Here is a 57,671-nt window from a genome sequence, read left to right as displayed (position 1 = left end):
TAAAGATGAGATTAATTTTTTATCTTTAAAAAAAAAAAATACAGGATATACAATAGTAGCATTATCTTTATTTTGGAAAAATTCTTGGTGCAAATTAGAATTTGGATTAGCAAAAGGTAAAAGTATTAAAGATAAAAGAACAATTTTAAAGAAAACAGAATGGGAAAAAGAAAAATTTAAAATTTTAAAAAATAAAAAATAAGTGTATTAAAATATTTTTATGCAAGATCAAAAAGACAAAAAATGGATGAAAATTGCCTTAAAATACGCTTTTTATGCTAAAAAAAAAGGTGAAGTTCCTATAGGAGCCATTGTAGTATTTAAAGAACGTATAATTGGAACCGGATGGAATAGTTCTATTACTAAAAATGATCCAACAGCACATGCAGAAATCATAGCATTGCGTCAAGCAGGAAAGAAAATAAAAAATTATCGTTTATTAGACACTACATTATATGTAACTTTACAACCCTGCATCATGTGTTGTGGAGCAATTATAAATAGTCGTATTCAACGTTTAGTCTTTGGTGCAAATTATGAAAAATCAGATAGTAAGTGTTCTTTAAAAAATATTTTATTAAATTTACAAAAAGATTACAAATTAGATGTAAAAAAAAATATTATGAAACGCGAATGTTCTGAAATTTTAATTAAATTTTTTCAAAAAAGAAGAAAAAATAAAATATATGTTGATGAATAGATTTAATTAACTTTCTAAAATAATTAAAGCGCAAGCATATAATTTCTGATCAGTTATACTAACATGTATAGATTTACATTTTATTTCTTGAGATCTTTTTAAAGCATTTTTTAAAAAACGTAGTTTTGGTTTTCCTGATTTATCATTATAAAATTCTAATTGATTAAATGTGATTCCATAATTTATACCTGTCCCTAATGATTTAGAAGCTGCTTCTTTAGCAGCAAATTTTTTTGCAAGAAAATTAACATTATTTTTACTGATAATATATTTTCTCCATTCTTCTATAGATAAAATTTTTTTTGCAAAATTATTTCCGTGATTCAAAAAAACATTTTCAATGCGCGATATTTCTATGAAGTCTATTCCTATACCTACGATTGACATGATGAAACACACCTTATAAAGATATAATGGGTCTGTTTTAACAGATATGGTTATTTTAAAAAATAGTTAAATATTTTATATATTTAAATGATTTAAAAAAATTATTTTTTTTTATTTTTATTTCTTTAAATTTTTACATTTCACCCATAAGAAAAGATGAACTTCAACTTTAAATTCTTGTTCTATTTTTTTTCTTGAAATAATAGAAATTTTTTTTATTTTTTCTCCATTACAACCGATTATAATGCTCTTTTGCCTTATGTTTTTAACCCAAATTACAGATTTTATATGAAGTGTTTTTTCGTTTTTTTTATTAAAAGATTCAATTTCAACTTTTATTATAGAAGGTAATTCATCACCTAAAAATAATATTAATTGTTCTCGAATAATTTCAGATGCTGTAAAAAATGGAGAATTTGTTGTAACATAATATTCAGGATATACATAGGGTTTTTCTGGCAAATAAGATTTAATTATATTTTCTAATAATATTAAATTTTTTGTTTTTTTTAAAGAAATGGGAATGATTTCTATGAAATTAAATTTATTTTTAAGAAAACTAATAAATGGCAATAGAACAACTTTATTAGTTATTTTATCAATTTTATTAATTACTATAATAATAGGTATTTTTTTGTTTTTTATTTTATTTAAAATTATTTCATCGTATTTTGTCCAATAAACTCTATCAATCATAAAAATAATTAATGTTGAAATATTTATTATTTTATAACAATTTTTTTTTTGATATTCAATTTTATTATTATTTTTATTAAAAATTAATCCAGGTGTATCAATATAAATAGATTGATAATTGTTTTCGGTTTTTATACCAGTAATGTTATCTTGCGTTGTATTTTTTTTTCTTGAAATAATAGAAATTTTTTTTCCAATTATATTATTTAGTAGCGTTGATTTCCCAACATTTGCTTGTCCAATAATAGTTATATATCCGCAATATTTTTGTTTTTTTTTCACTCTACACCTAATTGAATTAATGCTTTTTGTGCCGCATCTTGTTCTGCCTTTCTTCTACTAGAACCAGTGCCAACTAAATATTCTGCAATGATGCTAATTTTACAATGAATTGTAAATAATTGATTGTGTGCTTCACCATACACTTCAACTATAAAATAAGTAGGTAAGGATAAATGTTTTGACTGCAAATATTCTTGCAATCGTGTTTTAGGATCTTTTTGTGTATCTCCAGGGCTAATCTTTTCTAAACGTTTTTCATACCATTTTAATATTAGTTCTTCTACTGTTTTAATATTGCTATCTAAATAAATACTTCCAATTAAAGCTTCTACAGTGTTCGCTAAAATTGACTCGCGACGGAACCCCCCACTTTTCAACTCCCCTTGTCCTAATTTTAAATATTCTCCTAAATCAAATTCATATGCTATTTCCGCTAGGGTGTTCCCTCGAACTAAAGTGGCTCTCATACGACTCATATCACCTTCATCAATATATGGAAAGTGTTGATATAAAGCGTTAGCAATCACAAAGCTTAAAATAGAATCACCTAAAAACTCTAGTCGTTCATTGTGTTTGCTACTTGCACTACGATGTGTTAATGCTTGTTTTAAAAGATCTTTATGAGTAAAAGTATATCCTAGTACTTTTTGTATTTTTTTTGTCACGATATGATTCATGTTATACCGATTTCAATAATATTTTAATTGACTGTATATATAACAGGAAAATAGAAAATTTGATAAAATTGAAAATGTAATTCCATAGTACAATACTAATTGTATTTCTACTATATTAATTTTTTTTAATATATATCCCCAATTCTGTTTATACGTATACCAGTAGGCCATTCATTTTCATTTTTATCAAAACTCATCCATATTTTAATGGCTTTTCCCACTAAGTTTTTTTCAGGTACAAAACCCCAATAACGACTATCTAAACTATTGTCACGATTATCCCCCATCATAAAATATTCGTCTTTAGGTACAACCCAAGTTAATTCAGGCATATTTTTTTGCTGAAAATAATCTTTTTTTGGAATTTTAACATCATTTAAAAGTAATATATTATGTTTAAAATTGTTAATATTTTCTTCGACAATATCAAAATATAAAGAATTATATGTTCTTTTTTCTTCTGTTGAAATATTTTTATCAGAAAAATATATTTTTTGAGTAAAATTACTTAAATGAGATTTTGAATAATTAATAGATAGTTTTTCTTGACATTTTTTCTGATTTAAATAATTTGTACATATATATATATGTTTATTATTGAGATTATATTGAATTTTATCTCCTGGTAGTCCTATTATACGTTTAATATAATCTATATTATGATTTTGAGGGTGTTTAAAAACAACGACATCACCGCGTTTAGGATAACCTGTGTGTATTAATATTTTATGTGTAATTGGTTCTTTAATACCATATGAAAATTTTTCTACTAAAATAAAATCACCTATTAAAAGAGTAGGCATCATAGAACCTGAAGGAATTTGAAAAGGTTCGTAAATAAATGAACGTATAATAAATATTGTTAAAAAAATTGGGAAAAATGATGATAAGGATTGAAAAAAATATGTTTTTCTTTTTAATTTTATTATATTTTTTTGATATAAACGATTATTTTTAATTATTTTTTTATTAATTAAATAAGTTTTGAAATTCTTAATATTATAAAATATCCAAAATATTCCGGTTACTAGTGTACTAATTAATAAAAAAATAGTTAATATATTAGCCATTATAGTTTCCTTGTATTAATTTTTCCTAACATTTAAAAGTGATAAAAATACTGTTTTAGGCATATTAACATTGCCTATTTTTTTCATTCTTTTTTTTCCATCTTTTTGTTTTTTTAATAATTTTTTCTTTCTGCTAATATCGCCACCATAGCATTTTGCTAGTACATTTTTTCTTAATTGTTTAATAGTTGAACGTGCGATAATAGTATTATTAATTTTTGCTTGAATACAAATATCAAATTGATGTCGGGGTATTAATGTTTTCATAGTTTCAACAATTTCACGAGAACGATGTTGTGCATTTTTATAATGAGATAAAAATGTCAATGCATCTACTTTTTCTGAGTTAATCAGTATATCTATTCGCACTATTTTAGCAGGTTGAAAAAATTTAAAATCATATTCTAATGATGCATATCCGCTAGATACAGATTTTAATTCATCAAAAAAATTTAATACTACTTCGTTCATTGGTATATTATATTTTAATAATACTTGATGTGTATGATAAAACATATCAATTTGAACACCTCTTTTTTTTATACACAATTTCATTACAGGGCCAAGAAATTGAGGTGGTAATAAAATACTACACTCCACTATAGGTTCTTTAATAATTTTAATATCATTCATATTAGGAAAATTAGAAGGAGTATCTAAATGAATAATTTGTCCGTTAATTTGTTCTATTTCATAAATAACAGTAGGTGCTGTTGAAATTAGGTCGATAGAATATTCCCTTTCTAAACGCGATTGAACAATTTCCATATGTAGCAAACCTAAAAATCCACATCTAAATCCAAAACCAAGAGCTGTAGAACTTTCTGATTCATAAAATAAAGAAGAATCATTTAAACTAAGTTTTCCTAATGCATCTCTAAATGCTTCATATTGATCTGATGAAAGAGGAAATAAACCAGCATATATTTGAGGTTTAATTTTTTTAAATCCCATTAGTACATTTTTTGCTGGATTTTTGGCAGTAGTTAATGTATCCCCGACAGGAGCAGCAATAATGTTTTTTATACCACAGATAATCCAACCTACTTCACCGCATTTCAATTGATTTTTGTTTAATTTTTTAGGAGTAAAAACTCCTAATTGATCAACGAAATAATTTTTTCTTGTACTCATCACTTGAATTTGATCTTTTTCAAATAAAATACCGTTTTTAATTCTTATTAAAGATACTACGCCTAGATAATTATCAAACCAAGAATCGATGATTAAAGCCTGTAAAGGAGCATCTATCGAACCTTCAGGATAAGGTATATCAGTAATAATACGTTCTATAAGACTCTCAATACCTTCCCCTGTTTTAGCTGAACATCTGATTGCATCTAATGCTGGTATACCTATAACATCCTCAATCTCTTTAGATACCTTATCCGCATTTGAATTCGGCAAATCTATTTTATTTAATACTGGAACAATTTCTAAATTCATCTCTAATGCAGTATAGCAATTAGCTAGAGTTTGTGCTTCTACCCCCTGAGTAGAGTCTACAACTAATAAAGCACCTTCACATGCAGACAATGATCGAGATACTTCATAAGAAAAATCCACATGACCTGGAGTATCAATAAAATTCAAATTAAACACACTACCTGATTTATTTTTGTAATCAATCATAACACTTTGAGCTTTAATAGTAATTCCTCGCTCTTTTTCTAAATCCATTGAATCTAATACTTGATTAGACATTTCTCTTTCAGATAATCCACCGCATATTTGTATTAATCGATCAGATAAAGTTGATTTTCCATGATCAATATGAGCTATAATAGAAAAATTTCTTATATTTTTCATGTTTTTTTATACCACATTTTATTTTTTATATATTTTAACATGCAGAAAAAATATTTTTTATTATTTTTATTAATATTTTAAATAAAAAACTGACTTCAAATAAAATTTTTGAAAGATGACATGTTTTTTAAAAATTGTAATATAATTTATACATTATTTTTTTTTATAATATATAATGTAATATTAAAAAAATTCTATAAAAAAATAAAATCAATATTATTTAATATGAAAAAAAAAAATAAAAAAAGTGATTATTGCTATGTCTGGAGGTGTAGATTCATCAGTTTCTGCATGGATTTTAAAAAAAAGACAATATGAAGTAGAAGGTTTATTTATGAAGAATTGGGAAGAAGATGATCAAAAAGGATATTGTAATTCTACTCAAGATTTAATTGATGTTCAAAACGTATGTAAAAAATTGGATATACATCTTCATAAAATAAATTTTTCTTCAGAATATTGGGAATATGTTTTTAAAGATTTTCTAAATCAGTATAAAGCAGGAAAAACACCAAATCCTGATATATTATGTAATAAAGAAATTAAGTTTAATATGTTTTTAAATTATTCTATTAAAGTACTTAAAGCAGATTATATTGCAACAGGTCATTATGCTCGAATAAAAAAAATCAATAAAAAATATTTTCTTTTAAAAGGAGTTGATCTTAATAAAGATCAAAGCTATTTCTTATATACTTTAAATAGTATTCAACTTAAAAAAATTTTGTTTCCTGTTGGACATTTAAAAAAAAACGAAGTTAGGAATATTGCTAAAAAAATATATTTAGAAATTGCTGAAAAAAAAGATTCTACTGGCATTTGTTTTATTGGTCCTAAAAAAATAAAAAATTTTTTAAGTCTTTATATTCCTAAAAAAACAGGTGAAATAATTACAACTTCTGGAGAAGTTATTGGAACTCATAATGGAGTTTTTTACTATACATTAGGTCAAAGACAAGGTTTAGGCATTGGTGGAATAAAAGGAAAATATAACATACCATGGTATGTGGTGGAAAAAAATGTCAAAAAAAATGTATTAATTGTTGCACAAGGTTCTTATAATAAACATCTTATGTCTGTAGGTTTAATTGCTAAAAATATCAACTGGATTAATAATAGTCAATTATCTTTCCCCTTTTCTTGTATGACAAAAATAAGATATCGTCAAAAAGATATTACATGCAATATAGAATATATAAATAATAAATACATAAAAATATTATTTGATGTTCCTGTAATTGCAGTTACACCTGGACAATCAGTAGTTTTTTATTTATCGGATGTATGTATAGGCGGCGGTATTATTAAATCTAGATTACCATTATTTAATTCAAAACGATCTTAAATAGTAAGAGGATAATTGTAATGAAAAAAATACACTTAATTACGTTATCACTTGCGGGTATATTCCAATCAGCTTATTTAGTACAACAATTAGCTCATTCAGGAAAATGTGATAATCATGCATTTAATATATGTTTAAAAAGCATTTTAGAACTAGATCCTCCTTCCGTCATTGCGATATATGGAAATCACGAAAAAAACTTAATCGTAGGATTAAAAATATTAATATCAATTTTAACTTTTTCTAGTTTTTCTTATTCCTATATCGAATTAATTAAGTACATTTTCAACATGATAATTATTGAAAAAAAATTAAAAAAAAACCGTAGTGCCATGTATTCCTTAAAAAATAAAATATCATTTATATCCAATGAATATTATTTAAATTGTAATACAAAAAATCTAACTAGTAAAATAGCAAAACTATATCTTGAAATAATTAGTTCATTAGGTTCTCGTATTTTAGTTAAGGGAGTAAAAAATTTTTTAGAAGATTTTCAAATACAAGAAAAAATACGTTGTTTGTTATTTTCAGGTATTCGCGCGATATTTTTGTGGAAACAATATGGTGGAAATCAACTACAGTTAATGTATTTTAGGTATTTCATTGTGAAAAAAGCAAAAAAAATATTATATAATTTCACAAATCTTTCTTAATTATTTTTAAAATTATTTAAAATTAGGATATAAGATATGAAATTAAATTCATTAACAGCAATTTCTCCTATTGATGGTAGATATAGTACTTCGACAGCATTATTAAGAGACATTTTTAGCGAATTTGGTTTTTTAAAATATCGTCTTAAAATCGAAATTCAATGGTTAAAAAAGATAATTAGTATGTCTCAAAAATTAGGAATTAATGAAATTAAAAATGAAGAAATATTATTTCTTGATAATATTTTTGAAGATTTTAATGAACAAGATGCAGTTCTTATTAAAAAAATCGAACAAGAAACTAAGCATGATGTAAAAGCGTTAGAATATTTTTTAAAAAGAAAAATTTCTCAATCTAAGAATCTTTTATCAATTTCAGAGTTTGTACATTTTGGCTGCACTTCAGAAGATATTAATAATATAGCATATGCGTTGATGATTAAAGATTCTCGTGATCAAATAATTTTACCTCTTTGGTTTAAGATCACAAATTCTTTAAAAAAAATGGTTTTTAAATATCAGAACAGTCCTTTATTATCCCTGACTCATGGACAGCCAGCTACTCCATCAACTATGGGGAAAGAAATTGCTAATTTTTATTATCGAATGAAACGTCAGAGAACTATTCTCAAAAAAATAGAAATATTAGGTAAGATTAATGGAACTACTGGTAACTATAATGCACATTTAGCAGCGTATCCCGATATTAATTGGCATAAAATTAGCAAAGATTTTGTATTGTCATTTGGTATTGATTGGAATCCATATACTACACAAATTGAACCACATGATTATATTGCAGAATTTTTTGGTTGTATGTCCCTTTTCAATACTATATTAATTAATTTTAATCGAGATATTTGGGGCTATATTTCACTTAACTATTTTAAACAAAAATCAATAGATTGTGAAATTGGTTCTTCAATAATGCCGCATAAAATTAACCCGATTGATTTTGAAAATTCTGAGGGTAATTTAGGATTATCTAATTCTTTAATGAATCATATGATAACAAAATTACCTATTTCTAGATGGCAGCGTGATTTAAGTGATTCTACAGTATTACGTAATTTAGGTGTAGCTATTTCTTATTCAATAATTGCATATCATGCTGTATTGTCAGGAATTGATAAATTAGAAATTAATGAATCGCAATTATTAAAAAATCTAGATAAAAATTGGTCAGTTTTATCTGAACCTATTCAAACTGTTATGCGTCGTTATGGAATTAAAAATGCATATGAAAAATTAAAAAAATTAACTCGAGGGAAAAAGATAAATAAAAACATTATACATGAATTTATTTCTAACTTAGACATCCCAGAAAAAGAAAAAAAACGTTTAAAAAATATGACTCCTTTCAACTATATTGGTGGAGCAATTGAAATAATTAATGAAATAAAATAAATAAAGATTTCATAATATGAATTATCTTTTTTATTATAATTTTCAAATTATAATAAAATCATACATAAATTAATTAATATATTAAAAATTTTTAGGAGATTCTTTTCTATGACATTAGGTATTTTAATTATATCTATTTTGTTATTAACTGGATGCAATCAGTTTTTAAACATAAAACAGAATTTAAAAATTAATTATTTTTTTAATAAAAACAGCATCGAAAATACTCTAAAAAAATGGAATAATATTATTCGTATTGCTTCAAATCAGTATAAAGTCGATGAAAAATTAATTAAGTCTATAATTTATGTAGAATCTGCCGGTGATCCTTATGCTAAAAGCAAATCAAATGCCATAGGTTTAATGCAAATCAAACCTTCTGCTGCTGGAGTAGAAGTATATCGTTTATATGGAAAAAAAGGTCAACCTTCTATTGAAGACTTATATAATCCACAAAAAAATATCAATATTGGCACTGCTTACATTAGTTTTTTACAAAAAAAATTAAATACTATAAAAAACAAAGATATAATGAGATATGCTACTATTGTATCATATGTCAATGGTCTTAATGCATTGTTAAAAATATTTTCTAAAAATAAGAAGGAAGCAATAAATATAATAAATACTATGACAAAAAAATCTTTTTGCACATACATAAAAAAAAACATCCGGCAATTCAAGCATCTCATTATTTAATGAAAACAATTATGATTTACGATTTAATATAAAATTATTCTTTAAAAAATGATTAATATAAAAATTATGTTAACAACAAGATTTGTATTTATGAGATATAGAAATGGGACTTTTGAAAGGCAAAAAAATTTTAATTGTTGGAATCTCTAGTGCGAGGTCAATTTCTTTTGGTATAGCAAAATCTTTATATAATCAGAAAGCAGAATTAGGTTTTGTATGTCAAAATGATAAAATAAGTAAAAAAATAAAGATTTTAGTAGAATCAATGAAATCTTCTATCGTCTTGTCCTGTGATGTTTCTAATGATAAAAACATTAAGAAATTATTTATAGATTTAAGTCAAATATGGAAAAAATTTGATGGATTAGTGCATGCTATTGGCTATTGTCCAAAAGAATATTTAAACGGAGATTTTATTAACAATATTACCAGAGAAGGATTTAATATTTCTCATGAAATCAGTTCCTATAGTTTTTTAGGATTAATTAAAGAATGTAGAAAAATGTTAAATAATTCTTCTTCTTTATTAACTTTATCTTATTTGGGTGCACAACGCGTAATACCAAATTATAATGTTATGGGTTTAGCTAAAGCTTCATTGGAAGCAAACGTTCGTTATATGGCTTATTCATTGGGAAAGGAAAATATTCGAGTCAATGCAATTTCATCTGGTCCTATTAAAACTGCTTCTTCTTATAAAATTAAAAATTTTAACAAGATACGAAGTGATTCTCATGCATCTTCTTTTTTAAAAGATTCTATCACTAGCAAAAATATAGGTAATGTGGCGTCTTTTTTATTATCTGAGTTATCTTTAGGTATTACTGGTACAGTTATTTATGTTGATAATGGTTTAAATATAAGTAGTATGAATATAAATAGCATGAATAGTACATTATAATATTTTTTTAAAATTTATAAATTTTTTTAAATGTAAAAATATATTTTTTAATGAAAATAATTTATTGTAATAAATCTTTTTAAAAAAAAACTATCTATGATATTTTGTAAATGAATTATATTTTTAAATTAACTTTTAAATTTATAAAATTATTAATTTTTTACTATGACAATTAGGTTGCATGATTATGTTCCAAAACAATCCTTTACTTACACAGTTAAAAAAAAATCTACATGCTAAAACACCACGCGTAGAAGGCATAGTAAAAAGTACTGAAAGAGGATTTGGATTTTTAGAAATTGATATACAAAAAAGTTATTTTATACCTCCTAAAAATATGAAAAAAGTTATGCATGGAGATAAAATAATTGCTTTATTAAAAGTAGAAAAAGATAGAGAAATCGTTGAACCTGAAAAATTAATTGAACCTTTTTTAAATCGATTTGTTGGAAAAATAGAAAAAAGAGATAATAGATTATTTATCACACCAGATTATTCGTTTGCAAAGGATCTTATAATATGTCAGCCCAATAAAAATTGTGCGAATACTTTTCAAAATGGAGATTGGGCTGTTGCTAAACTAACAAAACATAAACTCAAGGGAGATCATATTTTTTATGCTGAATTAATTGAAAAAATTGCACAAGAAGATGATCCGTTAATACCGTGGTGGGTTACTCTTGCACGACACAATCTTGATAGAAAAGAACCGTTAACAGAACCAGATGATCTTATATTAAAAGAACATTATAATAGAAGAGATTTAACGAAATTAGATTTTATAACCATAGATAATATAAATACGAAAGACATTGATGATGCTATTTTCGTTAATGATAATATTAACGGTGAAATTTCTTTAATTGTCGCTATTGCTGATCCAACAGCTTATATAAAACATGGTAGTAAATTAGATTGTATAGCATCTAAAAGAGCGTTTACAAATTATTTACCCGGTTTTAATATTCCTATGCTGCCAAGAAAGTTATCAGAAGATATATGTTCATTAAATCCTAATAAACGTCGGCCTGTACTAGCCTGTCATATTACTATTTTAAATGATGGTCGCATCTCTGATAAAGTCGATTTTTTTCTAGCATGGATAAAATCAAAATCAAAACTATCTTATGATCATGTTTCAGATTGGATTGAAAAATCCGGCGACTGGGTTCCACCAAAAAAATCTATTGAAGAACAAATATTAATTTTACATCGTTTGTGTTTATTACGTATAAAATGGCGTAAAATAAATGCAGTACTCTTTAAAGATACTATAGAATATCGATTTCATTTATCTGAAAATGGAAATATTATAGATGTTTTAATTGAAAAAAGACGTATTGCTCATAAAATTATTGAAGAATGTATGATAATCGCAAATATATCTGCTGCTAATTTTTTATCTAAAAATCTTGGTTTTGGTATATATAATGTGCATTCTGGTTTTGATCCTATTAATGCTGAAAACGCAGTTTCTTTCTTAAGAAGTCATAATTTAAAATTTACTGTTGATGAAATAACTACTTTAAAAGGTTTTTGTAATCTTAGACGTGTTTTGAATATATTATCAAATAATTATATTGATAGTCGTATTCGTCGCTTTCAATCTTTCGGAGATTTTAGTATTACACCCAGCCCTCATTTTGCACTTGGTTTTTCAGAATATGCAACTTGGACTTCTCCTATTCGTAAATATAGTGATATGATTAATCATCGTTTGTTAAAATATATTATTAAAAAAGAACAATTAATTAAACCTAGCGAAGATATTAAATTAAAAATAAGCGAACAAAGACGACGCAATCGAATGGCTGAAAGAGATATTTCAGATTGGCTTTATACTATATTATTAAAGCAAAAAAAATATCGAAATCAAAAATTTAATGCTGAAATAACAGATATTTCTAGAAATGGTATAAGAGCTCGATTAATAGAAAATGGTGCTAATGTTTTTATTCCTGGACCATTTATACATCCTATTAGAGAAGAGTTGAATTTTAACCAAGAAATCGGAAAGGTATTTATCAATAACACCGTGCATTACAAAATAACTGATGTGATTCAAGTAAGCTTATCGGAAATTCGATTAGAAACACGTAGTATCATTGCCAAACCTGAATTTTCAAAATTAAAATAAATAAAAAATTAAATATTTTATATGTTGTATAAAAAATACAATGTTGTTTTAATAATAGTAAAAACATTTTTAAAAAGTTATAAAAATTCAATATAAATTAGGAGTATAATATGAATATTTCAATTTTTGATTTATCTATATATATAAAATTCTTTATAGGTTTATGTGCTTTGGTGAATCCAATTGGAATGATTCCTATCTTTACGACTATGACAAATAATCAGTCTTTTTCAGAAAGAAGAAAGACTAATTTAGTAGCTAACTTCTCAGCATCATTAATTTTATTAATATCATTATTTCTTGGTTCTAATATTTTAGATCTTTTTGGAATATCTATTAATTCTTTTCGTATTGCTGGTGGCATGCTAATTATTAGTATAGCTTTCTCTATGATCAGTGGTAAATTTATAAAAAAAATCAAAATCAACGAAGACAAGAAAGAAGAAAAAAAACTTGATAATATTAGCGTTGTTCCTTTAGCCATGCCTTTAATTGCAGGACCTGGAGCAATTAGTTCTACTATTGTTTGGAGTACTTATTATCCAAGTTGGATAAACTTATTTGGATGTAGTTTAATAATTTTTTTGTTTTCATTTATATGTTGGTTGTGTTTTGAAGCTTCTCCCTGTGTAGTACGAATTTTAGGAAAAACAGGGATTAACATCATTACTCGTATTATGGGTTTATTACTAATGTCTCTGGGAATAGAATTCATTAGTACCGGTATAAAAACTATGTTCCCTGGGCTATTATATTAATCTCTTTAAAAAATTTACATTATTATGGATAATTTTGCAAAAGAATATAATTTTTTTTCGTAATTTAGGAATAGAACACTGGTTAACGACTGTTAACAAAATGAATAATTTCACAAAATTACGTGATTTATATACATTTGATGAAATTTGGTTTGTGGAACATTATCCTATTTTTACACAAGGACAACTAAAAGAAAAAAAACATGGAATGTTTCTTAACAATATTCCGGTAGTAAAAACTGATAGAGGTGGTCAAATTACATATCATGGACCTGGACAACAAATATTGTATTTTTTAATAAATTTAAAAATCAGAAAAATTAGTATTCGTGAATTAATAGATATAATGCATAAATCAGTAATAGAAACTTTAAATACTTTTTCTCTTCAAGCATATACTAAAGAAAAAACACCAGGTGTATATGTAAATGAAAAAAAAATATGTTCTTTAGGATTAAGAATAAAAAAAGGTTCGACTCTACATGGTTTAGCACTTAATGTTAATATGAATTTAAAACCATTTGATTATATCAATCCTTGTGGGGATATAAATATAAAAATGACACAAATAAAAGATTTTAATTCGAATATTAAATTAAAGGATGTTCGAATTATTTTAATTAAAAAATTATCTAAACTTTTTCAATCTATAATAATCAAAAGTGATTGAAATAAAAAATTGATTGAATAATTTTAATTTATTCAAAACACAATATTATATCTTAAAATTTTACTAAAGTATTTATTTTCAATTTGATATATAGTATATGTTTTAATACTTATAATCGAGAAAGTAAATTTTATGAAAAAAAATAAAGATGTTTTATTAAAAAATAAAACATTAAAAAAAATAAGTGTTATTACTGTGAAAAAAAATTCTAATGTCATAAAAAAATTAAAAAAACCTAATTGGATAAAAATTAAAACACCTGTCGATACATCTCGTATATATCAAATGAAAAATGCTTTACGCAAAAATAATCTATACTCTGTTTGTGAAGAAGCTCACTGTCCAAATTTATCAGAATGTTTTAACAATGGAACTGCAACATTTATGATTTTAGGTTCTATATGCACAAGAAACTGTCCTTTTTGTGCAGTTTTTCATGGAAAACCTGATCCTATTAATATGACAGAACCTCAAAAATTATCTAATACTATTTTTGATATGGGTATTAATTATGTAGTAATCACATCTGTTGTTCGTGATGATTTATATGACGGTGGTGCTCAACATTTTGTTAATTGTATTAAAGCTATTCGAAAAAAAAACAAAGTAAAAATTGAAATATTAGTTCCTGATTTTAGAGGTAGAATAGAATTAATTTTAAATATTTTTAATAATGCGTTACCTGATATTTTCAATCACAACATAGAAAACGTTCCTAGAATGTATAAAAAAATTCGTCCTGGAGCAAATTATAAAAAATCTTTGTTATTATTAGAATCATTTAAAAAAAAATATTGCAACATACCAACAAAATCAGGTTTAATGTTAGGTATCGGTGAAAAAGATATTGAAATTACTCAAGTAATGAAAGATCTTTATTCAAGTGGTGTTACTTTATTAACAGTAGGTCAATATCTTCAACCTAGTATTCGTCATTTACCCGTAAAACGTTATATACCTCTTTCAGAATTTGAAAATATAAAAAAAGAAGCTTTATCTATTGGTTTTACTAATGCTTTTTGTGGTCCTTTTGTGCGTTCATCATATCATGCTAGTTTTCAATCCAATTTATCTGTTAAGAAATAACAGTGTTAATCGTATTTTAAAATTAAAATTTATATACATCATATAACTAGCATATTCTATATAAAAAAATATAGGAAATAATATTTTTTATCAATACGCGTTATTTATACTAGGGGTTGTATAGTGTTAAATCCTAATTTTTTTAAAACACCAAAAATTATTATTGCATTAGACTTTTGCAATAAAAAATCAGCTATGAAGTTAGTAGACCTTCTTAATCCATCAATTTATTACTTAAAAATTGGAAAAGAAATGTTTACAATTTTAGGTTCAGAATTCATAAAAGAATTACATAAACTAGGATTTAACATATTTCTCGATTTAAAATTTCATGATATCCCTAATACTGTTTTTAACGCTACTAAAGCAGCTGCAGATTTAGGAATCTGGATGTTAAGTGTTCATGCTGCTGGTGGCAAAAAAATGCTTCTCTCTGCAAAAAAAGCATTAAAATCTTTTAAAAAAGCTCCTCTGTTAATAGCCGTTACAGCATTAACTAGTTTAAAAGAAGAAGAGTTACAAGAAATTGGAATTCAAATTTCATTAACAGACTATATTTTAAAGTTATCAAAGTTATCTAATGATTGTGGTTTAGATGGTATTGTATGTCCAGGAAAAGAAGCAAGAAAAATTAAGTTTTTATTTGGAAATAGATATAAAATCATTACCCCAGGCATTAGAATTTCTCAAGATTTACTATATGATCAAAATAACATTATTACTCCTAAAGAAGCCAAAGAATTCAAAATAGATTATATAGTAATAGGGCGTTCTATTACTATGTCAAAAAATCCAATTAAAAAATTAGATTTAATAATTAAATCTATGCAGTAAATTAAAAACAAAAAATATTAAAAGGTTATAAAATATTTATTTAATTCTTAATTAGGAAAATTTATGCAACTAATAGAAAAAGCAATATTACCTACTCCTTGGGGGAGTTTTTTCATATTTGGTTTTGAAGAAAAAAAAAGCGGGAAAAATCATATAGCTTTAGTATATGGTGATATAAAAAAAAATATTCCAACTTTATCAAGAGTGCATTCAGAATGTCTAACAGGAGACGCTTTATTTAGTTTACGATGTGATTGTGGGAGTCAGCTAGAAATGTCTATGCAAAAAATTTCTCATGAAGGAAGTGGTGTATTAGTTTATCACCGTCAAGAAGGAAGAAATATTGGTCTTCTTAATAAAATAAGAGCGTATGCTTTACAAGATAAAGGATTAGATACTGTTCAAGCTAATCAAAAACTTGGATTTTCTGCAGACGAAAGAGATTTTTCATTATGTGCTGATATTTTTAATATATTAAATATTAAAAAAGTTCGCTTGTTAACAAACAACCCATTTAAAGTTAAGATGCTTATCAACGCAGGGGTAAATATTGTAGAGCGAGTCCCTCTTATTGTAGAAAAAAACCCTAAAAATGCTAATTATTTAAAAACTAAAGCTGAAAAAATGGGTCATTTATTATCTTAATAAATATAGTTTTTTGTTTTAATCTAAAAGAAGTGTTTATTTTTTATAAATACTTAATTATTTAAATAATAGGGGTTTTTTGATGACCCCCTGATAAAATTATAATAAAAAATCCTCTAATATTTTTTGTTATGTAAAACAGAGTTGTTAATTAATGATGAATTTTACTCTTTGACCAGTCCATTTTTTGAAATCTCCATTCTTGTTAATATATTTATATTTTTCTGGTTTTAAGGATCTTTTCTGTTTTCTATTAATTTGATAAAATTATTTTTGATTGCTAATTCATTTAGATTAATACTATCAGCTATTAACATTTCTCTATATTTTTTAATTTTATTATTCTTTTAAATTTTTTCTCGGATTTTTTTATTTTTGATCATTAATAATTTACTTTAAATTTTTGTAATATTTCTTCTAGATTTCCAAAATAAAATTTTCGTGAATGTAAATGAAATGTACGAGTATTTTCAGAATTTTTATTATTTTATAATTTGTTAGTATTTTTTTATCATATTATTTGAAAATAAAAATATTTTTTCTTGACAATCAAGATAAAAATGAGAAATAAATAATTTCTACACAAAAGATCGTTTTTTGTAAAAATAAAATTTTTTTGTTGAAATGTTATGTATTATAGTAATTATTTTAAAAGATATATTTTAAAAACTTTTATTTTTATAATTTTACAATATGTATAAGTTAATCAATATTTTAAATTTTTACATGAACATATAGTATGATTTTATTACAGTTTCAATACAATAATTCTATGATATATATTTATTATAATAAAATATTCTATTTATGGGATAGAGTCAATTATCTATTAATAATATTAAGCAATTATAATTTTTATAATAATGGACTTAAAAAATAAAATATTTTTTCAAGAATTCTTGTCCAATATGCACGCATGGACCAAACTTTTTTATCTATTAATTGAGAATTAGAAATATATTCATTTTGGACGCAAAATAAATTTTGTCCAAAATCACTATCATCAATAACTAAAGTTATTTCAAAATTTAACCAAAGACTTCTCATGTCTAAATTCACTGTTCCAATTAAACTTAATTGCTGATCCACTAATATACTTTTACTATGCAAAAGTCCTTTTTGAAATTGGTAAATTTTCACACCTGCTTCTAATAATTCACTAAAAAATGCTCTACTTGCCCACTTTACTAAGATAGAATCATGATATAAGGGTATAATAATACTAACTTCAACTCCCCTTTGAGCTGCAGTACAAATAGCTTGAAGTAAATCTTCGCTAGGAACCAAATAAGGAGTAGTCATAATTAATTCATGTTTAGCTGAATAGATAACTGTTAATAATGCTTGATGAATCATGTTTTCGGGAAAACCTGGACCAGATGCGATTACTTGTATACTGGAATTTTTATTATATTTATCTTCTAACATTTCTTTATTTGGTAGTTGAGGCAAAATTTTTAAACCTGTTTCAATTTCCCAATCACAGGAATAAATCATTCCTATTGTTGTAGCTACAGGTCCTTCTATTCTTGTCATTAAATCAACCCATTGATTAATTTCCGAAGATTTTTTAAATAAATAAGGATCTACTAAATTCATACTACCCGCATATGAAATATAATTATCAATTAATATAATTTTTCTATGTTGTCTTACATCGATACGTCTTAAAAAAATTCGTAATAAATTCAATTTTAAGGCTTCTACTACTTGGATTCCAGACTTTCTCATTATTTTAACCCAAGGACTTTGAAAAAATTCAATACTTCCTGCTGAATCAAGCATTAATCTACAATGTATTCCACGTTTTGCAGAATCAATAAGAGCAATTGCTACATCGTCTGCTATACCCCCAGGTTTCCAAATGTAAAAAACCATTTCAATGTTTTTACGTGCTAAATAAATATCACGTATTAAAATTTGCATAATTTTTTTCGTATTAGTTAAAAGTTTCAGTTTATTACTTTTTATTCCAGATATACCTTGTCTATTTTTACATAATTGAAATATCGAATTAGCTACTTCACTGTTTTGAACTTGAAAAATGTATTTGTGAGATTTTAATTCATTAAGCCATTTATTAGAAATAGACCATATTCTATTTGCAATTTTTTTTTGTCTTTTACCTAAATATAATTCGCCAAAAAAAAACCAAATAGAAATTCCAATTAATGGAACAATGTAGATTGTTAAAAGCCAAGACATAGAAGAGGGTATATTGCGACGTTTAATTAGAATACGAAAGGTAATATTAGCAATTAATAAGCAGTATATTAAAAAAACTAGACATTTGATTAAATTATAGAAAATATCCATCCATTGAAGGTCCTATTCATGATTTTGTCAAAAGGTCTTATATTTAATTAAATATTTTCCGATTTTTGAAAAATACATTATATTCGACATTTAAATTAGTAAAATATTTAATAGATATTAAAATTTATTCGCTAAAATTTTAAAAATTATTTTTAATGTAAAGTTTAAAAAAATATATAAAAATATTTTGTTCAACACTTTAGAAACAGTCATTTTAAAAATATAATACAATTAGTTTTGTTGAGTGTTGAACGTAATATTTTAAATAAAATTCTTCAAGAAAATTCTTAAATCAATTTAAAAAATTTAACAAATATATATTTTTTTATAAATTTTTTTCTTAAATAATACTCATGGGTAGTAATTGACGAGATTTTCCTGTTTCATCAATAGCTACATAAACAAACTCTGCTTCTGCTGCACAATAATACTGACCTAATGGTTTAGAGTATATTTTTTTAATCCATATTTCTATATTAATTTTAATAGAACTTTTTCCAATTTTAATACAATGAGCATAGCAATTCACGATATCACCTACTGACACAGATTTGAGAAAATTAATCCCATCAACTCGTACAGTTGCAACTTTTCCTCCTGAAATTTCTTTTGCTAATATTGCTCCGCCCATATCCATTTGAGACATAATCCATCCACCAAAAATATCACCATTAACGTTTGTATCTGAGGGCATTGACAATGTTTTTAGAACTATTGTTCCCTTTGGTAATTTATTTTTTTCTGACATTATTAAAAATTTCACTCTATTATTTTATAAAAAATTATTTATTCTTTAAAATTTTACAATTTATGTAAATACTAGTTATTAAAATTGATAAAAACGTTAGGGATGTAAAACCAAAAACCTTAAAATTAACCCATGTTGTTTCTGAAAAAAAAAGTGCTATATAAATGTTTAAAATACCACAAAATAAAAAAAATAAAGACCAGAAAAAATTTATTTTACGCCAATAAATACTAGGTATATTTATATCTTTTTCAAAAATTTTTTGTATTATTGGTTTTTTTGTAAAAAATTGACTAACCAATAAAATAATAGAAAAAATTATATAAATGATTGTAATTTTCCATTTAATAAATTGACTATCATGAAAAAATATTGTAAGAGAACCAAAAAAAGAAATTACTAAAAAACTAAATAAACTTATTTTATCTATTTCATGATAAAAAATCCAATGAAGAATACATATTAATCCTGATATTACAATTAAAGAACCAGAGGCTATAAAAATATCATAAAACTTATAAAATATGAAGAAAATAAGCATGGGTAATATGTTTAATATTTGTTTCATAATATGAACCTGGATAATCTTTAAATTTTTAAGAACGTAAGAAAATCATATAAAATCGAAACAAGTATATAATTAAAATAGAAAATAATATATTGATACTAATATTAGATATTAAAAACAAAAAATTTTTATTAATAAAATAAATATAATTTGTTAATATCGTTAAAATAAATTTACTGCACATCCATAATAAAACAACGGGTCCTATTATTTTTATATATTTACAAGAAATATACATGCTAAGACGTATAGAATCTATTAATCCGTGTTTTTTAAAAGAAAAAATAATAGGTGATAATGATAATATTATTGATAATAATATTCCTGGTATAATTAAAAAAATAAAACCTATTTGGATAATAAAAGCAGTTAAAAAATTTAATATAAACAAACTTGGTATAAAAGCAAATAAAGAAGATATTGAAGAGATAATTGATTCCTTTTTATTTTTAGATAAAACAGAAATTAAAACTATCACACTCCCTGATAATATAGTTTTGCTCATTAGTGATTCAATGATTTTTAAAACCGAGTATTTTAACAGTTCACGTTTTTCTACTAAATCCATATTATTAATTATGTCTGCAAGCGAACCAGAATTAATAATTTTGTTGTTTTCTAAGATAGAGATAATATATATATCCGGTTTAATCAACATATCTATTAATACATTAAAAAAAGTAACAAATACAGATATAAAAAAAATAGCTCCTATTTGTTTACAAAAAAAATTACAAGTATCATGATATAATTTTCTTGCTGTAATGGGCATATGTACATTCCTTATAAATACTTTATGTAATGCAAAGATTATACATATTTTTTAAAACTAGCATATTTTTTAATATATAAATAGTTATTTATTCTAATCAAAAATATTATTTTATTTTACTAGAAATTTTTAATAAATTGCTAAATTTTTTTATTTTTTTGATCATTTTATCCTCTTCATTTATATATTTTTCAATAATATTTATAATTGCTGAACCACATATTATTCCAGATAAACCAGATGATATAGCTTTTTTAACTTGTTCGGAATTTGAAATTCCAAAACCTTGTAACAAAGGAAGTTTATTATATTTTTTAATTCTTTTTATAAACTGTTCAGGTAATGATAAATTTTTGTTTTTAATTCCTGTTACTCCAGAACGAGACAATACATAAATAAATTCTTGTGCATATAAAGAAATTTGATGTAGAAAATGATCATCTGCATCTGGAGGACACATAAAAATAGAACTAATTTGATATTTTTTAGCAGTTTTATAAAAAATTTTTGATTCTTCGAGAGGAATATCTGCTATCAAAACAGAATCTAATCCCGAATTAAAACATTGTGAATAAAAGTTATCAATACCTTGATTATATACAAGATTGGCGTATATCAAAATTCCTATAGGTAAATTTTTATTTTTTTTACGTATTTTTTTTAATACTTGAAAATATTCAAAAAAAGTATTTTTTTTAGATAAAGCACGCAAGTTTGCTTTCTGAATAATTGGTCCATCAGCTAATGGATCTGAAAATGGAATTCCAATCTCCAAAGCATCTGCTCCATTATAAATTAAATTTTCAAGAATTTTTATTGAAATTTCTAAAGAAGGATCTCCTAGGACTATAAAAGGTATAAAACATCCTTCTTTTCTTAACGATAATTGTTTAAACATTTTCTGATATCGACTCATTATATTTTTCCTCTTTTAAAAAATCATGTATTGTAAAAATATCTTTGTCACCACGACCAGAAAGATTAATAATTAAAGTTTGTTTTTTTTTAGGACTGGTATTCATTAATTTTAAAGCATATGCTAATGCATGTGAAGATTCTAAAGCAGGTATAATACCTTCTTTTTTACATAAAGTCTGGAATGCATTTATCGCTTCTTTGTCAGTAATAGAAACATATTGAGCACGATTAATACTATTTAGCCAGGAATGCTCAGGACCAACGGATGGAAAATCTAATCCTGCTGAAATCGACCAAGATTCTTGAATTTGACCTTCTTTATTTTGCATCAAATAAGATTTCATGCCAAAGTAAATACCAGTTCGACCATGTTTTAATGGCGCTCCGTGTTTTCCTGTATGTATACCCGAACCAGCTGGTTCTACTCCAATTAAATTAACTTTATCATGAATAAAGTCTGAGAATATTCCAATAGCGTTAGATCCCCCTCCAACACATGCAATAATTGAATCTGGTAATTTTTTTTCTTTTTCTAGAATTTGTTTTCTTGTTTCTTCCCCAATCATTTTTTGAAATTCACGAACAATGGTAGGGTATGGGTGTGGTCCAGCAGCAGTACCAATCATATAATGAGATGTTTTATAACTACCAGACCAATCGCGTAAAGCTTCATTACACGCATCTTTTAATGTTCCAGAACCATTTTTTACTGATATAACTTCTGCACCCAGTAACTTCATACGAAATACATTAGTTTCTTGTCTTTTAATATCTTTAATACCCATATAAATTCTGCATTTTAAATTTAATAACGCACAAGCAATTGCAGCAGCTACACCGTGTTGACCGGCACCTGTTTCGGCAATAATTTCTTTTTTTTTCATTCTAATTGCCAACATCGCTTGCCCTAAAACTTGATTGGTTTTATGTGCTCCACCATGCAATAAATCTTCTCTTTTAAGATAAATGCGTGTTTTTGTGCCTTGGGTTAAATTACTACATAAAGTTAATGGAGTAGGTCTTCCAGCATAATTTTTCAATAAATTATAAAATTTTTTTTGAAAATTAGTATCTTTTTGTACATCAACAAATGTTTTTTCTAACTCAAGCAAAGCTGGCATCAATATTTGTGGGACGTACATACCACCAAATTCACCAAAGTAAGGGTTCATTAAAGTCATTTGATAATTTCCTGTATTTTATTAAATAAAAAATAATTTATTAATATTATTTAATAATATCTTAATCGTTGAAAAATTAATTTTATTTTCTTATGATCTTTAATACCAGGTGATATTTCTACCCCAGAGTTTAAATCTAATCCTGAACAATTTAATTGAGAAGCTACAATACAATTATCGAAATTAATTCCTCCGGCTAAAATAACGTCATCTAAAATATGATTTTTCAAAATAGACCAATTAAAAGATGTATTACTCCCTCCAAAATTAGAGTCAAATAAATATTTGTTTATTTCATTCCAATTACGGTTTGGTAATTTAAATTTAATAGAAAAAGCTTTCCAAATTTTAATTTTTTTAGGTAATATTACTCTCAATTTATTAATATATTCTTGATTTTCCTGGCCATGTAATTGCACTGCATAAAGAGAAAGTTCTTCAGAAATTTTAGCAATTAAATTTATATTTTCATTTTGAAAAACTCCTATAAATCTTAAATTGCTATTTATAATAATTTTCTTTGCTATTTGTCTAGTAATATAACGAAGAGAATTTTTTATAAAAATTAGCCCCCCATAAATTGCTCCAAATTTCTCAGCACTTTGTATATCAATATTACGAGTTAATCCGCAAATTTTATTATCACCAAATATTATAGAACGTATGCCTATTTCTAAATTATTTTTAGACATTAAGTGAGTACCAATTAAAAAACCATTTACAAAATTACTAAGTTTTTTTATTTCGCGATATTTTGTTATGCCGGATTCGCTTATTATTATAATATTTTTTTTAATTAAACTAGATAAAATACGAGTGCGATTTAAATCAATTGACAAATCATGTAAATTACGATTATTAATACCAATAATATTAGCATCTAGCTCAAGAGCACGTTTTAATTCTTTTTTATTATTTACTTCAGTTAATATGCCCATATTTAATTTTTTTGCTGTTTCAGATAATTCTTGATATTGAATGTCATTTAAAACAGACAACATTAATAAAATAGCATCTGCATTATAATATCTAGCTAAATATACTTGGTATGAATCAATAAAAAAATCTTTGCATAAAATAGGTTGATAGACATTTTTTCGCACTATATTAATAAATTCAAAATTACCATCGAAATATTTTTCATCCGTAAGAACTGAAATAGAAGAAGCATATTTTTTATAAATACTAGAAATTTCAACTAAATCAAAATTATTTCTAATAATTCCTAAAGTAGGGGATTTTTTTTTGCATTCCAATATAAAACATGGTTTTTTATTTTTTAAAGAATTATAAAAATTACGTGTTTGTGTGTTAATTTTATCTTTAAAATACATTAAAGGTTGTTTTTCTTTTCTTAATTGAATCCAACTAATTTTATCTCGTATAATTTTATTAAGTATTGTTTCTTGCATAATGATCTTCTTTTAACATGTTAGAAACCTTTCTTATGTGTTTATAAACATCCCCGCTTCTAATTGTATTTAATGCTAATTCGGTATTTTCTTTTAAGTTTTGCCATCCAAACACCTTAAATAACATCGCTACATTTACTGCTATTAGTTCTTCATATAATCTATCACCTTTACCTTTCATGATTTGACTGATGACATAATAATTTTCCTCTAAAGAATCTATTGTTAATATCTTTTTAGAATGAGTTTTTAAACCAAAACTTTCTGGTTGTAGTTCATATGATACAATATTATCATCTGATAACTCACAAACATATGTTGTACCATGTAAAGTAACTTCATCAGTTTCATGACTATTTAAAACTATACCTCGTTGGTATTCTAAATTTTTTAAAATTTTAGCTACAGGTTTTATTAATTTTTTATCATAAACACCAATAACGGTAAGAGGAGGGAACGCAGGATTAAGAAAAGGTCCTAATAAATTAAAAATAGTTTTAGTTTTTAATTTTTTTCGAACATTATTAGCATACTTAAAACCATTATGATATTTAGGTGCAAATAAAAAACAAATATTTAATTGATCTAGAGTTTGACGAGATTTTTCCGGAGATGCACTTAAATTTATATCAAATTTCTCTAAAAGATTAGAAGAGCCTGACTTACTAGAAATTTTTTTATTACAATGTTTAACAATTTTCAAACCACATGTTGCAGCAACAAATGCACTTGTAGTTGAAATGTTAATAGTACTTTTATTATCTCCGCCTGTTCCTACTATATCTGAAAAAATATAATCAGGTCTCGGAAAAGATTTCATATTTTCTAAAAATGCGTATATTGCTCCTGTTATTTCTTCTACTGATTCACCTCGTATCCGCATGGCCGTTAATATAGATGACAATTGTATGTCTGTGACTTTGCCGGAAGAAATCAATTTAAATAGTTTGTAACTTTCTTCTTTATTTAAAAATTTTGAATCATATAATTTATTTAAAATATTTTGCATTTATTACCTTGAAAAAATTTTTTGAAAATAAATATATTATTAATGATATGCAAGGTTTTTTCATATTTATATTTTTTAAATTTTAACAATAATATATTGATGTAAATAATTCAATTTAAATTTAAAAAACTTTGTTTATAAATATTTTATAGATTAAATCTGTACTAAAAAATATAGCTCTCATTTATAGATATGATATGTGTTATATTTTTATTTTTTGGAGTTTTTTAAATGAACAAAATACTAGTAATAGTTTTATTTTCTTTGGTTTCTCTTACTTGGGGGACTACCTGGATTGCAATGAAAATTGCAACAGAAACAATTCCTCCATTTTTTGCTACTGGTATACGTTTTTTAGTTGCTTCTCCTTTGTTAATTTTTCTTGCATATTATACAAAAACGCCTCTTTTGTTTCCATATGGACAAAGATGGTTTCAATTTTTTATTGCAATTTTTTATTTTTCCATACCATTTACATTGATGTTATATGGAGGTATTTACGTTAATTCTTCTATTGCTTCTATTATATTTTCAAATATGCCTGTTGCTGTATTAACAGTATCGTTTTTATATTTGAAGAAAAAATTGTTTTTAATTCAAAAAATAGGAGTTTTAATCTCTTTAGTTACATTAATTACAATTTTACTGATAGAATTAAAATCACAATGTTTTTTTCAATGGAAAGGAATTTTAGCGTTACTTTTTGCTTTGTTTAGCCATGCTATTATTTATGCTGAATGTCAAAAAAAATGTTGCAATGTATCTGTTATCACTTTTAACGCTTTACCGTCATTAATATCTGGAATATTGTTATCTACGATATCTTGGTTTATAGAAAATCCTCATATTAATAATTTTTCTAATAGATCTATTTTAGCTGTATTTTACCTGGGAGATTTTTCAGGTATTTTTGGTATTTTATCTTATTTTTATTTACAAAAAAGAGTAAGTGCATTTTATGCCTCTACTGTTTTTCTAATTTTTCCAGTTATTGCTGGATTTTTAGAAAATTATATTTATAAAAATACCATTTTATTTTATGAAATATGGTTTATTTTCCCGTTGATGATAGGAATATTATTAACTTTAATTCCAATGGACTATCTAGAAAAAATCAAAAAAAATAATAAAATATTATAGTTTTTGTTTTTCAATATCAATTTATAAAAGGTTCAATAGATGAGTGAAAAAATACAAAAAATATTATCTCATTTTGGATATGGTTCACGTCGAAAAATTGAAGAAATGATTAAATTTGGGTATATATTTATTAATGGGAAAAAAGCAACAATTGGTCAACGTATAAGTGAAGAAAATACTAGAGAAATTAAAATAAAAAGGAAAAATATATCTATAAAGAAAATACCGTTTCAAACAAAGATAATTGTTTATAATAAACCAGAAGGGGAAATTTGCACAAGAAATGATTGCAAAAAACGTCCAACTGTATTTGATAAATTGCCATTTTTAAGCATTCAACGATGGATTAGTATCGGGAGACTAGATCTTAATACTAGAGGATTATTGTTATTTACAAATAATGGGGAATTAGCTAATAAACTTATGCATCCCAAAAATCAAATAGAGAGAGAATACTATATTCGAGTTTTTGGAGAAATTAATAAAAATAAAATGAATATTTTAAAAAATGGAGTTAAAATTAAAGATGGTTATGCTTCATTTAAAAGTATAAAACCTATTAATGATAAGTGTTCAAAAAAAAACAAATGGTTTAAAGGTATCTTATGTGAAGGAAAAAATCGTGAAATCAGATATATGTGGGAAACAGTTCAATGCCAAGTAAGTCGATTAATTAGAATACGATACGGAAATATTATTTTACCTAAAAATTTAAAATTAGGACAGTGGTTTGAGTTAAATTCTGTATTAGTAAATGAATTATCCAATTTGGTTTCTTTGAAAGAGTGATAAAATTTTTTATCTACATTTATTTTTTTTAAAATATTTTATCCAACTTTTAAAAGGTTCATCGTGTGAGTTTACTTGTAAATTATGAATTATTTTTAGCAAAAATTATTACTTTTATTATCATTAGTATTACAATAATGATTTTATTTTATACAATAGTAAAAAGAAAAAAAAGTGTTCAAAATAAAATAAAAATTACTTTACTTCAAGATAATTATAAAAAAATAAAAAATGAAATATTATTATCTACAATGAACAACTTTGAAAAAAAGATATGGTTTCAAAAAGAAAAAGAAAAAAATAAAACAAAAAAATCCAAGAGCAAACGTCTTATAAATCAAAAGAAAAAATTATATGTATTAGATTTCAAAGGAGATGTTTATGCAAATGAAGTGACCGGATTACGAGAAGAGATCTCTTCTATACTTTCAGTAGCAAATCAAAATGACGAGGTTTTATTACGTTTAGAAAGCTCTGGAGGTGTAATTCATGGATATGGGTTAGCTGCTTCTCAATTAAACAGATTGCGTCAGAAGGGAATACGTTTAATTGTATCTGTAGACAAAATTGCAGCAAGCGGAGGATATATGATGGCATGTGTTGCAGATCATATTGTTTCCGCACCATTTGCAATAATCGGTTCGATTGGGGTAGTAGGACAAATGCCAAATTTTAATAAACTATTAAAAAAATGTAATATAGATATTGAACTTCATACTGCAGGAGATTATAAACGAACTTTAACCATGTTTGGAAATAACACTGAATCAACACGCAACAAGTTTTGTGAGGAGTTAAATGCAACACATGAACTTTTTAAGCGTTTTATTAAAGAAATGAGACCATCCTTAGAAATAGAAAATGTCTCTAATGGAGAGCACTGGTTTGGAACAATTGCTTTAGAAAAAAAATTAGTAGATCAAATTAGCACGAGTGACGATATTTTGATCTCTAAAATGGAAGAATATACTTTATTAAGCATTCAATATGTTTATAAAAAGAAAATATTAGAACGTTTTGTTTCTTCTATAGAGCATCATATTAGTAAAATTTTTGTTAAACTTTTTTTTTATAAAAATTATTTTTAATTTTAAAAAATAAAAATTTTTTAATACAATTAATCTTAATTTAATTACTTTTTTATAATTTAAATCAATATAATTAGATATGATTTACTGGATAAAAATATGCAAAAGTCTCTTGTTATAGTTGAATCCCCAGCAAAAGCAAAAACTATAAATCAATATTTAGGTCATAAATACATAGTTAAATCTAGTGTCGGACATGTTCGAGATCTAATAAGAAGCAAATCAAAAAACAAAGATAAAAATAAGAAATATTCTAATAAAAACATTATTTTTGAAACAAATGAAAAAACGGTTTTAATAAAACAAATGGGAATTAACCCTTATCAAAATTGGAAAGCCGAATATCATGTTTTACCGGGTAAAGAAAAAATTATTTCAGAATTAAAAGATATTGCAAATAAAGTAGATCATATATATCTTGCTACAGATTTAGATAGAGAAGGGGAGGCAATAGCTTGGCATTTAAAAGAAGTTATTGGTGGAGATGTTTCTAAATTTAGTCGTGTAGTATTTAATGAAATCACTAAACATTCAATAAAAAAAGCTTTTAAAAATGCAGGACATATCAATATGAATCGCGTGTATGCACAACAGGCGCGTCGTTTTATGGATCGCATCGTAGGTTATATGATTTCACCTTTGTTATGGAAAAAAATTTCAAGAGGTTTATCGGCAGGACGAGTTCAGTCTGTAGCAGTGCGTATAATAACAGATCGTGAAAATATCATAAAAAATTTTATTCCAGAAGAATATTGGAAATTGAATATTTCTTTCTTTTCTCAAGATAATAAAAATATTAGCATGGATGTAAAAAATTATTATAATAAAGTATTTCGTCCAATCAATCGAACTGAAGTGTATTCAGCTATAGAAAAAATTAAAAATTCATTATGTATTGTTGAAAATTATGAAGAAAAAACATTTTATAAAACAGCGCCAGCTCCATTTATAACTTCTACTTTACAACAATTTTCTAGTCTTCGTTTAGGATTTAGTGTAAAAAAGACTATGTTTTTAGCACAAAAATTATATGAAGAAGGTTATATAACTTACATGAGAACTGATTCTATTTATTTAAGTCAACATGCTATTAAAAAAGCCCGAACATACATAAAAAGTTATTATGGTAATAATTATTTGCCTAAAGAACCCAATCTATATTCAAATCGAAAATATTCTCAAGAAGCTCATGAGGCTATTCGACCTTCTGATATTAAAATAAAAAATATACAATCAGATACTTTAAGTTCAAGTGCTAAAAAATTATATGAGTTAATTTGGAATCAATTTATAGCTTCTCAAATGATATCGGTAAAATATAAATTAATTACTATAACAGTTGCCGTCGATATGTTTAAATTACAAAAAAATGAAAGAATAGTTTTATTTAATGGTTGGTCTAGAGTTTTAAAAGAAGAAAAAAACGTTTTTTCTGAATTTCCTGAACTAAGTGTAGGAAGTCTATTGCGGATAGATAAAATTTTACCCAGTCAAAAATTTACTAAACCCCAACCACGTTTTACTGAAGCTACTTTAGTACATGAGTTAGAAAAAAAAGGTATTGGAAGACCGTCTACTTATGCTGTAATTACATCAAAAATACAAGATAAGGGATATGTTAAAATTAGAAAAAACAAATTTTATGCAGAAAAAATGGGAGAAATTCTTACTATTTGTTTAAAAAAAAGTTTTAGCAATCTAATTGATTATGATTTTACGGCTAATATGGAAAAGCAACTTGATAAAGTTGCCGAAAATAAAATTAATTGGAAAAGTATACTGAATGATTTTTTCAGAGATTTCTCTACGCAACTAGAAACGGCTCAAAAAAGTCCAGAAGCAGGAGGTATGGAGCTAAATAAAATTGTGCCAACTTCAATTAATTGTCCTGTTTGTTATAAAAAAATGGGGATAAAAAATGCTATAACTGGTGTTTTTCTTAGTTGTTTAGGATACAATAATCCTGAAATTAAGAATCGTTGTAAAGAAACGATCAATTTAATTTCATTAAATGATTTTAATGAAGAAGAAGATCATAAAAAACAAGCAGCTCTCAAATTAAATAATCGATGTGAAAAATGTAACATGTTTATGGATAGTTATTTTATTGATAATAAGATAAAATTACATATTTGTATTAATAATCCAATTTGTTGTGGGTACAAAATTGAAAAAGGTATATTTAAAACTCCTGTTTATTTATCTAAAAATATCAAATGTGAAAAATGTCATAGCAATATGCTACTGAAAGTAGGTCCATTTGGTAAATTTTTTATTTGCATAGATAAGGAATGTAAAAATACAAGAAAAATTTTACCTAATGGTGAAATATCTGAACCAAAATTAGAACCCATTCCCTTTCCACAGTTGCTATGCAAGGAATCTAATGCATGGTTTGTTTTACGAGAGGGGATCTCAGGTATTTTTTTTGCTGCCAATACTTTTCCTAAATCACGTGAAACTCGATCTCCACTTGTAGAAGAATTGTTACGATTTAAAGATTTATTGCCAGAAAAAATACACTATTTATCTAGTGGCCCTGTAATTGATAACAATGGAAATAAAACCATCGTGTGTTTTGATAAAAAAACAAAAGAACATTACATTGCATCTAAAAAAGAAGGTAAATTCACAGGTTGGTCAGCTGTATTTGTTAATAAAAAATGGTGTGTGACAATTAAATAAAATTTATAAAAATATAAGATAATTTTTTATAAAATATTTTTTGCATATCTAACTTTATTATAATTATTTAATTATACAAAATAACATGAACGTATTTTTTCAGTAATTAATCTAATAAATTTTGGACTGCTAGTTATATTTCCAGCATGACAATTATTATTTTCATGTCCTCCTGTAAAATTACTAATTAAGCAACCGGCTTCTCGAGCTTGCAATTTACCTGCTATAAAATTATTAGGTTCTAAATTAAAATCAAATAAACAATCTATTTTCCCAGCTGCAACATAAGCCGCATCAAGTACACTAGACCCAGTACATCGAAAAGAAATACCACATGAAATTAATTTTTTATATATTTCAAAATAAGATAATGTTTCATCGTAAAAATTATTAGGCAAATTGACAGCAATCATAGTGTAATTCAAATTATTAATTTTACTACATCTAGTTCGGTATCCATTCAATTGTGAGCCTTGTCCTTTTACAGCTGTAAATAAATCATTTTTTATAGGATCGTATATTACAGAAATTTCAATTTGACTTTTTACAATAACAGCAATAGAAATACAAAAATATGGGAAACGTTTAATAAAATTATTTTTTCCATCTAGTTCATTGATAACCCAAATGGTATTTTTTTCATTCTGTTTAAAAAAAATATTTTCATTTTTTTTTAAAATTATATGATGAGGATATGATTTATGTATAATTTCACTTATCGTTCTATTTGTTTTATATATTATATTTTTTATAAATGTTTTGTTTTTTTCAATATCTTCTTTAATAAATTTATGTGTATCATAATTTTGAATAATAATACTCCCCCCTTTCCGTATTGCACGAATAGCAATGTTCAACATTGGATGCATAGAAACCTCTTCAACTTAAAAATTTATTAAAATAATATCATAATTTAAATATCTTTAATATTTATTAAATAGTAATAATCTCTACTAAGATATTAAAATAAGATTAAAATTAATAAATTTATATTTATCATATTAATATATTATATTGGTAATGATATAAAATGGTAATGATATAAAATCATAATGAGTTATTACAATTTTTATAAGGATAAATTTCAAATGAAAAAATATTTTATACTAATTCAATTTAGGCTTTTAAATGAAAAAGAATATTAATATATTGAATATTTCAAGAACTAAAGTTAATTTATTAGATTTAAGTCCTCAAGATTTAAAAATTTTTCTTATTTCTTTAGGCGCAAAAAGTTTTATTACACAACAAATTATGAAGTGGATTTATACCCATTATTGTAATGATTTTCATAAAATGCTAAATATTAGCATAAAAATGCGAAAAAAATTATATGAAAAATCTTATATATTTGCATCAAAATTTACAGAAGAAAAGATTTCTTATGACGGAACAATAAAGTGGATCACCTCTATTCATGATCAAAAAATAGAAACTATTTATATACCAGAAACAAAACGTGCTACTCTTTGTATTTCATCACAAGTAGGGTGTTCTTTAAAATGTCAATTTTGTGCTACAGGACAGATAGGTTTTAAAAGAAATTTAAAAGTTTCTGAAATTATTGCTCAAATTTGGCAAGCCAATAAAATATTAAAAGAAAAAAATATCACTAATCGTGTTACTAACATAGTTTTTATGGGTATGGGTGAGCCTTTATTAAATTTAAAAAATGTTGTATCGGCACTAAAAATAATTTTAGATAACCATGGTTTTGGTTTATCAAAACGTCGTATTACTTTATCTACCTCAGGAATAGTTCCAGCATTAAATAAATTGAAAGATATGATTGATGTTTCTTTAGCGGTTTCTTTACATGCTCCGAATGATTCTATTAGAAATCTTATTATGCCAATTAATAAAAAATATAATATTTCTTCTATTTTAAATTCTGTATTAAAATATTTAAAATATTCAAATGCTAATCATGGTGGAGTAACAATAGAATACGTTATGCTCGACGGAATTAATGATTCCAATAAAAATGCTCAACAACTAGCTGTTTTATTGAGTCATATACCCAGTAAAATTAATCTAATTCCCTGGAATTCTTTTTTAGATTCATCGTTTGTATGCAGTAATACTCATCGAATTAAAATTTTTGCAGATATTCTTAGAAAAAAAGGATTTACTGTAACAGTTAGAAAAAATAGAGGACAAGATATCAATGCTGCATGTGGTCAATTGACTGGTAGCATCATAAATCGTATTAAGAAATAATTTAATTGAATAATTCTATCACTACATACAAAAAATATTATGAATAAATGCAAAATCATTTATAGAAGAAAATCGGATCGTATTTATATAGGTAAAATACCTATCGGAGACAATGCGCCTATTTCAGTGCAGTCAATGACTAATACTCGTACTACAAATACTTGGGAAACAATTCATCAAGTTTTAGAGTTGAAAAAAGCAGGTGCCGACATTGTTCGTATTTCTATACCAACTTTAAAAGCCGCAGAATCATTTAGAGAAATTAAAAAACAAGTAAATATTCCATTAATTGCAGACATACATTTTGATTATAGATTAGCTTTAAAAGCCATTGAGTATGGAGCAGATTGTTTAAGAATTAATCCTGGTAATATTGGCAACCGAAAGAGAATATCAGAAATAACTACTTATGCGAAGGATAAAAATATCCCAATTAGAATTGGTGTAAATGCAGGATCTTTAGAAAAAGACATATTAAAAAAATATAAAATTCCTACACCAGAAGCTTTAGTTGAGTCAGCCATACGACATATTGAATATTTTGATTCTTTAAACTTTAATCAATTTAAAGTTAGTGTCAAATCATCTGATGTATTTTTAGCGATTGAATCATATCGAATTTTAGGAAAAAAAATTACACAACCTTTACATATTGGAATAACAGAAGCAGGTGGATTAAGAAGTGGAACTGTAAAATCTTCTATAGGTATTTCTTTATTATTACTAGAAGGTATAGGGGATACAATACGAATTTCATTAGCTGCCGATCCTATTGAAGAAATAAAAGTAGGTTATGATATTTTAAAGGTCTTGGGTTTAAGATCAAGAGGTATTAATTTTATTGCTTGTCCTACTTGTTCCCGGCAAGAATTCGATGTAATTAACACAGTAAATCAATTAGAAAAAAAATTAGAAGATGTTTCAACTCCGATAGACGTTTCAATTATCGGTTGTGTTGTTAATGGAATAGGTGAGGCTAAAACAGCAACATTAGGACTAACAGGAAATCATAAAAAAAGTTCTTTTTATGAAGATGGAATCCGTCAAGAAAAAAAAATAAAAAATGAAGAAATAATTGAAAAAATGGAAATTAAAATTCGGGAAAAAATAAAAAAGATAGATAAATTAAATAATTTAAAAAAGAATACTTAATTGTATATTAAAATTAATTTGTATTTAACATCAAGAGAAAATAGTGAACAAAGAAATTAAATCGATTAGAGGAATGCATGATTATCTTCCAGAAGAATTAAAAATATGGAATTATATAGAAACTATATTAAAAGAAGTTCTTACTAGTTACTGTTATTTAGAAATTAGATTGCCTATATTAGAAAAAACTGAAATTTTTAAAAGAGTAATTGGAAATATTACTGATGTAGTAGAAAAAGAAATGTATTCTTTTAACGATCGAAAAGGAAATAGTTTAAGCCTTCGTCCCGAAGGGACTGTAGGTTGTGTACGAGCTATAATACAAAATCATTTATTACATAAAAAAAATAATAAATTTTGGTATTTAGGTCCTATGTTTCGATATGAAAGACCGCAAAAAGGGAGATATCGTCAGTTCTATCAATTAGGAGCAGAAGTATTTGGATTAGATAGAGAGGATATAGATTTAGAAATTATTATTCTGACAAATCGTTTATGGAAAAGAATTGGTATTGATTCATATGTAAGATTAGAAATAAACTCGATTGGTTCTAAAACAGATCGTTTTCAATACAAAAAAGAATTGTTTTCTTTTCTTAAAAAGCATGAACATTTATTAGATAAAGATTCTAAAAAAAGGTTATATACTAATCCTTTACGTATTTTGGATTCTAAAAATGAGAATATTCAAAAAATATTAAAAGAAGCTCCTTTATTAAGTGAATATATTGATACGTCTTCACGTAGTCATTTAAAAAATTTGTGTAATATGATGAATATTCATGGAATAAAGTATCAGCACAATTCCAATTTAGTACGAGGTTTAGATTATTATAATAGCACTGTTTTTGAATGGAAAACTAACAAATTAGGTTCACAAAATACTATCTGTGCAGGAGGTAGATATGATTCTTTATTTGAAGAGATGGGAGGTCAAAAAACATTTGCCACAGGATTCGCAATAGGAATAGAACGATTAGTTTTATTAACAAAAGAACTGAATATTTTCACCGAAATCACAGAAGAAATTAATATCTATATTATTTTTATAGGAGATAACAATAAATACTATGCTATCAATTTATCTGAAGAAATAAGAGATTTATATCCAAAATTAAAAATATTTATCAATTTTTTTAATCAAAACTTTAAAAAAAAAATAAAAAATGCTATAAATTCTTCAGCAAAAATTATGATTTTAATAGGCGATAATGAGATTCGAAAAAATTTTTTTTTCGTCAAAGATTTAAAAAAAGAAAAAGAATATTCTCTTTCAAAAAATCAACTAATGATAAAAATTCAAAAAACTTTTAAATAAATTTATTTTTTTAAATTATTTTATATTTTTAAAAAAATTAATATCTAGGTAAAAAATGTTAAATAATGAAAAAGATTTTTCAAAATATGATCCAGAAATATGGTTTGCAATAGAACAAGAAAAAAAAAGACAAGAAAATCATATTGAGTTAATTGCATCAGAAAATTATGCTAGTCGTTATGTCATGGATGCGCAAGGTTCACAATTAACTAATAAATATGCAGAAGGTTATCCTGGAAAACGCTATTATGGTGGATGTCAATATGTAGATGTTATAGAAGATTTAGCAATTAATCGAGCAAAAAAATTATTCGATGCTGATTATGCAAATGTTCAACCGCATTCTGGTTCTCAAGCTAATTTTTCTGTTTATACAGCACTATTAAAAACCGGCGATACAATATTAGGTATGAAATTATCACATGGGGGTCATTTAACACATGGATCTTCTGTAAATTTCTCAGGCAAAATGTATAATTTTATTCAATATGGAGTAGATAAAAACGGTGAAATTGATTATGAAGAGTTACTCAACTTAACTATAAAATATAAACCTAAAATGATTATCGGTGGTTTTTCGGCATATTCTGGAATTTGCAATTGGGAAATAATGCGCACTATTGCAGATAAGGTAAATGCTTATTTAGTTGTTGATATAGCTCATGTTGCCGGTTTAATAGCAGCAAAAATTTATCCTAATCCAATTAATTATGCACATGTTGTTACAAGTACAACTCACAAAACATTAGCAGGGCCTAGAGGTGGACTGATTCTTGCGAAAAATGGCAGTGATATTTTATACAAAAAATTAAATTTATCGGTTTTTCCTGGCGCGCAAGGAGGACCTCTAATGCATGTTATTGCTGGAAAAGCTATTGCTTTTAAAGAGGCTTCAGAATCAAAATTTAAAACATATCAAAAACAAATAGTAAAAAATTCTCAGATTATGGTAAAAAATTTTTTAGAAAAAGGTTATAAGATAATATCTGGAAAAACTTATAACCATTTATTTTTAATTGATTTAACTGATAAAAAAATAACAGGAAAAGAAGCCGATATTGCTTTAAGTAAGGCAAATATAACAGTTAATAAAAATACTATACCTAATGATTCAAAAAGCGCTTTTATTGCTTCAGGGATACGTATTGGAACACCTGCAATTACTAGACGAGGATTCAAAGAAAATGAGGCCTTGAAAATATCAAATTGGATGTCTAGTATATTGGATGATGTTAATGATAATAATAATATTATTGACATTAAGAAGAAAGTATTAGAAATTTGTTCAAAATATCCTGTTTATATTTAATTTAAATATATCAAATATATCCATCTTTGTTATTGATTATATTAATAATTCCAAAATAGTACTTATAAAAAGTATATTAATATTTTTTTATTTAGGTAGTTTTATTTTTACTTTTTTAAAATTTATTTTGTTTTTATCATTTAAATATGGAATTACACCTAAAAATGGACATTTAATATAATTTAACAAAGTTTGGATATAATATATGTTATATTTGTCTTTTGGAGAAATATTATTAGCAATCCAGCCTCCACATTTTATTTTTTCTGAAATAATAGCTCTTTCTGTTAAAATTGCGTGATTAATACATCCTAGTTTTATAGCAATAATGATAATCACAGTTAATTTTTCTTGCTTAACCCAATTAGAAAAAGTATCTTTATAAGATAATGGTGTGTACCATCCACCAGCACCTTCTACTATAATCCAATTACTTTTTTTTTCAATATTTCTTAAACCTAAAGATAACTCACTTTTTTTAATGTTTTTTTTTCTAAATATACTTAATATATGTGGGGGAGCATTTTCAGAAAATGAAATGGGATTTACTTCTTTATCGCTTAAAATGATAGAACTACTTTTTTTAAGAATAACTCCATCATTGTTTAAAAAATTAGATGATTCATTTTCATCTCCAGAGGATATAGGTTTATATCCTGCAGTTTTATATCCAACTGCAGCTGCTTTTTTTAATAAAATACTACTTGCAATTGTTTTTCCTACATTTGTATCAGTTCCAGTGACAAAAAACTTTTTAATCATAATAAGATCTTTTTTAGTGGATAATCATATCAAATATTTTTCATATAATAATTAATATTATTGAAAAAATTTTTACATTTAGTCTTTTATTTTTAAAAATATTATTCAAAAAAAATATATAAATATACCTCCAAATTGAGTAACTCGATAAAAATTATTATGAATGTTTAAACAAATAAAAAATATATATTGAGCTACTCTTAATATTAAAAATGAAATTGTTTTGATTAGAAAAACTATTCAATATTTTAATTAAAAAATAAAATATTTATATAAAACATTTGTAAATTTTAAAATTCTTAAGAAACAATTTTTTTATATTATAATATAGCTGCATTATAGTATTGATCTTTATTAATTTTTACTGGTTCAGTAATAGAATTATATGTTTTTTCCGTTAAAATAGATTGTTTTTTATATTCAGGATATAAATTTAATTTTTGAAATAATTCCAAATCATGTTTTTCATCTGGATTGTCTGCAGTAAGTAATTTGCATCCATAAAAAATAGAATTAGCTCCAGCCATAAAACACATTGCCTGTGTTTGATCATTCATCTTTTGACGTCCAGCAGATAGTCTGATATAGGATTGTGGCATCATGATACGAGCTGCAGCAATAACTCGAATAAAATCAAATGATTCTATATCTTCATTGTCTTCCATTGGAGTTCCTGGAATTTTAACTAACATATTAATAGGCACACTTTCTGGTTGAATAGATAAATTAGATAAATTCATTAATAATTCCATACGATCTTGTATTTTTTCTCCTAAACCCAAGATGCCTCCAGAACAAATTTTCATTCCAGCATTGCGAACTATATTTAATGTGTTGAGTCGTTCTTGATATGTTCGAGTAGTAATAATATTTCTATAAAAATTTTCAGATGTATCTAAATTATGATTATAAAAATCTAGACCTGCATTTGATAATTTTTTTGCTTGTGATTTGCTTAAACTACCTAAAGTCATACAAGTTTCCATACCCATTTTTTTTATTTCTTGAATAATTTTTTCTAAATAAGGTATATCTTTTTCTTTTGGGTTTTTCCAGGCAGCACCCATACAAAATCGAGTAGAACCTGAAGATTTAGCTTTTTTGGCAGCACTAAGAATTTTTTTTATTTCTAACAAGGGTTCTTTTTTTAAACCTGTTTTATATCTAGCACTTTGCGGACAATATTTACAATCTTCTGGACATGATCCTGTTTTTATTGAAAGCAATGTGCTTATTTGTATTGCATGAGGATTGAAGTGTTTTCTATGTTCTTTTTGAGCATGAAACATAAGATCAAAAAATGGTTTTTTAAAAAGCATTTGTGTTGTTTCTAGCGTCCATTTTTTTTTCATATTATCTCCAAAAAATTATGATTTTATTTTAGTAAACGTTTATAATTAATTATCTAATATTTTATATATAAATAATTATGAGTCAATCTGATACATTTTTTGATTACAATCACATTTGGCATCCTTATTCTTCTATGGTTAATCCTATTCCTTGCTATACTGTTACATCCGCTAAAGGATTCTATTTAAAGTTAAAAAATGGAAAAAATATAATAGATGGCATGTCTTCATGGTGGTCTGCAATACATGGATACAATCATCCTATTTTAAACAAAGCATTAAAAAAACAAATAAAAAAAATGTCTCATGTAATGTTTGGTGGCATTACACATCCTTCAGCTATTGCTCTTTGTCGAAAATTAATTCTATTAACACCAGAAAAATTAGATTGTGTTTTTCTTTCTGATTCAGGTTCAGTTGCTATTGAAGTGGCAATAAAAATGTTAATACAATATTGGCATTCATTAGGTCAAAAAAGAAAATTGTTTTTAACTATTCGCAATGGTTATCATGGTGATACTTTTGCTGCAATGTCAGTTTCAGATCCAGACAATTCTTTTCATAAAATATATAAAAATTTATTGCCAAAAAATTTTTTTGCAGATGCACCTGTTTCTTCTTTTTATAAAGATTGGAACACTAGTGATATTGTCTCTTTCAAAAAAATAATAGAAGAAAATTCTTTTAAAATAGCAGGAGTAATATTAGAACCTATAGTGCAAGGTGTAGGAGGAATGAATTTTTATCATCCTACATATTTAAAAAAAATAAGAAATTTATGTGATCATTATTCTATCCCAATTATTTTTGATGAAATTGCAACTGGATTTGGTCGAACTGGAAAAATGTTTGCTTTTGAACATGCTAATGTTATACCAGATATATTGTGTTTAGGAAAATCAATGACTGGTGGCACAATAACTTTAGCCGCTACTTTAACGTCACGTCATATTGCTGATATTATTAGCAAAAGTGAATCAGGTTGTTTTATGCATGGACCAACATACATGGCTAACCCCTTAGCATGTGCAGTTGCTAATGCTAATATAAAAATATTGAAAACTAATCAATGGAAGATACAAGTATCAAATATTGAAAAACAGCTTTTTAAACATTTACAGCCATTGATTAATCATCCGAATGTAATTGATATACGTATATTAGGAGCTATTGGCGTGATTGAATGTTCTCGTTTAGTTAATATGTTTTCAATGCAAAAATTTTTTGTTAAAAACAGTGTTTGGATTCGACCGTTTAAAAAATTAATTTACATTGTTCCTCCTTATATCATCAGTTCTCGTGCATTAAAAAAATTAACAGATGTTATCATAGATGCTTTAAATAATGCTCAATTATTTATATAAATTTAATTTTAATATAATTCATGGATAAGTATCCACACAGGTTTTTGACCTGTACTGTATATTTTGATTTTTGTTAATTCGCCCGTATTATTAGATATGCTATATACAATTAAAGTATTAGATTTTTCTCCCGCAACAATTAAGTATGTATCATTAGAATTTATATGAAATGATCGTGGTTGTTCTTCTGTCGTGTAACTTTTAAAAAAAACAATTTTATTGTTTTGATCAACATGAAATAATGAAATAGTATTAAAAAATCGATCAGAAACATATAAAAAACGACCGCACGATGTTAGATGGATATCGGACGACCAATAACGATCTGAAAATTGATTGTTTAATACACTAATGTTTTGTATATTTTCTATTTGTATTATATTATTTTTTTGAACTATTTGCCATACATCTATAGTCCCACTTAATTCATTTACAGTATAAACAAAATTTTGATTAGGATGAAAAACAATATGACGTGGTCCTGATTTTTTTTTAGTATGTAGGATTTTTTGTTCAGTACTTTTTAATATTCCAAAATTTGTTAGATAGTATAAATAAATAGAGTCTTCTTTCAGAGCCATCACAAATAATATATTATATTTATCATTTATTTTAGCGGCATGACAACCGTCGATATTGTGTATAATTTGTATTGGATCTTGAGGTATTCCATATTGATTTAATGGACTAACACTAACAAAGTTAGAATGATAAGAACTACAAAATAAAAATTCCTGATTTTTATTAAAAGAAAGATAATTAGCTTTTCCTGGGATATAACTTTCATCTTTCTTTTTAAGAAAACCATTTTCTTCTATAGAATACGTAAAAATTTTATTTTGCGGAAATATTCCAGCATATAGTAAATTTTTATTTTTTAAGATCTTGATAGGTTGAATTTTCTCATGAGTTTCAATTTTTTGTATTAAATTCATATCACCATTCTTACCTAAATTCCATACTTCTATGTTTTTGCTTTCTTCATTTGCAATATAAACAACTTGTTTCATATACATTCCTGTAATTTTTTTAATAAAATTATTAACAGTCTGATAAAACATTAATAAAAATTAAGATAATCTGCATAAAATAAAAATTTTAAACTATTTTTTATATAAATTTCTTAATAATCTTACAATCCATTTAAGACGAAAATAGTCTTTTTTAAAATTTAAAGTAAATTTTATTCTCGTTGGGCTTTCCATTTTCCAGATATTTGGTTCTTCCTGAAATATTTTTAATAAATACTTAATATTTATAGAATTATTATTATTAAATTCTATTAAACCTGTATTTTTGTTAGATTTAATACGTTTGATACCAATTTTATATGATATCAATCGAATTTTAGAAACTAAAATCAAATTTTTAGAAAAATCAGGTAATTTTCCAAATTGATCAATTAGTTCATATTTTATTGTTTCTATTTGTTGCTCGTTTTTAGCATCTGAAATCTTTTTGTAAAAAAATAGCCTTGTATTAATATCTATTATATATTTTTCAGGTAATAAAGAAGAAACATGCAATTCAATTTCTGATGATTTTTTTGAAAATTTATTAATAGAAAAAACTTTTCCGTTTTTTAATAAATTAATAGCATCTTGCAATAATTTCATGTATAAAGCAAAACCCATATTTTTTATATGTCCACTTTGCTCTTTACCTAATATCTCTCCTACTCCTCTAATTTCAAGATCTTGACTAGATAAAGAAAAACCTCCTCCAAAATTATCAACTGATGAAATTGCTTCTAATCTTTTTTTTGCATCTGGAGTAATCTTGTTAAGATTGTTAACAAGAAATAAAGCGTATCCTTGATGATTTGATCTGCCAATACGACCCCGAAGTTGATGAAGCTGAGATAATCCAAAATGATCAGAATTTTCAATAATAATTGTATTGGCCCTGGGTATATCAACACCACTTTCAATAATTGTAGTACAAATTAAGACATTAAATTTATTGTTATAAAATTCATTCATAACTTTTTTTAAATCAATGTTCTTCATTTGTCCATGACCTACTTTAATATTAGCTTCGGGAATTAATATTGATAATCTTTTAGCTATATTCATGATATTTTGTACTTTATTATATATGTAATAAATTTGACCACCTCTTGATATTTCACGTAATATTGTTTTTCTTATTAATAAAGGATTATACTCTTGAATAAAAGTTTTAATTGCTAATCTTTGAGCTGGAGGTTTTGATATGATAGATAAATCTTTTATACCAATCATAGCCATATTTAAAGTGCGAGGTATAGGTGTAGCAGTTAAAGTAAGAATGTCAATATTAGAGTATATTTTTTTTATAATTTCTTTATGGTTGACACCAAATCTATGTTCTTCATCAATAATTAATAATCCAAGATTATTCAATTCTATTTTTTTGAATAATAATTTATGTGTACCTATTATAATATTAATCTTTCCATTTTTAGTATTTTTAAAAATTAAATCTTGTTCTTTTTGTGTTTGAAATCTAGTTAATATGTTAATAGTAAAAGACCAATTAGAAAAACGTGTTTTAAAATTTTTGTAATGTTGTTGTGCTAATAAGGTAGTTGGCACTAAAATAGCTACCTGTTTATTATTAGATACAGCTACAAAAGAGGCACGCATCGCAATTTCTGTTTTTCCAAAACCTACGTCGCCACAAATCAAACGATCCATCGGAATAGGTTGAGACATGTCTTTTAATACAAATTTCATTACTTCATTTTGATCTGATGTTGTCTGAAAGGGGCAATTGTCGCAAAAGAAATTGTATTTTTCTGCATTATTTTTAAATGCAAAACCTTTTTTAGATGCTCTTTTGGCATAAATATGTAATAATTGTGCAGCATGATCATAAATAACTTTACTAATTTTATTTTTTTCTCTATTCCAATCATCTCCACCTAATTTATGAAGTGGAGCATGTTCTTTTGATGTTTCAGTATAAGGTGAAACAAGATGCAAATATGAAATTGGTACATATAATTTATCTCCTTCTGCATATGAAATAATTAAATATTCAGATTGTATACTGGAAGTTTCTATAGTAGTTAATCCTTTATATCTTCCAATACCATGTTCAATATGTACAATTGGTTGATTTAAAATTAGTTGAGATAAACTGCTTTTGTTTAAAAAATCATTATTTTTAATATTGGAAATATGTTCACAATTAATTAATACTGGTAATAAATCTTTTGTGCAAATGAATAATATATTATTTTTTTTATCTAGAAATCCATTGTGGAGTTTTTTGATCATATAAAAATAATCAACTTTTTCATTAATATCAATTATTTTTTTTATATATTGTGGGTAAATTTTATTCTTTTTTAAAAATTTTAAAATTTTTTTTAAAGATTCTTCTTTTGTTAAAGAAAATATTATTTTTCCTGGAAATGAATATAAATAAGATAATAATTTATTAAGTTTTTTTTCATTGTTAGTATTGTTAAACAAATTTGATAATTTGTGAGTTTTCAAATCAATAATGTTTTTATTTTCTGTAATTTTCATAGAAGAATGTTTCTTTAAAAAAAGAAATGATAATTTAATTTAAAATAAATTTTTTTAATCATAAAAATATGATTTCTAATCATATTAAATTTTTATAAAAATTTAAAAAAATTATTTTATATATAAAAATTTTTATGATTAATTGAATATTAATATATTTTAATTATTAAAAATTTTATTTTTTAGAATTATATATAATTTCATATAATTAAATTTTTTAAAGCGAATAAAAACAATTATTTAATAAAAAATTATAAATTTTATGTGAAATAATACAATTTATAAAATAGAAAATATGACATCTTCATAAAAAAGATATCATGATATATTTTTCAAATATCTAGTTATATAATACTAGTGTTTATTGTAGAATAAAAGTAACAAAAATATTTTTAATATAAAAAAATTTATTTGTATAAATTTCATTAAAATCATCAACATAAATAAAAATATTTAAGAAAATTTTTATAAATTTTAGATAATATCAGAATGTATAAACCTATATCTCTTTTTATCGCTGTGCGATATTTATGGAATACTCACTTACCAAAATTTAAAAAAATTATTACGATTCTATCTATCACAGCCATAAGTATTAGTACTGCTTCATTGATTATCATAATATCGATCATAAATGGATCTGAAGAAAATTTCAAAAAAAACATTTTATCTTTTATTCCACATTTAATAATAACTAATAAAAATCAATATATTAAAAAATCTGAATTCCCAAAAAATGTTTTAAAATTAAATAATATTGAAAAAATTTCTGATTTTATTAGTAAAGAAATTATTGTACAAAGTCAAAGTGACCTTGGTATGGCAGAAATAATGGAGATTGATAATTCAAATCATTATAATATAAAAAAAAATATTTCAGATACATTTAATCTGAAATTTAATAATATAATTATAGGAGAACAATTAGCTAAAAAACTTAATGTTTATGTTGGTGATGAAATTAAATTAATTCTTTTATCTAATGAAAAGAATTTTTTTTCAGGTAAAATATTTAATCAACGTATGTTTAAAATAATAGGAACTTTTTCGACTCATAGCGAAATTGATTATTATCGTATTTTAATGAATAAAAAAGATATTTTAAATTTTTTAAATTATAATAAAAATTATGTTACTGGTTGGCGAATATGGTTAAAAAATCCATTTTTTTTAAATATTGATCAAATAAAACAAATAGATGATCAGTTAGTTTTATTAGATTGGAAAACACAAAAGGGTGAAATTTTTAAAACAATAATAATTGAAAAATATATTATAATATTTTTATTTTTTTTGATTTTATTAGTCGCAGTTTTAAATACTTTTATAATTCTTACCGTATACACAATAGAAAAACAAAACTCTGTCGCAATTTTAAAAACACAGGGATTACTCAATTGGAAAATTATGCTGGTATTTATTATTTTTGGTTCAGGTACTGCAATTTTTGGAAATTTATTGGGAACAATAGTTAGTATTGCACTAATCATGCAAAATAATTTTTTAAAATTTTTAATTAGTTTTTTTTCTGACGAAATGAATGTGTCAATAATTTTTATACCATATCAAGTATTTTTCATTAATATTATATCTATACTATTATCAATTTTCTCAACATTATATCCATCGTGGAAATCTGTCCGATCAAAACCAGCTAGAATTTTATCTCATGAATAACATAATCATACAATGTATTAATTTGACTAAATCCTATCAAGATGGATATGAAACTATTGATGTTTTAAAAAAAATATCTTTTGTATTAAAGAAAGGAAATATAGCGGGTATTACTGGAAAATCAGGTTCAGGAAAAACTACTTTCTTACATTTACTTTCTGGATTAGACACTCCTACTTCCGGCAATATATTATTTAAAGGCCAATCATTTAGCTCTATGTCATCTAATCAAATGTCAAAATTTAGAAATATTGAATTAGGTTTTATTTATCAGTTTCATCATTTGATGTTAGATTTTAATATATTAGAAAATGTTGCCATGCCACTTTTAATAAGCAATAAAAGTAAAAAAGAATGTGAAGAAAAATCATATCAAATGTTAAAAAAATTGAACTTAGAAAATAAAATAAAAAAATATCCATTTCAACTTTCTGGTGGAGAAAGACAACGTGTTGCTATTGCTAGAGCTTTTATTAATAAACCTTCTTTAATTATAGCCGATGAACCTACTGGAAATTTAGATACATATAATACAAATATTATTTTAAATTTGATATTTCAATTAAATTCTGATTTTAATACTTCTTTTTTGATTGTTACACACGATCCTATTTTAATAAAAAAAATGCCTATTTTGTTTCAAATAAAAAATGGTCAATTGTTTAATAACAATGGTTAATTAAAAGAACTAATCAATGAATTTTTTACCTTTTTTAATTGCTAAAAGATTATATATTAAAGAAAACAAAAATCATACAATATTATTAATTTCTATTTTATCTAAGATAGGAATTTCTATTAGTATATTTGTGTTAATTATAAGTTTTAGTGCATTGAATGGATTTGAAATATTGTTAAATAAAACAATTTTATCAACTTTACCCCATGGAATTATTCAATTAACTAATCAATCGTCATTAACATGGCGGGATTTAATAAAAAAACTAAAATTTTTTCCAGAAATAACTTATTTAGAACCCTATATTGTCACTAATGGGTTATTAGTTGTAAAAAATAAAGCTAAACCTATCGAAATTAAAAGTTTTAGAGATATAAAAAATTTAAATAAAACTTTTTTAAATAAAAAAAATAATTTTTTTAAAAAAAAATACTACAACCATGAGATTATTCTTTCATCTTATTTGACAAAATATTTATCAATAAAAAAAGGTGATTGGATCAATGTATTTTTTTTAAACAAAAAAAATAATTATCTTGATTCACAAGTAGATAATTTTTCTTTAAAGATTATAGATGTATTTGAATCAAATGGAATGTTAGACTCTAATATAGGATATGTTCCTTTTGATTTTTTAAAGAAATTTTTTTATAAAGATTGTGATATTAACACAATTGAAATACATGTATCTAATCCTTTTAACACGGATAAAATTGTTTTAAGTGCTATAAAAAAAATAAATACACCGCTTGTAGCGTATACTTGGATTGATAGTTATAAAGATATATATCATGATATTAAAAGAATTAAATTAATAGTATATTTAGGACTTTCACTACTAGTAATTATTTCATGTTTCAGTATTGCATCTATTTCTTTGATGACTGTATCTAAAAAAACGAAAGAAATTTCTATTTTGCGAAGTATGGGTGCTAATAATTTTCTTATCCAACTAATTTTTTTATATTATGGATTACGATCTATAATAGTGAGTAATGTCATTGGTTTTATTTTAGGTATAGTAACAATATTAAATTCTAATAGAATTATATTCTTTTTAAAACAATATTTTAAGAATAATATATTATTCGATAATATTTATTACAATAATTTTTTTCTATTAAAAATAAAAATTTTAGATGTAATAATTATATTTATTAGCAGTATAGTAATAGGTATTATAACAAATTGGTATCCAGCATATTATGCTTCAAGAATTAATCCTAGTAAAATATTAAAAGAATATTGATCAAAATATTTTTTTAAAAAAATAATCGAGAAAATAAAATGATTTTTAATGATCAAGATAACTTTTTATAGAGGTGAACATATGACTATTAAAGTAGGCATTAATGGATTTGGTCGTATTGGACGTGTATTGTTTCGACTAGCTCAACAACGTTCAGATATGGAAATTATAGCTATTAATGATTTATTAACTCCTGAATATATAGCTTACATGTTAAAATATGATTCTACACATGGTATTTTTAAAAAAAATATTCAAATTAATAAAAATAATATTATTATTGACGGAAAAAAAATTCGTATTACTTCATTAAGAGATCCTGAACAATTAATGTGGGGTGATTTATCAATTGATGTAGTAATTGAATCCACGGGTCTTTTTTTAAAAAAAGAACAGGCTTACAAACATATTGTAGCTGGTTCAAAAAAAGTAGTTGTTACGGGTCCTTCAAAAGATAACATTCCAATGTTCGTAAAGGGTGCTAACTTTAATAAATATAAAGGAGAAGATATTGTTTCAAATGCATCATGTACTACAAATTGCTTGGCACCTCTGTCAAAAGTAATAGATGATAAATTTGGTATTATTGAAGGTTTAATGACTACTGTACATGCTAGTACAGCTACTCAGAAAATTGTTGACGGAGCTTCTCAAAAAGACTGGAGAGGTGGCAGAGGGGCATTGCAAAATATTATTCCATCTTCCACCGGTGCAGCTATTGCTGTAGGGAAAGTTTTACCAAAATTAAATGGAAAACTAACTGGTATAGCGTTTCGAGTTCCAATATCAAACGTATCTGTAGTAGATTTAACAGTTCGCTATAAAAAATCTGCTACATATTCTGAAATATGTCAAGAAATTAAACGGGCTTCTCAAGAAGAAATGAAAGGAATTTTAGGATATACTGAAGATGAAGTGGTATCTTCAGATTTTAATGGACAAGAATTAACTTCTATTTTTGATGCTAAGGCAGGTTTATCTTTAAATGAAAATTTTGTTAAACTAATTTCTTGGTACGATAATGAAACAGGTTATTCTAGCAAAGTACTTGATTTAGTATCTTTAGTATCTAGAATACCAGGATAAAAATGATCTATATTTTAAAAAATAATCTATATTTTAAAAAATAATATTCATGCCTTCATTAAAGAAATGATAAATATATTTTATTTTTTTATATAGTAGTATCAAGTTTATACTTGATACTGCTATTTATATTTTAAAAAATTGATTATTATGATTTTTAAAAAGCAATAATACATGTTAAATAAATAATATTAGATAAAAAAGCAATTTAATCTTAATACTTTTTTTACATATACCTTGAAGTAAGGTGTTATCATTTATTTTAAAAATTGAATTTTTTATGTTGAATTCAAATTAAAATAAGGCATGATTTTTTTTACCCATTGTTTTATTCTGTTTTCGGTTTTTTCTGCTTGCCGATCTTCATCTAAAATTAATCCAACAAAATATTCCTGATTTAATAAAGCCTTAGATTGTTCGAAATTATATTCTTTTGTAGGCCATTTACCAATTATTTTAGCTTTGTTTTTTTTTAAAATATCATTAATTACACCTACTGCATCACAAAAGTATTCACTATAATCTTCTTGATCACCACATCCAAATAATGCCACAGTTTTATCTGCGAAATTAATTTTTTTTAAAATTGGCAAAAAATCATCCCAATCACATTGAACTTCGCCATAGTACCAAGTTGGAATACCTAATATTAAAAAATTAAAATTTTCAATATCTTGTTGAGAAGCGTTGCTGATGTCGTGTAAAACAGAAATATTACTACCTATATATTTTTGAATTAATTGAGCTATCTTTTCTGTATTTCCGGTGTCACTTCCAAAGAAAATACCTATTTTTTTCATTTTAATCTCCTGCAATAAAATATATTTTTAATATAAAAATGTATTTACGCATTGATATCTATTTTATTTATATAAAAAATTTATTCTTTCATTAAAAATTGTTACTCGATTTTTTTTTATTTTATCTATATGATAATAATTTAATTAAAAATATTTCTATAAATATAAGAATTTTAAAAATACAAATTATTTTTAAATTCGTTTAAATATTTTATAAAATCATAAAAAATAAAAGATAAATTTTACATTAAATATTCAATTAATTCTTATTTTTATATTTATAAGAAAATGAATTTATGAGATAAACGGCGTAAAAATTTTATATGAAAAATATATTAATAAGAAATTTCTCCTAATTTAATAAATTAAATATAAATATTATGAAAAAAAATTTGATTTGGTTTCGTAATGATCTTCGTGTTTACGATAATACAGCTCTATATATGGCGTGTAAATCGGATGAAGATAAAGTAATAGGTTTATTTATTGCTACGCCGCAGCAATGGAATGATCACTATGTATCTAAAAAAAAAATATCTTTTATTTATTATCATTTACTTGCTTTACAAAAAAAACTACTAAAATTGAATATTAATCTATATTATCATGAATCTACTGATTTTTTAAATTCTATAGAATATCTTATTTTTTTTTGTGAAAAACATAAAATAAATAATTTATTTTATAATTATCAATACGAAATCAATGAACGTCATCGAGATTATTTAGCAAAAAAAAAATTATCTCAAAAAGGATGTTTTGTACAAGGTTTTCACGACAATCTTTTATTCTCCGACAAAAAAATTAGAAATAAAAATAATGAAACATATAAAGTTTTTACTTTTTTCAAAAAAAAAATCATACATAATTTATATGATAATATACCTCAATGTTTTTCTATACCTTCAAAACGAAGACCCGATAGAGATATCTTTTTAACTCCTATTTATTTTAAAAATATCATTCTTGATGTAAATAAAAAAATCTTTCCCATTGGAGAAAAAAAAGCTATAAATCGCTTAAAAAATTTCTGTACATATAAAATTCATGATTATTCTTTTAAACGAAATTTTCCCTTTTTAGATGGTACTAGTATGTTGTCTCCATATTTATCTGCTGGAATAATATCATCTCGACACTGTCTAATCACGCTTTTAAAAATAAAAAATAATTTTTTGTCAAACTCTTTTTTTTCTTCTTCTTGGTTTAATCAAATATTATGGCGTGAATTTTATTACCATTTATTAATTGGATTTCCAAAAATCAGCAAATCTGAAGCGTTAATTTCATGGGAAAAAGAAATAAACTGGACAAATAATATACATTATTTTAATGCTTGGAAAGAAGGAAATACAGGTTTTCCTATAATAGATGCCGGTATAAGACAATTAAATAAAATAGGTTGGATGCATAATAGATTAAGAATGATTACATCTAGTTTTTTAGTAAAAAATCTTCTTATTAATTGGAGAAAAGGAGAAAAATATTTTATGTCTCATTTAATTGATGGAGATTTAGCTCTAAATAGTGGGGGATGGCAATGGTCAGCATCAGTAGGATCTGATTCTGTTCCTTACATACGCATGTTTAATCCATTAAATCAATCAAAATCTTTTGATACATCAGGTGATTTTATAAGAAAATTTATACCGGAATTAAAAAATGTTCCTAATAATCATATTCATCAACCATATGAATGGTTAAAACAAAAAAATTGCAAAATAGATTATCCTGCTCCTATTATCAATTATTCTGATAGCAGAGAAAAATCTTTTTTGATATTTAATCAAGCGCGATTAAAATTTAAAAAAAAGGTTTAAAATTTATGAATAATTTTTTTTTAGAAGATATTGTCAATAAAAAATTATTGTCTGATCAATGTAATGATATAGTGCCTAATGGATTGCAAATTGAAGGAACATCTATAGTAAAAAATGTTGTTACTGGAGTTACTGCTTGTCAAGATTTGTTAGATAAAGCATTATTTTATAATGCTGACACTATAATTGTTCATCATGGTTACTTTTGGAAAAATGAATCAAGATATATACATAATATGCAAAGAAAACGATTAAAAACTATACTTTCTCATAATATCAATCTATACAGTTGGCATTTACCTTTAGACATTCATCCAGAATTAGGCAATAACGCACAAATAGCTAAAAAATTAAAAATTTGTATCCAGGGTAATATTTTACCTTATGTCTTTTGGGGAACAATACAAAACCAAATGACAGGTTTTGAATTTGCACATAAAATTGAAAAAAAATTTAAAAAATATCCTATACATTTACATGAAAATGCTCCTTTGTATATCAATCGTATTGCTTGGTGTAGTGGAAGAGGACAGGGTTTTATTAAAACAGCATGCAAATTTGGAGTTGATGCTTTTTTAACAGGTGAAATTTCAGAAGAAACTGCTCATATTGCTAAAGAACTAGGCATTCATTTTTTTGCCTTAGGTCATCATGCCACTGAGAGAGACGGTGTTAAATCTTTAGGGGGGTGGTTACATAATAAATATAATTTAAGGGTTGATTTTATTGATATTTATAATCCTGCATAATTTTTTAAAAAATATATTTATAAATTTTTGCAAACATATTTATTAAATTTAACATAAAACTTTTTTTAAAGAAAAACATGAATAAAAAAAAGATAGAATATTGGTTAAATTCCTCTTGGTTATCCAGGGAAAATCAAAACTACATAGAAAAAATATACAAAAATTTTCTAATAGATGCTCAATCTGTAGATGCTGTTTGGCATAAAGAATTTTTAGAAATTTCTAAACAGCAAGAAAATGTTTATAAAATCAACCATCTAAAAAAAGATATGTATTCACTTATTAATACAGTTAATCATATTATTAATTTATTTCGCACTCAAGGTTATAAACAAGCTTTAATTGATCCACTTCAATTAAGAAAACAAAAAAAAATTTTAGAGTTAGATCTTTCATTTTACAATTTTTCAGAAGAAGAAATAAAAAAAAGTATAAAAATTAACTTTAAAAATTCAACTGAATTTAAAACTAATATTACGAGTTTATACAAAATACTATCTAAAAAATACTGTGGTTCTATTGGTTTTGAATATATGTATATAGATAACGTATTAGAAAAAAAATGGATTGCGGACTATATAGAATCATTTTTTAATGAAAATTTTTTAAATACAGAAGAAAAAATAAATTTCTTAAAAGAAATAACTTATGCTGAAATTTTAGAAAAATATATTGGTAAAAAATTTCCTGGTGCCAAGCGTTTTTCTTTAGAAGGAGCAGAAACATTAATTCCTATATTACATGAAGTCATAAGATTTTCAAAAAAAAATAACATATCTGAAATAATATTAGGCATGGCTCATAGAGGAAGATTAAATGTACTTGTTAATGTTTTAAACAAAAGTCCAAAAATTTTATTTAATGAATTTTCTGGATTTAAAATACTTGAAAAAATTAGTGGTGATGTTAAATATCATATGGGAGGAACTTCAGAAATAAAAAACGAAAAAAAAATAATATTTAATATGGCTTGCAATCCATCTCATTTAGAAATAATTAATCCTGTTATTTCTGGTATAGCTCGTTCTTGTATTGATAAAATGGAGAAAATAGAAAGTGGAGTTTTGCCTATTAACATTCATGGAGATGCTTCTGTAATTGGTCAAGGTGTAGTGCAAGAAACGTTAAATATGTCTCAAACAGAAGGTTATAAAGTGGGAGGAACTGTTCATATAGTTATTAATAATCAAATTGGATTTACTACTTCTAACCCTAATCATCTTCGTTCTAGTCAATACTGTACTGATATTGCCAAAATAATTCAAGCACCTATTTTTCATGTTAATGCAGATGATGTAGAAGCATCTATTTTTGCTGTTCAACTGGCTCTTCATTTTAGAAAAAAATTCAAAAAAGATGTCTTTATAGATTTAGTTTGTTATAGACGAAATGGACATAATGAAGTAGATGAGCCATCTGTTACACAACCTATCATGTATCATATGATAAGCAAGCATCCTACTACAAGAAAAATATATTCTGATTTATTAATATCTAAAAACACAATTACATCTAAAACAAATCAAGAAATCATAAAAAAATATTCTGATAAATTACATAAAGGTCAATATATATTTTCAAGATCTAAAAAAATATGTTTTAAAAATGAAATTACTATAGAAGAAAAAAAAATAAAAAAAATAAAAAAAAATATAAATTTTTATAATTTAAAAAAATTATCTTGTTTAATCAATAATATCCCTAATACAGTTAAAATGCATGATCGAGTAAAAAAAATTTACGAAGATAGATTAGAGATGACTCGAGGATTAAGATTATTTGATTGGGGTGCTGCTGAAACATTAGCTTATGCAACAATTCTTAATGAAGGAATTTCTTGTCGAATTTCTGGTGAAGATGTAAGAAGAGGAACGTTTTTTCATCGTCATGCTGTTATTCATAATCAAATTGATGGTTCTATTTATCTTCCATTAAACAACATTCGAAAAAAACAAGGGAAGTTTCAAATTTGGGATTCTGTATTATCAGAAGAAGCAGTTTTAGCTTTTGAATACGGATATTCTTTATTTTCATCTAATACACTTACTATTTGGGAAGCTCAATTTGGAGATTTTATTAATGGCGCTCAAATAGTTATTGATCAGTTTATAAGCTCAGGAGAACAAAAATGGAACAAAAAATCTAATTTAGTTCTTTTATTGCCTCATGGTTATGAAGGACAAGGGCCTGAACATTCATCTTCTAGAATAGAACGATTTCTTCAACTCTGTGCTGAAAAAAACATGCAAGTGTGTATACCAACCACATCATCACAAATATTTCATATTTTAAGGAAACAAATATTTAAGGGAATTGATAAACCATTAATTATTTTTACTCCAAAATCTCTTTTAAGAAATCCAATGTCAGGCTCGTCTTTAAATGCTCTTGTTAATGGTAAATTTCAAAAAATAATAGATGAAATAGATAATGTTAATAAAAAAGAAAAACGTCTTATTTTTTGTTCTGGAAAAATCTATTATGATTTACTAAAAAATCGTCGTGAAAAAAAAATTGATTCTATTATTTTAATTCGTATTGAACAATTGTATCCATTTCCTAAAACTGAAATAGAAAAGATAATAAAAAATTATTTTTATATAAAAGATTATGTTTGGTGTCAAGAAGAACCTTATAATCAAGGTGCATGGTTTTATATTAAAGACAATCTGAACAACATTTTACCATCTGATGCATTATTAAAATATGTCGGTCGTATATCTTCAGCTTCACCTGCAGTTGGTTATTTCTCGATTCATAAAAAACAACAAGAAACAATAATTAAAAATGCATTAAATATTAATTCAACAATAGGATAAAGAATGAAAATAATAAATCTTCTTGTTCCAGATTTACCAGAATCTATTAGTGATGCAACAGTTGTAAAATGGCATAAAAAAATAGGAGATAAAGTCAATTGTGATGATAATATAGTGGATATTGAAACAGATAAAGTAATGTTAGAAGTATCTTCACCGTGTAATGGAATATTAAGTGCAATTTTAGAAAAAGAAGGTAAAATAGTCAAATCTCAACAATTACTTGGTGAAATAAATAAGTCTAACATAATAGAGGATGACTTTATCGAAAAAGACAAAAATTTTTTAAATGAAACAATTCCATCTGAAAATAAAGAAGAAAAAATAAAGAATTTTTTAAAAATAAATGAAAAAAATCTTACTCCATCTATGCGAAGATCAATTAAAATAAATAATTTTGATAAACATTTTATAAATAAAATCATAGAAACAGGTAATACAATTGATCTAGAAAAAATCATAAAGAAAGAAAAAAATAAATTAAATCAAAATAGATCAAATTATGATACTTCAAATCTAAATGCAATCAATAGAAAAGAAAATAAAAAATTCGAAAATAGAGTAAAAATGACTCGATTACGGCAAAAAATTGCAGAAAGATTGCTAGATAGTAAAAATAATACAGCTATGCTAACTACTTTCAATGAAGTCAACATGTTGCCGATAATAATTTTACGTAAAAAGTACGGTGAGAATTTCGAAAAAAAACATGGTATTAGAATGGGATTTATGTCTTTTTTTGTGAAATCTGTAATTCAAGGATTAAAAAATTTTCCAGAAATAAATGCTTATATAGATGAAACAGACATAGTTTTTTATAAAAATTTTAATATCAGTATTGCCATTTCAACACCACGAGGATTAATAACACCAGTATTGAAAAATGCTGATAAAATGACAATGGCAGAAATAGAGAAAAAAATAAAAGATTTTTCTGTTAGAGCTTTGCAAAACAAAATTCAGATTCCAGAATTAATAGGTGGCAATTTCACTATTACTAATGGTGGTGTTTTTGGTTCTTTAATATCTACACCTATTATTAATCCTCCTCAAGCAGCTATATTAGGTATGCACATGATTCAAGAACGCCCAGTAGTTGTTAATGGAAAAATTGAAATCCTTCCAATGATGTATATAGCATTATCTTATGATCATCGTTTAATAGATGGGAAAGAATCTATAGGTTTTTTAGTAAATATAAAAAATACATTAGAAGATTTCACTCGTATTTTAATTGATATTTAAAATAATTTTTATATTGTAATGTTTTATACTTTAAAAGTACAGTTATTAAATAAATCTTAAACTGTACTTTTATCATTTTTAGAAAAATTGATAAGAAATTTTAAAAATATAAAACTAATTATTTGCATTAAAATTTAATGTTTATATAAAAAATCATGAGAAAAAAATGAAAACTAATAAAATAGTCTTAATAAGACATGGTCATAGTGAATGGAATGAATTAAATAAATTTACGGGATGGCATGATGCTGATTTATCTCAAAAGGGAAAAAATGAAGCGATATCTGCTGCGATTTTATTAAAAAAAGAAGGATTTTTTTTTGATTATGCACACACATCTGTATTAAAAAGAGCTATACATACCTTACAATATATTTTAGACGAATTAAACCAAACTTGGCTCTCAGTTAAAAAATCTTGGCGTTTAAATGAAAGACATTATGGAGCGTTAGAAGGATTAAATAAAGATGAAGTTGTTCAAAAATATGGACAGAAAAAAGTTATGCTATGGAGGAGGAGTTTTGATATTAGCCCCCCACAAATTAATATAAAAGATAAACGTTTTCCAGGAAATGATATACGCTATGCTCATTTAAATATTAATGATATTCCTTTAGGAGAAAGCTTAGAAAAAACTGCAAAACGAGTTATACCTTATTGGAACAAAATTCTTTATCCTCAGTTGAAAAATAATAAAAAAATTCTTATTGTAGCACACGGGAATTCTTTACGTGCTTTAATACAATATTTAAAAAAAATAGATAATAAAAAAATTTTAGAGTTTAATATCCCTACTGCAAAGCCTATTATTTTAGATTTCGATAAAAACAATAATCCTACTCAATGGTATTATTTAAAATAATTTTTTTTTAAAAACCATTTTTATTTTTATATTCCCTAAATTTCAATAATACATTAGTCTTTTATATTTAGAATTATATTTATGTAAAAAAGTTTAAATATATTTTTAACATCATGATATTTAATATATTTGCAAAATATTTTTCAAAAATACAGAAATAAAATTTTATAGAAGTTAAAACAGAGGTTTTAATGATTAAAAAAATTGGAGTCTTAACCAGTGGTGGAGACGCTCCAGGAATGAATGCTGCAATTAGAGGAGTGGTTAGAACAGCGCTTAGTGAGAAATTAGAAGTATACGGAATT

General features: G+C 24.7%; 51 protein-coding genes and 1 pseudogene (2 of these 52 cut by a window edge). 32 read left to right on the top strand and 20 right to left on the bottom strand.

The annotated features are described in order from the left end of the window. On the top strand, positions 1-202 hold the 3' portion of the coding sequence (smpB, locus tag ACTP5B_RS02185; RefSeq protein ID WP_464829604.1) for an SsrA-binding protein SmpB. 266 nt of this gene lie to the left of the window's left edge; the window shows 202 of its 468 coding nt (coding positions 267-468); the start codon falls outside the window, past its left edge; the stop codon is at positions 200-202. Positions 203-220: 18 nt separating this feature from the next. Next, positions 221-700, top strand: a complete 480-nt coding sequence (gene tadA, locus ACTP5B_RS02180; protein WP_464829602.1) for a tRNA adenosine(34) deaminase TadA — start codon at positions 221-223, stop codon at positions 698-700. A 6-nt stretch (positions 701-706) separates the two neighbouring features. Here the strand turns inward: tadA and acpS are convergent, their stop codons facing one another. From acpS to lepA, 5 genes are all read right to left on the bottom strand, one after another. After that, positions 707-1,087, bottom strand: a complete 381-nt coding sequence (acpS, locus tag ACTP5B_RS02175; RefSeq protein ID WP_464829600.1) for a holo-ACP synthase — start codon at positions 1,085-1,087, stop codon at positions 707-709. A 117-nt stretch (positions 1,088-1,204) separates the two neighbouring features. Beyond that, a complete protein-coding gene (era, locus tag ACTP5B_RS02170) occupies positions 1,205-2,065 on the bottom strand; it encodes a GTPase Era (RefSeq protein ID WP_464829598.1) in 861 nt (286 codons plus the stop codon). Beyond that, positions 2,062-2,742: a ribonuclease III gene (gene rnc / locus ACTP5B_RS02165; protein ID WP_464829596.1), complete on the bottom strand. Its 681-nt coding sequence runs from the start codon at positions 2,740-2,742 to the stop codon at positions 2,062-2,064. Before rnc ends, era begins: the two co-directional genes overlap by 4 nt. A gap of 125 nt (positions 2,743-2,867) precedes the next feature. After that, the gene (gene lepB, locus ACTP5B_RS02160; RefSeq protein ID WP_464829594.1) at positions 2,868-3,812 is read right to left on the bottom strand and encodes a signal peptidase I; all 945 of its coding nucleotides are present in this window, start codon (positions 3,810-3,812) and stop codon (positions 2,868-2,870) included. 15 nt (positions 3,813-3,827) lie between these two features. Beyond that, complete coding sequence (lepA, locus tag ACTP5B_RS02155; RefSeq protein ID WP_464829592.1) at positions 3,828-5,621, bottom strand: translation elongation factor 4; 1,794 nt, start codon at positions 5,619-5,621, stop codon at positions 3,828-3,830. 259 nt (positions 5,622-5,880) lie between these two features. On the opposite strand from lepA, the gene mnmA reads away from it, so the two are divergent. The 11 genes from mnmA to ribA all read left to right on the top strand — a co-directional run bounded on the left by mnmA (position 5,881) and on the right by ribA (position 16,759). Beyond that, a complete protein-coding gene (gene mnmA / locus ACTP5B_RS02150; RefSeq protein ID WP_464829590.1) occupies positions 5,881-6,966 on the top strand; it encodes a tRNA 2-thiouridine(34) synthase MnmA in 1,086 nt (361 codons plus the stop codon). 20 nt (positions 6,967-6,986) lie between these two features. Next, a complete protein-coding gene (gene hflD / locus ACTP5B_RS02145) occupies positions 6,987-7,622 on the top strand; it encodes a high frequency lysogenization protein HflD (RefSeq protein WP_464829588.1) in 636 nt (211 codons plus the stop codon). Between the two features lie 36 nt (positions 7,623-7,658). Next, positions 7,659-9,029 carry an adenylosuccinate lyase gene (gene purB, locus ACTP5B_RS02140; RefSeq protein WP_464829587.1) on the top strand — a complete coding sequence of 457 codons (1,371 nt, stop codon included), beginning with the start codon at positions 7,659-7,661 and terminating at the stop codon, positions 9,027-9,029. Between the two features lie 108 nt (positions 9,030-9,137). Continuing rightward, positions 9,138-9,728, top strand: a complete 591-nt coding sequence (locus tag ACTP5B_RS02135) for a transglycosylase SLT domain-containing protein (protein ID WP_464829586.1) — start codon at positions 9,138-9,140, stop codon at positions 9,726-9,728. Between the two features lie 103 nt (positions 9,729-9,831). Then, positions 9,832-10,629, top strand: a complete 798-nt coding sequence (locus tag ACTP5B_RS02130) for an enoyl-ACP reductase FabI (protein WP_464829584.1) — start codon at positions 9,832-9,834, stop codon at positions 10,627-10,629. Positions 10,630-10,816: 187 nt separating this feature from the next. After that, complete coding sequence (gene rnb / locus ACTP5B_RS02125) at positions 10,817-12,766, top strand: exoribonuclease II (RefSeq protein ID WP_464829627.1); 1,950 nt, start codon at positions 10,817-10,819, stop codon at positions 12,764-12,766. Between the two features lie 110 nt (positions 12,767-12,876). Continuing rightward, complete coding sequence (locus ACTP5B_RS02120; protein ID WP_464829582.1) at positions 12,877-13,524, top strand: YchE family NAAT transporter; 648 nt, start codon at positions 12,877-12,879, stop codon at positions 13,522-13,524. Between the two features lie 34 nt (positions 13,525-13,558). Next, complete coding sequence (gene lipB, locus ACTP5B_RS02115; protein ID WP_464829580.1) at positions 13,559-14,194, top strand: lipoyl(octanoyl) transferase LipB; 636 nt, start codon at positions 13,559-13,561, stop codon at positions 14,192-14,194. A 132-nt stretch (positions 14,195-14,326) separates the two neighbouring features. Continuing rightward, positions 14,327-15,280 (top strand): lipoyl synthase, encoded by a 954-nt coding sequence (lipA, locus tag ACTP5B_RS02110; RefSeq protein ID WP_464829578.1) that lies wholly within the window; start codon positions 14,327-14,329, stop codon positions 15,278-15,280. A 123-nt stretch (positions 15,281-15,403) separates the two neighbouring features. Then, positions 15,404-16,114, top strand: coding sequence for an orotidine-5'-phosphate decarboxylase (pyrF, locus tag ACTP5B_RS02105; RefSeq protein ID WP_464829576.1), 711 nt, complete (start codon positions 15,404-15,406; stop codon positions 16,112-16,114). Positions 16,115-16,177: 63 nt separating this feature from the next. Next, positions 16,178-16,759: a GTP cyclohydrolase II gene (gene ribA / locus ACTP5B_RS02100; protein ID WP_464829574.1), complete on the top strand. Its 582-nt coding sequence runs from the start codon at positions 16,178-16,180 to the stop codon at positions 16,757-16,759. Positions 16,760-16,858: 99 nt separating this feature from the next. Here ribA and ACTP5B_RS02095 read toward each other — a convergent pair. From ACTP5B_RS02095 to trpD, 9 genes and pseudogenes are all read right to left on the bottom strand, one after another. Further along, positions 16,859-17,228, bottom strand: a pseudogene (locus ACTP5B_RS02095) (transcriptional regulator); the annotation flags it as partial. Positions 17,229-17,614: 386 nt separating this feature from the next. After that, the gene (gene cls, locus ACTP5B_RS02090; protein WP_464829572.1) at positions 17,615-19,075 is read right to left on the bottom strand and encodes a cardiolipin synthase; all 1,461 of its coding nucleotides are present in this window, start codon (positions 19,073-19,075) and stop codon (positions 17,615-17,617) included. A 340-nt stretch (positions 19,076-19,415) separates the two neighbouring features. Further along, positions 19,416-19,823 carry an acyl-CoA thioester hydrolase YciA gene (yciA, locus tag ACTP5B_RS02085; RefSeq protein ID WP_464829571.1) on the bottom strand — a complete coding sequence of 136 codons (408 nt, stop codon included), beginning with the start codon at positions 19,821-19,823 and terminating at the stop codon, positions 19,416-19,418. Between the two features lie 34 nt (positions 19,824-19,857). Further along, complete coding sequence (locus ACTP5B_RS02080) at positions 19,858-20,391, bottom strand: septation protein A (protein ID WP_464829569.1); 534 nt, start codon at positions 20,389-20,391, stop codon at positions 19,858-19,860. A 28-nt stretch (positions 20,392-20,419) separates the two neighbouring features. After that, positions 20,420-21,163 (bottom strand): YciC family protein, encoded by a 744-nt coding sequence (locus tag ACTP5B_RS02075; protein ID WP_464829567.1) that lies wholly within the window; start codon positions 21,161-21,163, stop codon positions 20,420-20,422. A gap of 106 nt (positions 21,164-21,269) precedes the next feature. Then, the gene (gene trpA, locus ACTP5B_RS02070; protein ID WP_464829565.1) at positions 21,270-22,079 is read right to left on the bottom strand and encodes a tryptophan synthase subunit alpha; all 810 of its coding nucleotides are present in this window, start codon (positions 22,077-22,079) and stop codon (positions 21,270-21,272) included. Continuing rightward, the gene (gene trpB, locus ACTP5B_RS02065; protein ID WP_464829563.1) at positions 22,054-23,262 is read right to left on the bottom strand and encodes a tryptophan synthase subunit beta; all 1,209 of its coding nucleotides are present in this window, start codon (positions 23,260-23,262) and stop codon (positions 22,054-22,056) included. Before trpB ends, trpA begins: the two co-directional genes overlap by 26 nt. Positions 23,263-23,312: 50 nt before the next feature. Then, a complete protein-coding gene (gene trpCF / locus ACTP5B_RS02060) occupies positions 23,313-24,674 on the bottom strand; it encodes a bifunctional indole-3-glycerol-phosphate synthase TrpC/phosphoribosylanthranilate isomerase TrpF (protein WP_464829562.1) in 1,362 nt (453 codons plus the stop codon). Further along, positions 24,655-25,683, bottom strand: a complete 1,029-nt coding sequence (gene trpD, locus ACTP5B_RS02055) for an anthranilate phosphoribosyltransferase (protein ID WP_464829560.1) — start codon at positions 25,681-25,683, stop codon at positions 24,655-24,657. Before trpD ends, trpCF begins: the two co-directional genes overlap by 20 nt. 231 nt (positions 25,684-25,914) lie before the next feature. On the opposite strand from trpD, the gene ACTP5B_RS02050 reads away from it, so the two are divergent. The 4 genes from ACTP5B_RS02050 to topA all read left to right on the top strand — a co-directional run bounded on the left by ACTP5B_RS02050 (position 25,915) and on the right by topA (position 31,385). Further along, positions 25,915-26,823 (top strand): DMT family transporter, encoded by a 909-nt coding sequence (locus tag ACTP5B_RS02050; RefSeq protein WP_464829559.1) that lies wholly within the window; start codon positions 25,915-25,917, stop codon positions 26,821-26,823. Between the two features lie 39 nt (positions 26,824-26,862). After that, entirely contained in the window at positions 26,863-27,612 is a 750-nt protein-coding gene (gene rluB / locus ACTP5B_RS02045; protein WP_464829557.1) for a 23S rRNA pseudouridine(2605) synthase RluB, read from the top strand. Between the two features lie 65 nt (positions 27,613-27,677). Beyond that, positions 27,678-28,700: a protease SohB gene (gene sohB / locus ACTP5B_RS02040; protein WP_464829556.1), complete on the top strand. Its 1,023-nt coding sequence runs from the start codon at positions 27,678-27,680 to the stop codon at positions 28,698-28,700. A gap of 99 nt (positions 28,701-28,799) precedes the next feature. Further along, positions 28,800-31,385 carry a type I DNA topoisomerase gene (gene topA / locus ACTP5B_RS02035; RefSeq protein WP_464829554.1) on the top strand — a complete coding sequence of 862 codons (2,586 nt, stop codon included), beginning with the start codon at positions 28,800-28,802 and terminating at the stop codon, positions 31,383-31,385. A gap of 71 nt (positions 31,386-31,456) precedes the next feature. Here topA and ACTP5B_RS02030 read toward each other — a convergent pair whose 3' ends face one another. Continuing rightward, entirely contained in the window at positions 31,457-32,254 is a 798-nt protein-coding gene (locus ACTP5B_RS02030; protein ID WP_464829552.1) for an inositol monophosphatase family protein, read from the bottom strand. A gap of 259 nt (positions 32,255-32,513) precedes the next feature. Between ACTP5B_RS02030 and rlmN the strand changes: the two genes are divergently transcribed. Genes rlmN through glyA form a run of 4 tightly spaced genes read left to right on the top strand, consistent with a single transcriptional unit; the run spans position 32,514 to position 37,384 of the window. Further along, positions 32,514-33,605, top strand: coding sequence for a dual-specificity RNA methyltransferase RlmN (rlmN, locus tag ACTP5B_RS02025; protein ID WP_464829550.1), 1,092 nt, complete (start codon positions 32,514-32,516; stop codon positions 33,603-33,605). A gap of 36 nt (positions 33,606-33,641) precedes the next feature. Beyond that, on the top strand, positions 33,642-34,757 hold the full coding sequence (ispG, locus tag ACTP5B_RS02020) for a flavodoxin-dependent (E)-4-hydroxy-3-methylbut-2-enyl-diphosphate synthase (RefSeq protein ID WP_464829625.1): 1,116 nt from the start codon (positions 33,642-33,644) through the stop codon (positions 34,755-34,757). 43 nt (positions 34,758-34,800) lie between these two features. Then, on the top strand, positions 34,801-36,075 hold the full coding sequence (gene hisS / locus ACTP5B_RS02015; protein WP_464829548.1) for a histidine--tRNA ligase: 1,275 nt from the start codon (positions 34,801-34,803) through the stop codon (positions 36,073-36,075). A gap of 55 nt (positions 36,076-36,130) precedes the next feature. Continuing rightward, a complete protein-coding gene (glyA, locus tag ACTP5B_RS02010; RefSeq protein ID WP_464829546.1) occupies positions 36,131-37,384 on the top strand; it encodes a serine hydroxymethyltransferase in 1,254 nt (417 codons plus the stop codon). Positions 37,385-37,471: 87 nt separating this feature from the next. Here glyA and bioD read toward each other — a convergent pair whose 3' ends face one another. Both bioD and bioB read right to left on the bottom strand, forming a co-directional pair. Then, entirely contained in the window at positions 37,472-38,146 is a 675-nt protein-coding gene (gene bioD, locus ACTP5B_RS02005) for a dethiobiotin synthase (protein WP_464829544.1), read from the bottom strand. Positions 38,147-38,466: 320 nt separating this feature from the next. Next, positions 38,467-39,498, bottom strand: coding sequence for a biotin synthase BioB (gene bioB / locus ACTP5B_RS02000; protein ID WP_464829542.1), 1,032 nt, complete (start codon positions 39,496-39,498; stop codon positions 38,467-38,469). A 77-nt stretch (positions 39,499-39,575) separates the two neighbouring features. On the opposite strand from bioB, the gene bioA reads away from it, so the two are divergent. Next, entirely contained in the window at positions 39,576-40,862 is a 1,287-nt protein-coding gene (gene bioA, locus ACTP5B_RS01995) for an adenosylmethionine--8-amino-7-oxononanoate transaminase (protein ID WP_464829540.1), read from the top strand. 8 nt (positions 40,863-40,870) lie between these two features. On the opposite strand, the gene pgl is transcribed toward bioA, so the two are convergent. Continuing rightward, entirely contained in the window at positions 40,871-41,872 is a 1,002-nt protein-coding gene (gene pgl, locus ACTP5B_RS01990) for a 6-phosphogluconolactonase (protein ID WP_464829538.1), read from the bottom strand. A gap of 93 nt (positions 41,873-41,965) precedes the next feature. After that, complete coding sequence (gene mfd / locus ACTP5B_RS01985) at positions 41,966-44,380, bottom strand: transcription-repair coupling factor (RefSeq protein WP_464829536.1); 2,415 nt, start codon at positions 44,378-44,380, stop codon at positions 41,966-41,968. A gap of 489 nt (positions 44,381-44,869) precedes the next feature. Between mfd and ACTP5B_RS01980 the strand changes: the two genes are divergently transcribed. The 4 genes from ACTP5B_RS01980 to gap all read left to right on the top strand — a co-directional run bounded on the left by ACTP5B_RS01980 (position 44,870) and on the right by gap (position 49,071). Further along, a complete protein-coding gene (locus ACTP5B_RS01980; RefSeq protein WP_464829534.1) occupies positions 44,870-46,057 on the top strand; it encodes an FtsX-like permease family protein in 1,188 nt (395 codons plus the stop codon). Continuing rightward, positions 46,050-46,736: a lipoprotein-releasing ABC transporter ATP-binding protein LolD gene (lolD, locus tag ACTP5B_RS01975; RefSeq protein WP_464829533.1), complete on the top strand. Its 687-nt coding sequence runs from the start codon at positions 46,050-46,052 to the stop codon at positions 46,734-46,736. Before ACTP5B_RS01980 ends, lolD begins: the two co-directional genes overlap by 8 nt. A 16-nt stretch (positions 46,737-46,752) precedes the next feature. Then, positions 46,753-47,985 (top strand): FtsX-like permease family protein, encoded by a 1,233-nt coding sequence (locus ACTP5B_RS01970; protein WP_464829531.1) that lies wholly within the window; start codon positions 46,753-46,755, stop codon positions 47,983-47,985. 81 nt (positions 47,986-48,066) lie between these two features. Next, positions 48,067-49,071 carry a type I glyceraldehyde-3-phosphate dehydrogenase gene (gene gap / locus ACTP5B_RS01965; RefSeq protein ID WP_464829529.1) on the top strand — a complete coding sequence of 335 codons (1,005 nt, stop codon included), beginning with the start codon at positions 48,067-48,069 and terminating at the stop codon, positions 49,069-49,071. Positions 49,072-49,349: 278 nt separating this feature from the next. Here gap and fldA read toward each other — a convergent pair whose 3' ends face one another. Then, positions 49,350-49,871, bottom strand: a complete 522-nt coding sequence (gene fldA / locus ACTP5B_RS01960; protein ID WP_464829527.1) for a flavodoxin FldA — start codon at positions 49,869-49,871, stop codon at positions 49,350-49,352. A gap of 380 nt (positions 49,872-50,251) precedes the next feature. Between fldA and phrB the strand changes: the two genes are divergently transcribed. The 6 genes from phrB to pfkA form a co-directional block, all read left to right on the top strand. After that, entirely contained in the window at positions 50,252-51,691 is a 1,440-nt protein-coding gene (gene phrB, locus ACTP5B_RS01955) for a deoxyribodipyrimidine photo-lyase (protein ID WP_464829526.1), read from the top strand. A 5-nt stretch (positions 51,692-51,696) separates the two neighbouring features. Then, a complete protein-coding gene (locus ACTP5B_RS01950) occupies positions 51,697-52,440 on the top strand; it encodes a Nif3-like dinuclear metal center hexameric protein (protein WP_464829525.1) in 744 nt (247 codons plus the stop codon). Between the two features lie 77 nt (positions 52,441-52,517). Next, entirely contained in the window at positions 52,518-55,259 is a 2,742-nt protein-coding gene (locus tag ACTP5B_RS01945) for a 2-oxoglutarate dehydrogenase E1 component (RefSeq protein WP_464829523.1), read from the top strand. Between the two features lie 3 nt (positions 55,260-55,262). After that, positions 55,263-56,504 carry a dihydrolipoyllysine-residue succinyltransferase gene (gene sucB / locus ACTP5B_RS01940; protein ID WP_464829522.1) on the top strand — a complete coding sequence of 414 codons (1,242 nt, stop codon included), beginning with the start codon at positions 55,263-55,265 and terminating at the stop codon, positions 56,502-56,504. 166 nt (positions 56,505-56,670) lie between these two features. Further along, complete coding sequence (gene gpmA, locus ACTP5B_RS01935) at positions 56,671-57,366, top strand: 2,3-diphosphoglycerate-dependent phosphoglycerate mutase (protein ID WP_464829520.1); 696 nt, start codon at positions 56,671-56,673, stop codon at positions 57,364-57,366. A 191-nt stretch (positions 57,367-57,557) separates the two neighbouring features. Beyond that, positions 57,558-57,671, top strand: the 5' end (the start) of a protein-coding gene (gene pfkA, locus ACTP5B_RS01930) for a 6-phosphofructokinase (protein WP_464829519.1). It continues 849 nt past the right edge of the window; only the first 114 of its 963 coding nucleotides appear in the window; it begins with the start codon at positions 57,558-57,560; its stop codon lies off the right edge, out of view.

Source organism: Buchnera sp. (in: enterobacteria) (genome assembly GCF_056343165.1).
The sequence above is the reverse complement of the archived record's forward strand: the minus strand, read 5'-3'. Positions and strand labels throughout refer to the sequence as shown.

Excerpts from the sequence above, each read along its gene's own strand:
- tadA (WP_464829602.1), top strand. The coding sequence starts at position 221 with ATGCAAGATCAAAAAGACAAAAAATGGATGAAAATTGCCTTAAAATAC.
- acpS (WP_464829600.1), bottom strand. The coding sequence starts at position 1,087 with ATGTCAATCGTAGGTATAGGAATAGACTTCATAGAAATATCGCGCATT.
- rnc (WP_464829596.1), bottom strand. The coding sequence starts at position 2,742 with ATGAATCATATCGTGACAAAAAAAATACAAAAAGTACTAGGATATACT.
- lepB (WP_464829594.1), bottom strand. The coding sequence starts at position 3,812 with ATGGCTAATATATTAACTATTTTTTTATTAATTAGTACACTAGTAACC.
- lepA (WP_464829592.1), bottom strand. The coding sequence starts at position 5,621 with ATGAAAAATATAAGAAATTTTTCTATTATAGCTCATATTGATCATGGA.
- mnmA (WP_464829590.1), top strand. The coding sequence starts at position 5,881 with ATGTCTGGAGGTGTAGATTCATCAGTTTCTGCATGGATTTTAAAAAAA.
- hflD (WP_464829588.1), top strand. The coding sequence starts at position 6,987 with ATGAAAAAAATACACTTAATTACGTTATCACTTGCGGGTATATTCCAA.
- purB (WP_464829587.1), top strand. The coding sequence starts at position 7,659 with ATGAAATTAAATTCATTAACAGCAATTTCTCCTATTGATGGTAGATAT.
- ACTP5B_RS02135 (WP_464829586.1), top strand. The coding sequence starts at position 9,138 with ATGACATTAGGTATTTTAATTATATCTATTTTGTTATTAACTGGATGC.
- ACTP5B_RS02130 (WP_464829584.1), top strand. The coding sequence starts at position 9,832 with ATGGGACTTTTGAAAGGCAAAAAAATTTTAATTGTTGGAATCTCTAGT.
- rnb (WP_464829627.1), top strand. The coding sequence starts at position 10,817 with ATGTTCCAAAACAATCCTTTACTTACACAGTTAAAAAAAAATCTACAT.
- ACTP5B_RS02120 (WP_464829582.1), top strand. The coding sequence starts at position 12,877 with ATGAATATTTCAATTTTTGATTTATCTATATATATAAAATTCTTTATA.
- lipA (WP_464829578.1), top strand. The coding sequence starts at position 14,327 with ATGAAAAAAAATAAAGATGTTTTATTAAAAAATAAAACATTAAAAAAA.
- ribA (WP_464829574.1), top strand. The coding sequence starts at position 16,178 with ATGCAACTAATAGAAAAAGCAATATTACCTACTCCTTGGGGGAGTTTT.
- cls (WP_464829572.1), bottom strand. The coding sequence starts at position 19,075 with ATGGATATTTTCTATAATTTAATCAAATGTCTAGTTTTTTTAATATAC.
- yciA (WP_464829571.1), bottom strand. The coding sequence starts at position 19,823 with ATGTCAGAAAAAAATAAATTACCAAAGGGAACAATAGTTCTAAAAACA.
- ACTP5B_RS02080 (WP_464829569.1), bottom strand. The coding sequence starts at position 20,391 with ATGAAACAAATATTAAACATATTACCCATGCTTATTTTCTTCATATTT.
- ACTP5B_RS02075 (WP_464829567.1), bottom strand. The coding sequence starts at position 21,163 with ATGCCCATTACAGCAAGAAAATTATATCATGATACTTGTAATTTTTTT.
- trpA (WP_464829565.1), bottom strand. The coding sequence starts at position 22,079 with ATGAGTCGATATCAGAAAATGTTTAAACAATTATCGTTAAGAAAAGAA.
- trpB (WP_464829563.1), bottom strand. The coding sequence starts at position 23,262 with ATGACTTTAATGAACCCTTACTTTGGTGAATTTGGTGGTATGTACGTC.
- trpCF (WP_464829562.1), bottom strand. The coding sequence starts at position 24,674 with ATGCAAGAAACAATACTTAATAAAATTATACGAGATAAAATTAGTTGG.
- trpD (WP_464829560.1), bottom strand. The coding sequence starts at position 25,683 with ATGCAAAATATTTTAAATAAATTATATGATTCAAAATTTTTAAATAAA.
- ACTP5B_RS02050 (WP_464829559.1), top strand. The coding sequence starts at position 25,915 with ATGAACAAAATACTAGTAATAGTTTTATTTTCTTTGGTTTCTCTTACT.
- rluB (WP_464829557.1), top strand. The coding sequence starts at position 26,863 with ATGAGTGAAAAAATACAAAAAATATTATCTCATTTTGGATATGGTTCA.
- topA (WP_464829554.1), top strand. The coding sequence starts at position 28,800 with ATGCAAAAGTCTCTTGTTATAGTTGAATCCCCAGCAAAAGCAAAAACT.
- ACTP5B_RS02030 (WP_464829552.1), bottom strand. The coding sequence starts at position 32,254 with ATGCATCCAATGTTGAACATTGCTATTCGTGCAATACGGAAAGGGGGG.
- rlmN (WP_464829550.1), top strand. The coding sequence starts at position 32,514 with ATGAAAAAGAATATTAATATATTGAATATTTCAAGAACTAAAGTTAAT.
- glyA (WP_464829546.1), top strand. The coding sequence starts at position 36,131 with ATGTTAAATAATGAAAAAGATTTTTCAAAATATGATCCAGAAATATGG.
- bioD (WP_464829544.1), bottom strand. The coding sequence starts at position 38,146 with ATGATTAAAAAGTTTTTTGTCACTGGAACTGATACAAATGTAGGAAAA.
- bioB (WP_464829542.1), bottom strand. The coding sequence starts at position 39,498 with ATGAAAAAAAAATGGACGCTAGAAACAACACAAATGCTTTTTAAAAAA.
- bioA (WP_464829540.1), top strand. The coding sequence starts at position 39,576 with ATGAGTCAATCTGATACATTTTTTGATTACAATCACATTTGGCATCCT.
- pgl (WP_464829538.1), bottom strand. The coding sequence starts at position 41,872 with ATGAAACAAGTTGTTTATATTGCAAATGAAGAAAGCAAAAACATAGAA.
- mfd (WP_464829536.1), bottom strand. The coding sequence starts at position 44,380 with ATGAAAATTACAGAAAATAAAAACATTATTGATTTGAAAACTCACAAA.
- ACTP5B_RS01980 (WP_464829534.1), top strand. The coding sequence starts at position 44,870 with ATGTATAAACCTATATCTCTTTTTATCGCTGTGCGATATTTATGGAAT.
- lolD (WP_464829533.1), top strand. The coding sequence starts at position 46,050 with ATGAATAACATAATCATACAATGTATTAATTTGACTAAATCCTATCAA.
- ACTP5B_RS01970 (WP_464829531.1), top strand. The coding sequence starts at position 46,753 with ATGAATTTTTTACCTTTTTTAATTGCTAAAAGATTATATATTAAAGAA.
- gap (WP_464829529.1), top strand. The coding sequence starts at position 48,067 with ATGACTATTAAAGTAGGCATTAATGGATTTGGTCGTATTGGACGTGTA.
- fldA (WP_464829527.1), bottom strand. The coding sequence starts at position 49,871 with ATGAAAAAAATAGGTATTTTCTTTGGAAGTGACACCGGAAATACAGAA.
- phrB (WP_464829526.1), top strand. The coding sequence starts at position 50,252 with ATGAAAAAAAATTTGATTTGGTTTCGTAATGATCTTCGTGTTTACGAT.
- ACTP5B_RS01950 (WP_464829525.1), top strand. The coding sequence starts at position 51,697 with ATGAATAATTTTTTTTTAGAAGATATTGTCAATAAAAAATTATTGTCT.
- ACTP5B_RS01945 (WP_464829523.1), top strand. The coding sequence starts at position 52,518 with ATGAATAAAAAAAAGATAGAATATTGGTTAAATTCCTCTTGGTTATCC.
- sucB (WP_464829522.1), top strand. The coding sequence starts at position 55,263 with ATGAAAATAATAAATCTTCTTGTTCCAGATTTACCAGAATCTATTAGT.
- gpmA (WP_464829520.1), top strand. The coding sequence starts at position 56,671 with ATGAAAACTAATAAAATAGTCTTAATAAGACATGGTCATAGTGAATGG.